The sequence below is a fragment of the Symbiobacterium sp. genome, assembly GCF_040797425.1.
Taxonomy (GTDB): domain Bacteria; phylum Bacillota; class Sulfobacillia; order Symbiobacteriales; family Symbiobacteriaceae; genus Symbiobacterium.
In genome coordinates this window covers 1-57,450 of the sequence record NZ_JBFNEH010000013.1, presented here as the reverse complement: position 1 = coordinate 57,450, position 57,450 = coordinate 1, and the positions used below count along the sequence as shown (strand labels likewise).

The window sequence follows — 57,450 nt, the reverse complement described above, 5'->3', positions numbered from 1 at the left end:
AAGAAGAACTTGGGCTCCACCGCGATCACATTCCCCTCCTCCAGCGGCTGCCGCTGTTTCGGGGCCAGCACCGGCCACTCGTCCAACTCCAGCCCCACCCCATGGCCGACGAAGCGCATCCGATTCTCGCCGCAGCCCATGAAGTGCTCCTCCAGCCCAGCCCGTCGGGCGATGGCCACCGACCGCTCCCAGAGTTCCTCGCCGGTGGCGCCGGGCCGGGCCGCGCCGGCGACTTCCGCCAGAATCTCCCGGCACACTTCGTAGGCCCGCACCAGGTCGGGCGCCAGCCGTCCGATCACCAGGGTGCGGGTCTGGTCGTGCACGTAGCCGTCCACCACGGTGGGGTAGTCCACACAGATGGGCTCGTCCCGGCGGATGACGCGCTGGCTGGCCCCGTACGGTGCGGCTGGCGTGAGGCCCACGCCGCCGAAGGGCGTGTCGGCGAAGGAGAAGGCGAGGGCGGATTCGCCTGCCAGCACCATCATGGGCGGCGACTCGAACGCGTTGTGGGCGTGCCACCGGATCATCCCCTGCGCGCCGGCGAGCCGCTGGGCGGCCTCGCCCGCCACCGAGAGCTCCAGCTCCGTCATCCCCTCGCGCAGGACATCGAACAGGGCCCGATAGGTCTCGTCGGCCGCCCGGGCCGCGGCCCGGATGCGCTCCACCTCCCATGGCGACTTCACCGACCGCAGCAGGCGGATGGCCGGCCCCACGTCCACGGCCTCGACACCGGGCAGGTAGCGCCGGTAGGCCTCAAACTGCGCCACCGGCAGGCGGTCCAGCTCCATCCCGATGCGGCGGGCGCCGCCCAGGTGATCCGCCAGGAAGCGCAGGCTCGTGAGCGGCTCGATCTGCGCCAGGGCAGACTCCCGCCGCGCCCGTTCCAACACCCGGCGGACCAGGAGGCGGGGCTCGCCCTCCACCGGCACCCAGAGGTGGCTCTGCTGGGCTGTGCCGGCGAAGTAGAGGAGAGACGTGGTACTGTGCAGCAGCGCCCCCTCCAGCCCCTGCCGGGCGAGGGCGGCCTGGAGGCGCCGGATGCGGCTTTCCAGTTCAGTGCGGGGCGTGAGCAGCACGGTTGGTCCTCCCTTATGCGATGTTACGTAATATTTGGACGAACGGGACCAGCGCCGGGCGACGGGCCGCTGCATAGGCTGAAGCAGACGCAGTCGTGTCCCGGCCCGGAAGGAGGTGGCCCGTTGCTCCTGGAGATCATCTCGGAGGCCGTCGTCGGCCGGGGCGAGGCTTCGCTCGCCTGGACACACGAGCTCTCCGCCCCGGACGTCTCGCAGATCCTCGGTGTGCGCGTCGGGCAGTCCGACTGCAGGCTGCGGATGGAGGGCAACGCTCCCCACGCTGACATCACGCTGGAGGCCGACCTGTGGTGTCTCGGCACCGATGGCACGACGGTTCTGAGCACGCACTCCCAGGCCGTGCAGGAGGTGTCGGTTCCGCTCAGGGGCACACTGGTGGGCGAGCCCAGCTACCACCTGCGCCTGGTGGGGGCGCCCCGCGCCACCGGCGTGCGGGTGGAGGGGGAGACCATCCATATCGACTTCGCCGCCACCGTGGCGGTGGAGGCCAGGGCCCTCACTCGCTACTGGGTGCGGGCGGAGGATCACGTCCCCGAGGCATGACACTGTTCCCGACCGGCCCGTGGCAGGCGCCACGGGCCGTTCCTCTTGACGCGGCTCCGCCCTCCCGCCATTACGTAAACCTCGCTCTGCCCCGGTGCATACCGTGGTAGGAGGAAAGGCAGGGGGTGCGTGTGAAAGCCCTGGTCCTCTGCGCCGGGCGGGGAAGCCGCCTGCGACCGCTGACCCATACCCGGGCGAAGGCGGCGCTTCCCGTCGCCGGCCGACCGATCTGGCAACACGTCTTCGACTATCTGGCAAGGTTCGGCTTCGAAGAGATCGGGGTGGTCGTGGGGCCCGGCCAGCAGGAACTGAGCGACGCGGTGCAGCGGTGGCCCCGCCAGCGCGTGCACGTCATCCTGCAGGCCGAGCCCGGGGGCATCGCCCACGCGGTGGCGACGGCCCGCCCTTTCCTGGCCGATGAGCCCTTCCTGCTCTACCTGGGCGACAACCTGACGGACGCCGATATCACCCCCGCCATCCGGCGCTTCCAGGCGGCCGCTCCGGCCGCCCTGCTCACGCTGCACCGGGTGCCGAACCCGCGCGAGTTCGGGGTGGCCACCCTGGAGGGCGACCGGGTGGTGGGCGTTGTGGAGAAGCCGACCGATCCGCCGTCAGACCTGGCTGTGGCCGGCATCTACCTGTTTTCCCCCGCCGTGCACGCGGCCATCGCCGGCCTGCGACCGTCGCACCGCGGCGAACTGGAGATCACCGACGCGGTCGCGCGGCTGCTGGCCGACGGCCACCTGGTGCTCGGCCACACCCTCACGGGCTGGTGGGAGGACGCCGGCAGCGCCGCGGGCCTGCTGACGGCCAACGCCCGCCTGCTGGCGTCTCTGCCCGCCAACATCCACCCCTCGGCGGTGCTGGCGGAAGTCGCCATCGAGGGCCCGGTGCAGGTGGGGCCCGGTGCGGAGTTGCGCCGGGTCCGGCTGAAGGGGCCCGTGGTGATCGGGGCCGGCTGCCGGGTGACCGACAGCGAGATCGGCCCCTCCACCAGCGTGGGCGACGGCGCCATCCTGGCGGGGGTGACGGTGGCGAACTCGGTGCTCCTGCCCGGATGTCGACTGCAGGGGCCGGCGCTCCACCTGGCCGATTCGGTGGTGGGGGCCGGCGCTCACGTGTGGGCCCGGGCAGGGCACCCCGCCGCGCTGGTGGTGGGTGACGACGCGCACCTGCTGATCCCGCAGCAGCGGCGGCAACCGCGGAGGTGATCCGGTGAATCAGCAACCCGTTTCCGTCTACCTGAACCCGAACGCCGACATCTTCGTGCCCTCCACCATCACGGTGCAGATCATCGGCGGGGAAGCGGCCCCGCGAGACCTCTGGCCGCCAACCGGACGCTGGTTCCCGCCTCCCTGGGCCGCGGCGGCCCTGGCGAATGCGGACGAGGAGGACGAAGCGCAGGCGGGCGAGCAGGTCCCGCCCGAGATCCTGGCCCTGGCCGAGCAGGCCGCCCGGGCCTGGGATATGAAGGTCCACAGCATGACGGTGGCTGCCACCAAGCCCGAGAAGGGCTGGGGTGCCATCTGGAAGATCGAGACCGACCGGGGCCCCCGGGCCCTGAAGCTCCTGCACAGGCCTTTCGAGCGCAACCTGTTTTCCATCGGCGCCCAGGAGTACCTGGTGAAGCAGAAGGCCCGGGTACCACCGCTGGTGCCCACCCGCGACGGGAAGCTCTACACCCTCACCGGCGGGCGCATGTTCATCGTGGCCGAGTGGATTCAGGGCCTGCGCCAGGCCCCGAAGGAGACCATCGACGGCCCGCAGATGCTCTGCTACGGGCTGGGCGAGTTCCACCGCCGTTCCCGCGGCTACCGTCCCCCGGAGGAAGCTTATTACGCCAGCCGGCTCCACCGGTGGCCCAAGGTCTACCAGAAACTGCGCACCAAGCTCGACTGGTTCGAGCACCTGGCGCGGGCCTACCGCGACATGCCGGCCGCTCCCCTGCTCCTGGAGGTACTGCCCCGGTTCCGCGGGCAGGCAGACGAGGCGATCAGGCTCCTGGAGGCATCGGCCTACCGGGACCTGGCCGCCCGGGGGGAGCAGGCCTGGGGGCTGGCGCACCAGGACTACGGCTGGTCCAACGGCCAGATCGGGCCCGACGGCAAGGTGTGGATCATCGACCTGGACGGCGTGGCCTTTGACCTGGCCTTCCGGGACCTGAGAAAGCTCATCACCGGAACCATGGACGACCGGGGCGACTGGGACGTGAGCTGGATGCAGGCGATGATCCGGGCGTACAGCGAGGCGAACCCGCTGGAGCCCGCCGCCCTGCAGGTGATGCTGATCGACATGCTGCTGCCCAACGAGTTCTACAAGCTGGTGAAGGACGTGCTCTATAACCCGGCGATGCTGGACGGGACCATGGTGGCGGCGCTGGAGCGGCTTCTCGTGACGGACGAGCGCAAGCAGCGGGCGCTGGCGGAGCTCGGCCTGAAGCGGAGGAGGTGACCGCGCCGTGCGCTGCCTGATGATCTCCACCGAGAAGCTGCCCGTCCCGCCGGTGCGGGGGGGCGCGATCCAGACCTATATCCACGCCGTGGCGCCCCGCCTGGCCCAGCACCACAAGGTGGGCGTGGTCGGCGTTACCGATCCGGAGCTGCCCGAGCGGGAGACCCGGGACGGCGTGATCTACTGGCGGGTGCCGGGCGGCCCGTTCCCGCTCTATCTCAAGCGGGTGCTGACGCTCCTGGAGCCGCTGCGGGACCGGGTCGACGTGGTGCACGTGTTCAACCGGCCCCGCCTGGTGCTGCCGGTGCGGAAGGTCCTGCCCGGGAGCCGTATCATCCTGAGCCTCCACAACGAGATGTTCCGCCCGGAGAAGATCGACCCCGACGAGGCGAGGGCCGCCATCGGCGAGGTGGAGCGCATCGTGACCGTGAGCGACTTCATCGGTCGCGGCGTCGCGGCGCTCTACCCCGAGGCTGAGCCCAAGGTGCAGACGATCTACTCGGGGGTCGACCTGGACCGGTTCCTGCCCATCTGGACCCCCGAGGCCCGGCGCATCCGGCAGCGGCTGAAGGCGGAGCACGGGCTGGGTCGCGGCCCGGTGCTGCTCTACGTGGGGCGCATCTCGCCCAAGAAGGGCGTTGACGTGCTGGTGCGGGCCCTGGGCCCGGTGGCCGAGCGGTACCCGGGGGCGGTGCTCGTGCTGGTGGGCAGCAAGTGGTACGGCGAGGACCGCATCAGCGACTACGTGGCCTACGTCCGGGCCCTGGCCGCCCGGGCGCCGGTGAAGGTCTACTCCACCGGGTACGTGCCGGCCGACCAGGTGCACGAGTGGTTCACGACCGGCGATCTCTTCCTCTGCGCCTCGCAGTGGGAGGAGCCGCTGGCCCGGGTCCACTACGAGGCGATGGCCGCCGGCCTGCCCATCATCACCACGGCCCGGGGTGGCAACCCGGAGGTGGTGCAGGGACAGGGCAACGGGGTGGTGGTGGAGGATCCGGCAAACCCCAGGGCCTTCGCCGACGCGATGCTCCGGCTGCTGGACGACGACGGCCTGCGCTATCAGATGGGGCGGCGGGGGCGCCAGCTGGCAGAGGAACGCTACAGCTGGGACCGGGTGGCGACGGACATCCGCAGTGTCTGGGAGCGTGGCTGATTCATGCGCATCGCACTGGTGTGCACGGAGAAGCTGCCGGTGCCGCCGGTGCGGGGCGGTGCGATCCAGACCTATATCGCCGGCGTACTGCCCTACCTTTCCACCCGGCACGAGGTGACGGTGGTCGGCCGTACCGACCCCGCCCTGGCGGAGTGCGAGGAAGCCGGCGCCGTGCGGCACGTGCGCCTCTCCGCCGAAGGCGGGCCGGAGCGTTACGCCGACCGGGTGGCGGCCTTTCTGGCCGGCGAGCGGTGGGACGTGGTGGAGGTCTTCAACCGCCCCGCCTTTGTCGGCCGCATCGCACGGGCGGCACCCGGGGCCAGGCTGGTGCTCTCCCTGCACAACGCCATGCTCGCGCCTGACCGGCTGGACCCGGCCGAGGCGCGGCGCATCCTGGCCCGGCTGGACGCCGTGGTGGCCATCAGCGACTTCATCCGGATCTCCACTGCCCGGCTCTACCCGGAGCACGCCCACAAACTCCGAACGATCCGCTCCGGGGTCGACCTGGAACGCTTCCGCCCGGGGCCGTCGCCCCGGTCGGAAGCGCTCCGGGCCCGGCTCGGGCTCACCGGGCGGCCGGTGGTGCTCTCGGTGGGCCGGCTCTCCCCGAAGAAAGGGATTCACGTGATCCTGGCGGCGATGGAACGGGTGCTCCTCACCCATCCCGAGGCGGTGCTGGTACAGGTGGGCTCCCGCTGGTACGGACACGACGACACGGACTCCTACGTGCGGGCGGTGCGGGAGCAGGCCTCGAGGCTGGGAGACGCAGTGCGCCTGGTGGGATACGTTCCCTACGACGAGGTGGACGCCTACTTCCGCCTGGGCGACCTTTTCGTCTGCGCCTCGCAGTGGGAGGAACCGCTGGCCCGGGTGCACTACGAGGCCATGGCCTGCGGGCTGCCCATCGTCACCACCGACCGCGGGGGCAACGCCGAGGTGGTGACGGACGGGCACAACGGGCTCCTGGTGCGCCCCTGGCACAGCGCCGAAGCTCTCGCCGCCGCCATTCAGGCGCTCCTGGATGATCCCGACCTGCGCCGCCGCCTGGGCGCGGCGGGCCGGTGCATGGCAGAGGCAGGATTCGGCTGGGAGCGGGTTGCGAGGGAGCTCTTGGAAGTACTGGAGGGGTGAGCGGTGGCGCGCTTTCTCGTGACGGGGGCGGCGGGATTCATCGGGTCGCACCTGGTGGAGCACCTCCGCTCGGACGGGCACACGGTGGTGGGGGTGGACCGCCGCCCCGGTGCCGACGTGGTGGGCGACTTGCTGGAAATTGACCTGGCGCCGCTCCTGGACGGGGTGGACTACGTGATCCACCTGGCGGGTCAGCCGGGGGTGCGGGAGAGCTGGAGCCAGTTTCCCGCCTACAGCCGGGGCAACATCGAGCTGACCCAGCGGCTGTTGGAGGCGGTCCGGGGGAGGGGGCTGAAGAAGTTCGTGCTGGCCTCCACCTCGTCGGTCTACGGCGAGGCGCCGATGCCCGCCCGGGAGGACGGGCCCGTGCTGCCGGTCTCCCCGTATGGCGTCACCAAGCTGGCGGCGGAGCGGCTGTGCGACCTGTACGGGCGCACGGCCGGCGTCCCCTGGGTGGCGCTCCGGTACTTCACGGTCTACGGCCCCCGGCAGCGGCCGGACATGGCGTTCTCCCGCTGGCTGGCCGCGGCCCTCGCCGGCCGGCCGATCCAGGTCTACGGCGACGGCGGCCAACTCCGGGACTTCACGTACGTCGGCGACGCCGTGGTCGCCACGGCTCGGGCGGCCCTCAACCCGGTGGTGGGGGTGCCCATCAACGTGGGCGGCGGCCACGCGGTGACGTTGCGCCGGGCCATCCGGGTGATCGCCGCCGTCACCGGTCGGCCGGTTCGGGTGGAGTACCTGCCCGCTCCGCCGGGGGAGATGCGGGAGACCCGCGCCGACACGACGCGGCTGTGGCAGGAGATTGGGTTCCGGCCTTCGACGCCGCTGGAGGACGGGCTGTGGCAACAGTACCAGTGGATGCTGTCCGGGCGGGCGTGAGGAGCGCCCGCCCGGTCCGCGCGCACCGTGGCGGGTTCTGCCCGCCGGGCGGCGCACAACCCTTCCGGCCGGCATAGCCTGATACGAGAACATAGCCCTGAGGAGGAAGACACTTGTCCAGCATACGGTTGCAGGAGATCATGACCCGGGCCGTGGTCGGGCGCACGGACCGGCGGGTCGTCTGGTCGCACTCCGCCCCAGCCGAAGGCGTGGAATGCGTGCTCGGGGTTCACGTGAGCAACACCTCCCTGGCCGTGGAGCCGGGTGCGCAGGGACCCGAGGTGAAGCTGACGGCCCTCTGCGACGTCTGGTGCGACACCGGGAACGGAACCCGGGTCGAGCGGCTCACCTGTACGCATACCGAGCCCGCCGCTGTCCCCGTGGTGGCCCAGGTGGTGGGCGAAGTGGAAACCTGCGGTCGGCTGGTGGGAGGCGTCCGCTGCACCTCCGCAGAGGTGCGCAGCGGCCGGATTGAGGTGACGCTGGAGTCCCATATCGCCCTGGAGGCCACGGGCCGGGCCCGCATCTGGGTGAAGGCCTACGACCTCTTGGCCAACGGCGAGGCGGACGAGGAGGACAACTTGCTGAGCACTGACGCCAGCGACTCGTCAACCAGCACGGGCGAGCAGGCGCCGTTGGTCGACCTGGAGGAAGAGGAGGTGGCCCGGGATCGCGCGGAGACCGCCGACGAACTGGAGCCCGAGCCCGAACTGGCCACGCTGAACGCAGCCCGCAGGCGCCTGTCCTCCCCGCCCCCTTCGCCTCGCAGGACCACGGCCGTGTCCCGCTTCTCCCGCTACAGCGGTGTCTCGCGGGTTTCAATCGTGCAATAGTGCTGGGACGCCCCCCGGTGTTGGGGGGCGTTCCGCATCTGGGCGCGGGCTCTAGATTTCTACATCGCGTCCAACTGCCGCAGCAGCAGATCCCGGCGCTCTACCGCCCAGCGACGGAGGCGTTCCACCTCGCTGGGGAAGTCCGCCCGGGCCAGGTAGGGGTCCCGGTCGCGCCACCGGGCCATCCGCCCGCTCAGCCGGTCGATGAGCGGCAGTACGGCGTCGGGGGAAAGGGGGCCGTCCAGGGCGGCGGTGAAGGCCCGGCGGAAGCGAGTTCGCCCCTCCGGGTGTTGGAAGAGCCGGTAGGACAGCTTGTTCCACCCCGTCACCGGCACCCGGTCCAGCCGGGCCGGCCGGCCGTGGATGTCGATGCCCCAGGTGGCGTCGTAATCCCAGGGGATGATGCGGAAGCGGCGCTCGTTCGGCTCCAGGTAGAGGGCGTAGTTGTGCAGGAAGCCGTCCCGGTTGCCGAAGAAGACCGCGCCGATCACCCAGTGCAGGTAGCGGTCCAGGTCAAACCAGCGGGCCGCAACGGCAGGCACCTCTTCCAGAGGGGCCAGGTTGATGGCCATCAGCATCTGCCGGATCGGCTCCATGTCAGCCCCGGCCAGGGCGTAGTAGCCCTTCTCCAGCGGTTCCTTCAGCGTGCGGGTGAAAGGGCTGATGAGGCCGAAATTGGCGTTGCGGTTCACAGCGTAGAAGATCGGGCCGGTTGTCCAGCCCCGGCGACGGCAGAAATCCGCGTCCACCGATTCCAGGGCGACGTAGACGCCCGCAGGCTGGCCGCTCACCGTGAGAAGCACGTGTCGCCACCGCGGTGCGTCCACGCCCAGCCTGGGGAAGAGCGTGTAGCAGAGCGCCGTTCGCATCAGCGTGGGGTCGACGAAGTCCGCGTTCAGATGGATGCGGCGCACGGTGTGGCCGACCGGCGGCTCGTCCGGCATCCGCACGCCCAGGAAAGTCACCTGCAGCGAACGCTTGGGAAACTTCCGGGAGTGCGCGCCGCGGATGCGCACAGAGACGGCGAGGCTGGGACCCCCGTTCCAGCTCAGGCGGCCGGCCACGCTGCCCTCTGCCAGCCGGGGCCAGGGGTCTGGCCCCAGGTCCAGATCGCAGATCTCCACAAAGTGACGCCCCTCTCTCGGCCCGGACCAGGTGACGGAACGCGCCGGGCGGGCATAGGATGAAACGTCAGGTCGCAGCAGGGACCGCACTACCACGTCGGAGGGATGGGGGCATGACGCAGTTCGAGAACTTGGCGGACCGTCTGATGGACCTGGTCGAAGAAGAGAAGCGGGATATGCATTCACTCTATGCAGAAGAACCGGTCAAGGCTCACTTGCTGCAGGCGACCGGCGACGAGGAGGAGGGCTCGGGTGACGGTTCCGGCGGCGACTCCGGCGGGGACGAGGCCGATGCCTCGGGCGACGGTTCTGGTGACGCCGAGGCTGGCGCCGCCGGCGACGGCTCGGGTGACGGCTCCGGCGATGGCTCCGGCGATGGGTCGGGTGACGGCTCGGGCGACGGTTCCGGCGATGAGGGGGACGGCTCGGGCGACGGCTCTGGTGATGGCGGGGCCGACGCCATGGCTGACGGCTCCGGCGACGGAGATGGGTCAGGCGATGGTTCCGGCGACGAGGGTGACGGCTCGGGTGACGGCTCCGGCGACGTCGAGGCCGACGCCGCGGATGACGGCTCCGGCGGCGAAGAGGGAGACGGCTCAGGCGACACCTCCGGCGACGCCGAAGCTGCTGCTGACGGCTCCGGCGGGGACGAAGCTGACGGTTCGGGCGACGGCTCCGGCGGCGCGGAGGCGACGGCTGACGGCGGCGACGGGGACGGCTCGGGTGACGGCTCTGGTGACGACGACGGAGACCTCGCAAGCGGCGGCTCCGGTGACGCGGAGGCTGACGCTGCAGGTGGGGCCTCCGGCGGCGACGGCTCTGGCGACGAAGGCGACGCATCGGGTGACGCTGCGACCGGCGAGCCGGAGAGTGGCGAGGCCGAGACCGAGTAGGCCTATATGATGGACATGAAACGAAAGCCCCGAGGGTACTGCCCTCGGGGTTTTGCCTTGCCCGTGGTCCGGCCCGATCGCTCCAGCCGGCCCGGGTTCTCAACGTGTGCCCCGGTCGCGCCCGATCCCCCGGTAGCGCAGGCCCGCTGCGGCCATGGCCTCCGGGTCGAAGAGGTTCCGCCCGTCCACCACCAGGTCGCCGGCCAGCGCGGTGCGAATCTCCTCCGGCGAGGCGGCGGCGTACTCCGGCCACTCGGTGAGCACCAGCAGGGCGTCGGCGCCGTGCAGCGCATCCCACGGATCGTCCACCAGCCGGAGCCTTCCGGGGAGCCCGCCTGAGACGGCCGCCAGAGCCGCAGCGAACGTGTGGCGGGCGGCGGGGTCGTGGGCCGTCACCCGGGCTCCCCGGGCCAGCAGCGCCGGGATGACTTCCAGCGCCGGCGACTCCCGCACGTCGTCGGTACCCGCCTTGAAGGCGAGTCCCCAGACGGCGATCTGCCGGCCCTCCACCGGCCCCAGCTTGGCCAGCACCCGCTCCCGCTGCCGCCGGTTGGCCCGCTGCGCGGCGGGCAGCAGGTCCAGGCGGACCCGCCGGCGCCGGGCGGTCCAGCGCAGCGCGGCCAGGTCCTTGGGCAGGCAGGAGCCCCCGTAGCCCGGGCCAGGGGCCAGGAAGTGCGGGCCGATGCGCCGGTCGAGCCCCACGCCCCGGAGTACGGTGAGGCCGTCGGCCCCCAGACTGTCCGCCAGGGCGGCCACCTCGTTCGCGAAGGAGAGCTTCACAGCCAGGAAGGCGTTGCTCGCATACTTGATCAGTTCCGCTTCCTCCCACCCGGTCAACAGCACCGGCGCATCGATGCCCCGGTAGAGTGCGGCCACCTGCTCGGCGGCGGTGGGCGACGCGGCGCCGATCACGATGCGGTCGGGGTGGAAGAAGTCGTGGATGGCGGTTCCCTCCCGCAGGAACTCGGGGTTGGAGACTACCGTGGCGGAGCAGTCGAGCCGCCTCCCGGCTGGTGCCGGGAGGCACGGTCGACTTCAGGGCGACGATGAATCCGGGGCGGAGGGGGATGCGGCGCAGCGTATCCAGGAGGCGCCTCAGGGAGTGAAGATCCGGCGCTCCGCTGGGGCGTGGCGGGGTTCCCACGCACACGAACAGCACGTCTGCGGCGGTGACGGCTTCCTCCAGAGAGTCGGTGACGGTCAGGCCCTGGCCGTGATGCTTGCGCAGCAGTTCCGGGAGACCGGGTTCGAAGATGGGTGACTCCCCACGCCGCAACAGGGTCAGCCGGTCGGGAGCAACTTCAACCAGATGCACCCGATGCCCAAGTTCACACAGGCAGACCGCGGAGGTCAGGCCGACATAGCCGGCCCCCGCGATGGCCACCTCCATGCGATCACCCCCGAACCGGCGGCACGGTACCCGCGGTTGGCTGCACTCCTTTTGATCTTATGAAATTGATTGAGCGCCGTGTGCATTATGATCCATCAGAGAAAAGCCTTTTCTTTGGCGGACCCATCGTGTATAATGAGGACAGAGCACAAACGAATACCTTGGGTAGAGATGACGAGAAACCCGTCACCATGAGCACGGTCGGAAGGCCGCTGCTCTTGGTGCGGGTTTTCGTTTTCTCCCCGGCAGGAGATGATGCCGATGACACGGGCATGGTGGAAGAGATTGGGTCTGGCGGTGGGTGTGTTGCCTATCACGGTGCTTCTGGCTGCCTGTGCCGGTGCACCGCCGGCCACCGAGCCGTCCGATTCGGGCGCGGAATCGGCTGCCTCCGTGGACCAGGCGGCGGTCGACAAGATCGACACCAGCAAGCACGCCATTTTCTACGCCCAGCTCTGGAAGCTGAGCGATGAAGGGCCGCTCATCCCCGGGCTGGACGAGGGGCACATCCCGCAGGGGATCGCCTACTGGAAGGACAAGGATTGGCTCATCATTTCCAGCTACAACGACAGCAACAAGCCCAGCACGCTCTCCGTCGTCGACGCTTCCAGCGGCCAGGAGGTGAAGACCGTCAGCCTCCTCAAGCCCGACGGCGGCGCCTACACGGGACACGCAGGCGGTGTGGCCATCAGCCAGAATCACCTGTGGGTCTCGTCGGACGGCAAGGCGTGGTGGATGCCGCTGGAGAGCCTGGAGCAGGCGGACCACGGCGACAGAGTGCGGTTCGACGGGGTTGTGGAGACCGTGGCCCGGGCCTCGTTCACCACGTACCACGACGGCATCCTCTGGGTGGGTGAGTTTCACCTGGAGCCCAACTACACGACCGATGCCAGCCACAAGCTGACCAGTCCGGACGGCTCCCGTTACAGCGCCTGGGCGGCCGGATACAGGCTGGACGCGGAAGACCGGATCGTGGAGTCTGCGTCCGGCCCGGCGATTCCCAGCTACATCTTGTCCATTCCTGATTCCGTGCAGGGAATGACCTTCACGGATGACACGGTCATCACCAGCCAGTCTTACGGCCGGGGGAACGACAGCCGCCTTACGATGTACCGGCGACCCGACCTGAACGGCGAGCCGCAGCAACGGGTGACGGTGGGCGGCCAGGAGGTGCCCGTCTGGTTCCTCGACAGCACCAACCGCACCCAGAACCTGAATCCCATCATCGCACCGCCCATGTCTGAGGGTGTGGATACCGATGGCAACCGGCTGTTCCTCCTGTTCGAGTCAGGGGCGCAGAAGTACCGGTCAAGTGCAGCTTCACCGATGGACACGATCCGCGTGATCCGGCTTGACGAGTGGATGAACACGGGGCAATAGGAGACGGGCTGCGCCGCCGGTCCGGGCCGGGGGGTCCACGCTGTTGACCTGGCTGACCGGCGACCGGTGTCGCCCATGAACACCACGCTGTAGGGAGGGAGGTTCGCACGTGGCCAACATTTCCACTTCCGTTCAGCCCCGGATCTCCGTGCCCACGCGCACGAGCATCCGGCTGAGAAAGGTGCTGCCGTACTTGCTGATTGCGCCGTCCCTGGCCGTCTTCCTGGTCTTCGACATCTGGCCCATCATCTATTCCTTTTACCTGAGCTTCATGAAGTGGAACCTCCTCAGCCCCAAGAAGACGTTCGTCGGGCTGGACAACTACATCACCATCTTCACCTCGGAAGAGTTCCTGAAGGCCCTGTGGCACACGGTGGTCTTCACCATCGGAAGGGTGGGCGGCTCGCTCACCTTCGCCCTGTTGCTCGCCCTCCTGCTGAACACGCAGAAGCGTTGGGTCTCTTGGGTTCAGGCCTCCATCTTCTCGCCCCACGTGGTCTCCATGGTTTCCATCTCCATGCTCTGGCTCTGGTTGATGGACCCGAACCACGGCTTGCTGAACTACCTGCTGAGCCTGGTGGGACTCCCGCCCAGCCGCTGGCTGGCCGGCGTGGATACGGCGCTCCTTTCGGTCATCATCGTCACCGTGTGGAAGGCCATCGGCTACGACATGGTCATCTTCCTCTCCGGCCTTCAGGCCATACCGGAGGAACTCCACGAGGCCGCGAAGATCGACGGCGCCAACTCCTTCCAGCGGTTCTGGAAGATCACCTTTCCTCTCCTGTCGCCCACGACCTTCTTCCTGACCGTGACCTCGATCATCGCGTCGTTCCAGGTCTTCGACAGCGTGCGCGTGATGACGGGTGGCGGACCGGTGGATGCGACGACCGTTCTGGTCTTCTACATCTACCAGCACGGCTTCCGCTTCTACAAGATCGGCCAGGCGACAGCGGCTTCCACCGTACTGTTCCTCATCATCCTGATCCTGACGGTGCTGCAGTTCAAGTACGCCGAGAAGAAGGTCCATTACGACTGAGGGGGGAGTCTCGTTGAGCCCGCTGGCAAGACGTTTGGGAGACTGGAGCCGCGCCCTGGTGGGTGTGTTCGCCGCCCTGATCTTCGTGGTGCCGTTCTACTGGATGCTGGTTACCTCGCTGAAGGCGCCGGGCACTACCACCACGTTCCCGCCGCAGTTCATCCCGCGGCCGGCGACCCTGGAGTCGTACCGGGAAGCGTTCGCGTCGATTCCGCTCGTGCGCTACTTCCTGAACAGCGTCATCGTGACGGGCAGTGTGCTGGCCCTGCAGTTGCCGTTGGTGACGGCTGCGGCATACGCCTTTGCCAACTTTGACTTCAAGTTCAAGAACCAGCTCTTCACCCTGTGCCTCATGTCCATGATGATTCCCGCACAGGTCACCTTCCTGCCCAATTTCCTGCTCATGAACAAGCTGAGGTGGTACGACACCTACCTGGCGCTCATTATCCCCTTCGCCTCCAGCGCGTACGGCATTTTCCTCCTGCGGCAGGCCTTCCTGCAAGTACCGAAGGACCTCATTCACGCTGCTGAGATCGACGGCGCCAACCACTTCCAGGTGCTCTGGCATGTACTCGTTCCGATTGTCAAGCCGACCATCACCACGGTGGCACTCTTCGCCTTCGTCACGCACTGGAACTCGTACTTCTGGCCTCTGGTGGTGACCAACAGCGACGCCGTGCGTACCCTTCCCGTCGGCGTGGCGATGCTGCGGGACGGCGAGAACCGCATGAGCTGGTCGGTGCTCATGGCCGGGAACATGGTGGCGGTCACTCCCGTCCTGGCGTTGTTCCTCATCTTCCAGAAGAACCTAGTCCGCTCGTTCGTGCAAGGAGGGCTCAAGTCGTAAGTCCAGGGGGTATTCCCCTTACACTCACTCCACTTCGATGAGGAGGAGGTTTCCCCATGGCGAAGCGCTCCAAGACCAAGCTGGTCTCGACTCTGCTGGCCGCCACGCTGATCCTGGCTGCATGCGGTGGCAGCTCCTCGGCCCCGTCCGACAACAGCAGCAACGGCAACACGGGTAATGCCCCCGGCGGGACCCAGACAACCCAGCAGCAGAGCGGTTCCACGCAGCCCGTCAAGATCGAGTTCTGGTTCTCCGTGGGCGGCAACACCCGGAAATGGATCGAGGAGGCGAGCCAGCGGTTCAACAGCGAGCAGAATGAAGTCCAGGTGGATGCGATTTACCAGGGCGACTACTACACCAACCACCAGAAGGTTGCCACCGCCATCTCCGCTGGGGCCGCACCGGCCATGACCATGATCGAAGTGGCCTCCATCCCCTTCTTCGCCGACAACGGCGTGTTGGCGGACATCAACACCCTGGCCTCTCCCGAGGACCTGGCGCGGTACCTGCCCGGCCTGATGAAGGAGACGCAGTGGGACGGCCAGACGATTTCGATCCCCTTCAACCGTTCGGTGCCGATTCTCTACCTGAACAAGACCATCCTGGAACAGGAGGGTTTGGATCCCGAGGGCCCGAAGACCTGGGAAGAGCTGCGCCAGTACGCTGAGAAGCTGGTCAAGCGGGCTCCCGACGGTACCGTGGAGCGGTGGGGCTTCCTGACCCCGGTGGATCAGTGGTTCTTCGAGGCCATGCTGTACCAGGCCGGCGGCCGGGTGTACAGCGACGACGGCAAGAAGGTGGTGGTGAACGAGGAACCCGGGCAGCAGGCGCTGCAGTTCTGGGTTGACCTGATCGACGACGGCCTGATGGAAATGCCGCAGGGCGAGAAGTATAACGCCTGGGACGTGACCACCAACGCCCTGACCACCGGCAAGGCCGCCATGATCTACAGCACCACCGGCCGCCTGAAGAGCCACGTGAACGGTGGCGCTGAGAACGGCTACGAGATTACCACTGCCTTCCTGCCTGCGGGCCCGAAGGGCTATGCCACGCCGACGGGCGGTGCCAACATCGCCATCCTGAACGTCGTGCCGCGGGAGCAGCAGGAGGCTGCCTGGAAGTTCCTGAAGTGGCTGACCAGCGATGAGAATGCGGCCTCGTTTGCCCAGGCTACCGGCTACATTCCCATCACGCAGGGCGCAGTCGACATGATGGCCGACTACTTCAAGGAGTTCCCTCAGGCCAGGACCGCCGTGGACTTCCTGCAGTATGCCCAGTCCCGGCCGCAGGCGCCGTCCTACAACGAGGCGCAGGAAATCCTGGTGAAGTATCTGCAGAAAGCCGTGTTGAAGGAGGCCACCGTCAAGCAGGCGCTTGACGACGCCGCCGCCCTGATGCAGAGTGCGATGTGAGGGCACGTGCAGAGGACCGGCCGGGGAGCAAGCTCCCCGGCCGGTACCCGAAGCAGACGGCGATCGACTGTTGCCGGCCTCTTACAGGCCGCAAGGCGATGGACGGACCGGAGGAGATGACCGGTTCAACGCCCACAAGGCGGGAGTGCTGGTGCTGACCGCCCGGCACCCTGCCCGCAGCAGGCTCCAGACCTGCTCGGGGCGGCGCACCAGCCCGCCGCCGATGACGGGCTGCGATAACACCGAGGTGATCTCGTCCATCACTTCGGGCAGCACGGGTCCGGGAAGGAGGTCGAGCCCGTCGGGCATGCAGCGCTGGCAGAGCTGCAGCGTGCGGCGGAGCGACCGGGAGTCCTGCAGAAAGGCCCGGAGGACCGTTTCCAGCCCGTACTTCTTCCCCGCCTCGATCAGGCTGGGACGGGTGGTGACCAGGCCGTCGATGCCGCAGGTTTTGGCAAAACGCACGCCGGCCTCGTCGGCGGCGATGCCTGCTGCCAGGTCAATGTGGAAGAATATGCGTGCGTGGGGCTGGTGCGACTTGATGCGGCGGCAAGTTTCCTCCAGGCTGAAGATGGAGCCATCTTGGAGGTAGACAAAGGCCACGGGGATATGTAAGATCTCTTCGATGCCATGGTCATCCCACACCACGGGGATGACGGGGTAGGACTCGAGCTGGCGCCAGGAAGCTTTCATCGCAGGCTCCTTTCTGTTTGATACGTGATCTGTCATAAAGCATTCGACACACCCGCGCGCGATTCCCTGTTGTATCTACTCCCGGCACTATCTGGCTAAGTACACAAGTACAAAGGTAGGAGTCTCCTGCCGGCCGTTCCCACAAAGCCCGGATCGGATGGCGCAACACAGCATCATTCTGCACAGGGAGCGGGACAGCGGCGAAGCCAGGAAGAGATTCCGGCCTGGTGACGGGTCACCGGCTTCGCGTCATGTGCCCGGCTCCCTTTCACGTCGTTACCGCTGTCCTTAGTGGAGGGTAAGTCTGTGAAACAGTTCAAGGGCTACATCTTCGACCTGGACGGCACGCTCTACCTCGGCGATCACGCGATCCCCGGCGCGCCGGAGACCCTGGCGACCCTGCGCCGCCGCGGGGCCAGGATTGCCTTCCTCTCCAACAAGCCCATCGAGCCGGCCTCGAACTACGCGGCCAAGTTGAACCGCCTGGGCATCCAGGCGGCGGTGGAGGAGGTGCTCAACTCCTCCATCATCATGGCCCGGTACCTGAGCCGCCACGCGCCCGGGGCCAAGGTCTACCTGATCGGCGAGGAGCCCCTGGCCGAGGAGCTGCGGAAGCGGGGCATCCAGATCGTCACGGACCCGCTGGACTGCCAGTACGTGGTGGTCTCCTGGGACCGGCAGTTCACGTACAAGAAGCTGAACGACGCCCTCCAGGCCATCCGCAACGGCGCCCACTTCATCGCCACCCACCCCGACCGCACCTGCCCGGTGGCAGGGGGCGAGGTGGCCGACGCCGGCGGCATGATCGGCGCGGTGGAGGGCGTGACCGGCCAGAAGGTGGAGCTGGTCACCGGCAAGCCGTCGCCCATCACGGTGCAGGAGGCGATGGACCTTCTGGGCCTGCAGCCCCACGAGTGCATCATGGTGGGGGATCGGCTGGAGACGGACATGCGCATGGGGCGGGAGGCGGGCATGGCCACAGCCCTGGTGCTCACCGGCATCACCCGGCGGGAGCAGGTGGAGCAGTCACCGTGGAAGCCGGATTACGTGCTGAACAGCGTGGCCGACCTGGTGGCCGAATGACGGAAGAGCGGGAAGGGGCTTGACCCCTTCCCTTTTTCGTGACACGGGACTACCCCTCGCTCATATACTCTTTTATCCCAACCGCTGACAGGTGCGGGCTTGCGAGGGAGAGGAGGGTACCCGTGGACCTCAAGGAGCGACTGGAGCAGCACCGGGCGGAGGAGCGGCGCCTGGCCTGGGAAGGCACCTTCCTGGACTACTTCGAGATCGTGAAGCGCAACCCCGCAGTGGCCGACCTGGCGCACGCGCGGGTTTACAAGATGATCATGTCGGCCGGCGTGGAGAAGGGGCCGGATGGGCAGAAGATCTATAGATTCTTCGCCAACGACATCTTCGGGCTCCACAAGCCGCTGGAGCAGCTGGTGGAGTACTTCAGTTCCGCCGCCCAGCGCCTGGAGGTGCGCAAGCGGATCCTGCTCTTGATGGGTCCGGTGGGCGGCGGCAAGTCCACCATTGTGTCGCTGCTCAAGCGGGGGCTGGAGCGCTGGTCCCGCACGGAGCAAGGGGCGATCTACGCCATCAAGGGCTGCCCCATGCACGAGGAGCCGCTCCACCTGATCCCGGAGGAACTGCGGGAGGAGATCCGCAAGGAGTACGGCATCTACATCGAGGGCGACCTCTGCCCGGCCTGCCGCCAGATGGTGAAAGACAAGTACGGCGGCCGCATTGAGGACGTGGTGGTGCAGCGCATCACGTTTTCCGAGAAGAACCGGGTGGGCATCGGCACCTTCACCCCGTCGGACCCCAAGAGCCAGGACATTTCGGAGCTCACCGGGTCGGTCGACCTGTCCACGATCGGGCAGTATGGCACCGAATCGGACCCCCGGGCCTACCGGTTCGACGGCGAACTGAACGTGGCCAACCGGGGCCTGATGGAGTTCATCGAGATGCTGAAGTGCGACGAGAAGTTCCTGTACGGCCTCCTCACGCTCAGCCAGGAGCAGTCCATCAAGACCGGCCGCTTCGCCATGATCTACGCCGACGAGGTGATCATCAGCCATACCAACGAGAATGAGTTCAACGCGTTTGTAAGCAATAAGAAAAACGAAGCGCTGAAAGATCGCATGATCCTCGTGCGGGTGCCGTACAACCTGAAGCTGGACGACGAGGTCCGTATCTACGAAAAACTCCTGGCCGAGTCGGGGCTCAGGGGGATCCACATCGCCCCGCACACCCTGCGCATCGCCTCGATGTTCGCCATCCTCACCCGCTTGGAGCCGTCCAAGAAGGCCGGGCTCAGCCTCATCAAGAAGCTGAAGCTCTACAACGGCGAGTCGGTGGAGGGGTTCACGCAGAAGGACATCAAGGAGCTGCAGGAGGAGGCCCCGCGGGAGGGCATGATGGGCATCTCCCCGCGGTACATCATCAACCGGCTCTCCAGCGCCCTGGTGAAAGAGGGCGTCACCTGCATCAATCCCCTCGACGCCCTGCGGGCCCTGAAGGACGGCTTCGAGCAGCACACCGGCATCACCCGCGAGGACAAGGAGAACTACCTCAACTTCATCTACGAGGCGCGCAAGGAGTACGACGAACTGGCCCGCAACGAGATCCAGCGCGCCTTCATCTACGCCTTCGAGGAGACGGCCCGGTCGGTGTTCAACAACTACCTCGACAACGTGGAGGCGTACGTGAACAAGCAGAAGCTGATCGACCCGATCACGGAGGAAGAGGTGGACCCCGACGAGAAGCTGATGCGCTCCATCGAGGAGCAGATCGGGGTGACCGAGAACGCCAAGAAGGCGTTCCGGGAGGAGATCATGATCCGCATCTCCACCCTCGCCCGCAAGGGGCAGAAGTTCGACTACACGAGCCACGAGCGGCTGAAGGAGGCCATCGAGAAGAAGCTGTTTGCGGACATGAAGAACGTGGTGAAGATCACCACGTCCACCCGGACGCCGGACCCGGAGCAGCAGAAGCGCATCAACGAGGTGGTGCAGCGCCTGATCGACGAGCACGGCTACTGCGAGGTGTGCGCCAACGAGCTGATCCGGTACGTGGGAACGTTGTTGAGTAGGTGAGGAGGAAAGCCTAACACCCCCGTGCGTGGAAACGCGACGGGGGTGTTCTCTGTTTTCCGCCGTCCCGAACGTTTCTCCACAGAGAGTTGCTCTCTTGAGACAGAAAGCTGTGTACGCAGGCTCGGTCCGGGCGACAACCAGTTGGGAGGAAGAACACGTGAGCGGCAGGGTTGAGGGGCGCATCGGCGGCTGGATGGTGGGCAACGACATCCGTGTTTCCTACGCAGACGGACACCTCACCGGTCGCTTCGGCGGCGCCTTTGCGGGGAAAGACGTGAATTTCACCTTCGACGGCAGGGTGCTCAGCGGGCGCTGGGGCGGCTCTGTGGACGGAAAGGACATCCGCTTCTTCATCAGTGGCAACGAGGGCCACGGCCGGATGGGCGGCGAGGTGATCGGCTGGGACATCGCCCTGGTGCAGAACGGCAACCAGATCACAGGCCGGATCGGCGGCAACGTCGACGGCGCCGACGTCAACCTGAATGCCGGCACCGGCCGGCTAACGGGCCGGATCGGGGGCACGATGATCGGGAAGGACTGCAACCTGGAGGTCATCGGTGTGCCCGACCTGGTGGCCGCCGCGCTGGCAGCCATGGTGTACTACCAGATGTACCTGGACAGTTCCAACGCCTCGTCCCGTTCGGCGGGGTCGTGAGCGGCGGCGCGGCCGTCCCGCCGCGGCGTGGGGCGCGGGGCGCCAGGGCAGCGCCCGGTTTCAGGCGTGGTTCCCGTGCGGCAGAATCATACGCGGTCCCGGACGGGGCCGTCCCGAGCGCAGGTCGCGCCGCGGGACGGCCCTGCTTTCTTCTGCCCTGACCGCTAGCTTTGCAGACCGCCGGCATGTGTCCTGGCGGCGGCCTGCCGCCTTCCCTCCGCGAGTGGGTCCAGCAGACCCGGGACTTCCTGCTGTCCGCCTGCGGGTCGCCCCGTCGCCGTACCCGCGGGCCGGCGCGCCCGCCCATTCCCCGGCCCCAAGCACCTCGGCACCACGACCGGGATGCCCCGGCCCATCCTCCAGGAACCCCGTTTCGCACCTTCGGGGGAGGGGGGTGGTTCTTTCGGGGTAAGATTTTTCACGACCTTTTCTTCCGCATCATGTATTGACCGAGCACCTTTCACCCCCTATACTCATAATCGAGCACAATCGAGCACGAACAACCAGCATTCCATGACTGGATGTGATCGCATGTTCCCGGAAGAGCGCAAACGCCGCATCCTCGAGCGCGTGCGCAGCGGCGGGTCGGTGACCGTGCAGGATCTGAGCCAGGCGTTCGGCGTGTCCGAGTCCACGATTCGCCGGGATCTGCGGGAACTGGAGCAGGAGGGCCTCCTGGAGCGCACCCACGGCGGCGCCGTGGCGGCCGATCCCACCCGTGCGGAGCCCAGCTACGCCGAGAAGAGCGACCAGAACCGGGCGGAGAAGATGGCCATCGCCCGGGTGGCGGCGGGCATGGTGCACGACGGGGCGTCGATCATCCTGGATGCCGGCACGACGACGCTGGAGGTCGCCCGGTTGCTCAAAGACCGCCGTGACCTGACGGTGGTGACCAACAGCTATCCCATCGCCGCCGAGCTGGCCGAGGCCCCGGGCGTCGAGGTGATCGTCACCGGCGGGTCGGTGCGGGGCACCACGCTGGCCCTGGTGGGCCCGCTGGCCGAGCGGGCGCTGGAGCAGGTGAACGTCGACATCACGTTCCTCGGCACCAACGGCATCGACCTGGAGCGGGGGCTCACCACGCCCACTCCGGCCGAGGCGTCCGTCAAGCGGCGGATGATCGCCGCCGCCCGCAAGGTGGTCGTGGTGGCCGACAGCACCAAGGCCGGGCGCGTGGCTTTCGCCACGGTCGCACCCGTGAGCAAGATGGATATGCTGATCACCGACCGGGGGATGGACCCCCGCCTCGCCGGGGAACTCATGGCCTGGGGAGTCCAGGTTCTCACCGCCGAGTAAAGGGGATGCATCAGACCTTGAAGATCATCACCGCCGTCGCCCTGAACCCCGCCATCGACCGCACCCTGGTGGTGCCCGGGTTCACCGCAGGGGCCACCAACCGGGTGGCTGCCGCGCGGGTGGACCCCGGCGGCAAGGGGATCAACGTCGCCCGGGTCGCCACGGCCCTGGGCGCCCACGTGCAGGTGCTGGGATTCCTGGGCGAGGAGAACGGAGAGCTGATTCTGAAGAGCCTCACGCAGGCGGGGGTGGACCATCGCTTCCTCATGGTGCCGGGCGAGACCCGGGTCAACTTCAAGATCGTCGAGCCGGGCAGCGGCCGGCTCACCGAGCTCAACGAGAGCGGGTTCACGGTGGCGGAGCGCCAGGTGCGTGAGCTGATCGACCTGGTGGCGCAGCGGCTCCCCGAGACGGCAGTGCTGGTGCTGGCCGGCAGCCTGCCGGCGGGCGTGCCCGTCACCGTCTACCGCGACCTGGTCGCCCTGGCCCGCAAGGCCGGCGTGCCCACGATCCTCGATGCCGACGGCGAGCCCATGCGCGCCGCCCTGGCCGCCCGCCCGACCCTGATCAAGCCGAACCTGGCCGAGACCGAGCGTTTGCTGGGCCGCCGCCTGGAGGGTCCCGGCGCCGTGCTGCGGGGTGCCCGGGAGCTTCTGGCCCAGGGCCCCGAGGTGGTGGTGGTCTCCAGCGGTGCGGACGGAGCGGCTCTGGTCACCGCCGGCCGCTCGTGGTGGGCGACGCCGCCCGACATCCAGACGGGCAGCACGGTGGGGGCCGGCGACTCGATGGTGGCCGGTTTCGCCGTGGCCCTTAGCCGGGGGTTGCCGCTCCCCGACGCCCTTCGCCTGGCCACCGCCGCGGGCACGGCCACGGCCGGCCTCGACGGAACGCAGGTGTGCAACGCTGCCGCGGTGGAGGCCCTGCTTCCCCGGGTGCGCGTGACCGAATCCAGCGCGGAAGGGGGAGGTGAAGCCAATTGAGCATCCAGGACCTGATCTCGCCGGAGACGGTCACGCTGGACCTGAAAGCGCGCACGCCCGAGGAGGCGATGGCCGAACTGGGCAGCTTGCTGGTGAAGAGCGGCGCGGTGACGGACCTGCCCACGTACCTGCAGGCCGTGAAGGCCCGGGAGGCGCTGGGCACCACCGCCGTGGGCTTCGGCGTGGCGATTCCCCACGGGAAGAGCGGCGCCGTCAGCCGGGCGGCGGTCGCCTTCGGCCGCAGCCGCGGCACCGTCCAGTGGGAGAGCCTGGACGGCGAGCCCGTGAGGATGGTCTTCCTGATCGCGGCGCCCGACGGCGCCCACGACCTGCACCTGAAGGCCCTGTCGCAGCTGGCGCGGCTTTTGATGCACGAGGAGGTCCGCACGAAACTGCTGGCCGCGGAGAACCCTGTCGACGTCGTCAACGCCCTCCGGTAACCCGCAGAAGTACGGAACTCTACATCCGCTCCATGGGAGGTGCCGCACGTGTCGAAGAAGCTGGTAGCCGTTACGTCTTGCCCTACCGGAATCGCCCATACCTACATGGCCGCGGAGGCCCTGCAGAAGGCCGCCGCGGAGAAGAACGTGGAGATCAAGGTCGAGACCCGGGGCTCGATCGGGGCCGAGAACGCGCTGACGGATGACGACATTCGCCAGGCCGACGCGGTCATCATCGCGGCGGACGCCAAGGTGGACAAGTCCCGCTTTGTCGGCAAGCCGCTGGTGGAGGTCGGCGTGAGCGAGGCCATCAAGGACGCGGCCGGGCTGATCGACCGGGCCCTCTCCGCCAAGGCGCCTGACCTGGTCACCCAGGTGCAGGAGATCAAGGAGGAGCGGAAGGCGCAGGCCACGGGCTGGTACAAGCATCTGATGACCGGCGTGTCGTACATGATCCCCTTCACCGTGGCGGGCGGTATTCTGATTGCCATCTCATTCATGTTCGGCATCGAGACGGCCGCGACGGAAGGCACGTTCGCCTACGTGCTCAACTACATCGGCGGCCAGGCGGGCTTTGGCTTCATGGTGCCGATCCTGGGCGCCTTCATCGCCTACTCCATCGCGGACCGTCCCGGCATCGCCCCCGGCATGGCGGCAGGCTTCCTGGCCAACTCGGTGGGCGCCGGCTTCCTCGGGGCCATCGTGGGCGGCTTCCTGGCCGGCTATTTGGTCTACTACCTGAACAAGTGGATCCGGCTGCCCCGCACCCTGGAGGGCATGAAGCCGGTGCTGATCCTGCCGCTGCTGGGCGTGGGCATCACGGGCCTCATCATGGTGTACGTTCTGAACAAGCCCATGGCGGCGATCATGACGGGCCTGCAGAACTGGCTGACCGGCCTGAGCGGCGGTTCGGCCGTGGTGCTGGGCCTCATCCTCGGCGCCATGATGGCCTTCGACATGGGCGGCCCGGTCAACAAGGCCGCATACGCCTTCGGCACGGGTCTTCTGGCCTCGCAGGTGTACGGCCCCATGGCGGCCGTGATGGCCGCCGGCATGACCCCGCCGCTGGGCCTCTTCCTGGCCACCCTGCTCGCCCCCAAGAAGTACACGGCCGAGGAGCGTGAGGCGGGCAAGGCCGCCGCGGTGCTGGGCATCAGCTTCATCACGGAAGGCGCGATCCCGTTCGCCGCGGCCGACCCCTTCCGGGTTATCCCGTCGATCATGATCGGCTCGGCGGTCACCGGCGCCCTCTCGATGGCATTCGGTTGCGAGCTGATGGTGCCGCACGGCGGCATCTGGGTGCTGCCCATGGGCAACGTGATCACGCACCTGGGCCTGTACCTCCTGGCCATCCTGGTGGGCACGGTGATCACCGCACTCGTGGTCAACCTGCTGAAGCCCAACAAGGAGTAAGGCAGAGCATCGGAGGGCGTAATGAGGCTCCTACCCAGGCGACTGGGCAGGAGCCTCTTCGGTGTCTGCCTTCGGATGGCCCGGTGCGCCTGAAGCTGGCGGGCTGTGTCGGACCGTGTGACGGGGCCGGTAACCCTGCCACGGGGAGCCCGCCTGATCTCGCGGGTATGAACTGTGCGTGAACCCAAAGGGTATGGCCATCAGGTCTTTTCAGCGAGGAGGTGCCTGATATGACCGCTTCCCAGAACCAGATCCCACCCGTACCGCGGCCCTCGACGTGGCGTCAGATCAGGACGGCCCTCACCCATCCGGCCGGGATGGTGTACGTGCTGCTCTGGCTGCTGGCTGCCGCGACGCTGGCGCTGCGCGGCTACACCGGTCTGCTCCTGCAGATCGCCGTCACCGTGGGCCTGCTGACCCTCATCACAACCCTCCTGCTGCGCTGGCTGGCCCCGAACCCTCCGGAGGTCGACGCTCCCCGTCACGGCCGGACGGCCCTGTGGGGCCAGGTTGCCTTCATCCTCGCCTTCGTCCTGCTGACCGGCCTGAGCGCCCTGTCTTTCCACAACGTCGCTCCGGCGGGGTGGGAGCGGATCCCGCTCTGGACCCCACTGGAGCAGGCACTTGAGCTTGCCGGCGGGCGGCTCTTCGGCAACGACAACTGGGTGCGCAACCCCGTCCTGTACATGGTCCTTCCCGGCGCCGTGCTGCTGCTGTGCCGGGTGAGGCCGGCGGAACTGGGGCTGAGGAAGGGGTACCGCTCCTGGGCTGTCGCGGCGCCGTTCCTCCTCGTCGTGGGGGCCCTGGCGGCCGTAAAGGCGGCGCTTGGCGATACAGGGGTGCTCTACCTGCTTCCGCTCGCGGTGCTGGATAACTTCCTTCAGAACGGCTTCATGGAGGAGTTCCTGTTCCGGGGCGCCTTGCAGACCCGTCTGGCCCCGCTGATCGGGGAGGGGTGGAGCCTGGTAATCAGCTCCCTGCTCTTCGGCGTGTGGCACCTGGGCGCGACCACGGCGATGCTGGGGGGCGACTACCTCGCAGGTCTGGCCATGTCCATCGCCAGCCAGGGCACCATCGGCCTGGTGTTCGGGATGATCGCCATGCGCACTCGTAGCCTGATCGCCCCCACGGTGGCGCACATCACCATAAACCTCTTGGGATGATCGTTTCCGGGTCTCCCGCCGAGGGCAGGCGCTGTTGCCTCAGCGGGGCTAGGGAGCCTCGGTCGCGCAGGCCTGCGGATGACCACCACACCAATCGCCCCGCTCTCATGCCCGATGGAGGGTGGCCGTTCATGTCACGCTCAACCTGGCATCCGTCGTGTGGTCGTAGCCTGGCGGGGGCGTCGGCCAGGTCACCAGTGGCCTGCTCTTCGGACTGATCGCATTGCGCACCCGGAGCCTGATCGCGCCGACCGTGGCGCGTGTCACACTCAACATGATCCGACTGTGACACTGGTTGAGGCGCCGAGGGGGCCTGTCACCAACGAATAGACCGCCCCGAGGCCGCGGTTCACGTGGCGTGCAGTGCATGCCGCGTGGCGCAGTTCTGGAGGTACTCTCAGACCGTGGGAACGACATGGCTAGACCAACCGCAAGGCACACATGAGATGCGCCATGTGCACCCCGGGGGACCGCCGGGGTGGCCGGATGCCCTGGGATGGCCCGGGAAATGCCAGGGGATTGCCTGGGGCCCCCTGGCGCCATTCGACTACTGCTCTGGCTGCTGCCCACCTATACCCCCTGGTAGTCACTGCCGGGTAGCTGCCGGGTCAGATGGGCTTCAACCAGTTGGTTGGCCTCGTCGAACACGAACACGATTCCGTGTGACTTGTCAGCGGAGAGGTAGGTCAAGGTTGTCGGGCCCTTATCCCCCTGAATGGGTTTTCCCAGGGACTGGAGTTTTTCGGTGACCTCCGATAAGCTGTTGCCCCACCTGACTTCTCCGATGATCAGGCCCGGCCAGTCCTGCGTCGCCCTGACTGATAGCACGGAGTCTTGCTCGCTCTGGACCAGGACCTCCAACCCGGCGTATCGGTAGAGTACTGTTGCGGGATTGCGCGGATGCCCGGGTTCCACCTTCTCCGCAGGGGGGGCGAGCCGCTGTTGCACCTGCTCTCCCTTGGTCCCCAGCGCGATCCCGGCCAGTGACAGTTGGCCCGTTGACAACATGGGGGAACCATCTTCCTCATCGACTGGCTGGTCCTGACTTTCGGCCTGGGTATGGGTCTGCGGGTCAACGTTCCCGTCAGGCTGCACCGGAATCGGGGGCGAAGCACACCCGACCAGCGCCAGCCCTGCTGTCAACACGACAAGCGCAAACCCGGCCAGGGCACGTCGGATCTTCATGACGAACACCTCTCCACCCAGCCAAAACGAATCAACAGTTCAAGGGGTTACGGTGAAGGGGGCGAAAACAGTGGAGACTTGGCCTCCAGAGCCAAGTCTCCATTTGCTTCAGCCAGTACACGCGCCGCGGTGCCGGGCATCCTGGCTCTCATCTGCTAGTAGATGTACCCTGCCCCACCGGTCGCGATGACCTCGCTGGCCCTGTCCACCCGGACCCCGCCGCTGTACGTATCCGTGTGACAGTAGAGCTGTTGCTGGACGTAGCTGGTCACGGTGCAAAAGCGGACGGTGGCCTCGCCCGGGCCGGTCACCGTTACCTGGGGCAGCAGTTGCCCCGGCGGCTTCCCCGACCACCTCCAGTCCTCAGTCAAGCCGGGATTCAGCTCGGTCACAATCTCGTGGGTTGACCAGTAGGCCCCGTGCCACACGGCACCCAGCTCCTGCAGCTCCCGGATGAGGAGGGAGCAATGGAAGTAGGAGAGGGGGGAGCCCTCCGGCTCGAGGAACGACTCGATGTCGGGCCTCGCCCACTCCGGCAAGCCGGCAGCCTGCAGGGCCGGGATGATGCCTTGCTTCCAGGCCAGGTCCAGCCCGTCCGGCGACGGGGGAAGCCGCCGGTCGGCGGGGACCACGAACACGAAGCCATTGCCGTCGGGGCCGGCGAGGTACTGGTAGGCGGCCAGACGCCGCTCCAGCCTGCTGGCATGGGCCCGTGCGGCGTTCAGTTGCTTCAGGAAGGACTCCGGAGCGATGGTGGTGCGAACCACGCCCACCCAAACCGCCTCCTCGCCAACTTGTCGTGTGACTCTTTCGCCGCCTGCCGGCGATCACCCTGGCGCAGCGAGGAGCTACGATGTCTCACCGGAGAGCAAAATCACTGCGTTTGCAGGTCGCGCGCGGCCTGCACCACTGCCCGGGCGTGCTCCCGCAACCGGGCGTAGTCTCCCTGCAGCACCCAGTCCATGCGGACAAGACTGCCACCCATCCCGAACGCCCGGGCTCCGGCACGTGCGTACTCGCTCATGTTCTCGAGGCCGATGCCCCCGACAGCAATCATCGGAATGTGGCCCAGCGGCCCTTGAAGTTCTTTGAAGTACCTGGAGCCTAGGGAACCCGCAGGGAAGACCTTGACGGCTTGAGCGCCGCACTCACAGGCCTCGGCGATCTCGGTCGGGGTCATGGCTCCGGGATAGACATCAACGCCTGCGGCGATCCCCTCCTGGATGACGGCCTCCTTGACGTTTGGAGTGACCAGGAACTCTGCACCGGCGTCGATGGCCTGCCGTGCCAGCGCTTGGTTCAGGACCGTGCCAGCACCGACGAACATCTTTCCCGCGTAGTCCCGGCGCCACTGCCGGAGGATGTCGATGGCGCCGGGCGTGTTCATCGTCACCTCGATGAAGCGGATTCCCCCCGCACGCAGAGCCTCTGCCACATGGTCGGCCCGTTCGGCGGGAATGCCTCTGACGATCGCGATGACCTTCTCCTGCAGCAGCGCCTGCACGAGCGACATGCCTTCATCTCTCCCATCCTCGCAACTGGGTTCGCAGCCACGGATCACGCTTTACGGGCCTGTGTATCCACTGCGGTAATGCGCACCTGCAGCGTCATCGCTGAGCGTGGGGGGAGGGGCGCCTCCAGACGAATGTACGGCTCGACGGCCAGAACGTTCATGCCTGGATCTGGTTGATACCAGAACATCAGATTGGGCAGACTGGCCGTGATCTCGACCGCGAACGGCAGTGCGGGATTGGTCACCCGAACCCGACTGCCGTCGAGACCCTGGAAGTCAAGTCCACCGGACTGCCCCGACAGGTCAACCTCCGCTTGGTCCAGCTGAACACTCGTTTCCTCATCCAGCAGTGGGAAGCCGAGGTTGATATGATAGAGCATTTCAAGACGTTCTTCCCGGAAACCGACGTTCTCGATGCGGTCGGTGACCAGGATCTCGGTACCCCCGATCGGAACCTCGATGCGCCGGTGTAGCTCCAACCTTTCAGCACCCATTCGGGTTTCCCTGACGACGCCCTCAACCCAGATGCGGGACTCGTTCCAGTCGGTACCCCACCGAACGTTGGACGCAGGAAGGCTGTGTACTCGCCCGTGGGTGGGGAAAGACTCGTCGCCGATCGTAACGGGGGCCCCGAAGTGGCGCATTCCGCAGGTAACCATCATGCCGCCGCCAAAACTCCGCTGGAAGCTCGGTCTGTCGTCACCCCAGGACAGCAGGGGGTTGACCGGTCCCACCGGCGAGATCCACGAGATCGGAGTCCCAGCCACCTCGACGAGGCCGATGTCCAGTGCGCGATCCGGATGGAGCGTGGCAGACAGCCCACCACCGGACCGAACCTGGAGGAAACGCATGCCGCGCGCGGGACCATCTGTGTACTCTGCCGCCAGAAGCCCAAGCAACTGGGACGGGTTCGCCACTTTCCGGAACAGTTCTGCTCTGGTCCATTGCCACTGAGTTGCGCTCGGCACGATAGCGCCTCCTTACCCTAGTGTGCGACCCGCTCAAATACACGGACCGCGCCGATGACTGCCGAGAGATCTGCAGTTTCGACATCAACGAGGTGAACGTTTTCCCACCCCTCAGCGTTGAGGTAGTCCCTCAGAATCGGGGGGAAGTGCCCCTTTCCATACAGAACAACCTGAGCCCCGGTCTCCCTGGCCCCGGCCAACAGCGGGAGGTCCAGGGTGGCCAGGCAGCCGAGGATGAAGCTCGTCACGTCGCAGCGATCGCGCCCCCAGAGGACGTCGGCTACCCGCCCCAGGAAGAGACATCGCCCCACGCCGTGCTCCAGAGCGTGTCTGATCCCTGCACGGACCATCTCGGGATCGGGGTACGGGAGTTGCCCGAGGTCGATCATGCTGCTCTTCAGAATGGTGTTGCTGGCGATGGCCATGAGAAGTTCGCCCGTGATGGAGGTTCGGCTCCACAAAATTCGGCCGCCGGCATCCACGCTGATGGCCTTATGGTGGGATCCAAAATGCATCAGGAGCGAAGGACCGGAGATCCCGAGGAGTTCGCGGAGTCCCGCTACCTCAACCTCTTCCCCCCGCAGAATGTCGGCCTCCGGAAGCGTCTCGCCAGAGATCGGTTCGGGGAGCGACTTGACTCCGGGAATGAGATAGAAGGGCAGCGGGCTGATGTCAGGAAACACGATGCGGACGACGTGGTCTGCCAGATCGCTGATCCCGGCCGGTGCAGGCAGGTGTGGTACCTCCACCAGTCCGACGTTGGAGGTGATCATGCCCGAACACACCACCGCTTCCGGCCGGACTTCAGACTTCCCCTCGAGTTGCTCGATCAACCTTCGCAGGGCTTCCTTGACCCGACCGTTGTGGCCGTCAATCGCTGTGTTGCGGGCGCCGACCGGTTCGGATGCCGAAGCGATCACGCGCCGGCCGTCCCAGAGGCGGACTCTGGTGTTGGTGGTTCCGGAGTCAGCAACCATGATCACTGCCATGACTCCCAGCCTCCTTTCGGTGGCCCTCGTCCCCGTCTACTGGTACACCGTGATGTAGCCGAGTTTCAGCGAGATGTTGTCGGCGGCCTCGATGATGATCCGGGCGAGCTTGTCCTTCCGGTGCTCGAAGTCCATCGCGGACAGCGGCCCGGATATCGAGATGCCGGCCACAACCTGCCCAACGCGATTTCGCACTGGCGCTGCGACGCATCCGCGGCCGAGCGCCAGCTCGTTGACCTCTGTGGCAAACCCCTGCTGCCGGATTTGCGCAAGTTCCTCCCTGAGACGGTTGGGATCTGTGATTGTTGAAGTCGTGAACTGGGTGAGCGGGATTCGCGCCAGGACGTCATTCAGCTGGTCCTCTGGCAGGTGCGCCAGAAGGACCTTTCCTATTGCCGTTGCATGAAGCGGGTTCCTGCGACCCAACAAGGTATAGCCGCGGGGTGCCTGGGGCCCATCGAAATGGGCCAGATAGAAGATCGAATCGTCCCGGAGCACGGCCAGATTCGTCCCGAGCCCCAGGGCGCGCTCAAGGCGCTGCAACTCGTCCACTGACGCGCGGCGAACGTCGTTCAGGTTGAGCGCGATGCCCGCCAGGGTCAGCAGTTCCATTCCGGGGCGGAACAGGCCCGTGTTCTCGTCACGTTCAACGTACCCCAGCGTCTCCATCGTGGCCAGGAGTCTGGAAACGTTGGATACCGTCAGCCCGAGCATCCGTGCGAAGTCTGAGACGCGTAACTCGGGCTGCCTGTCACTAAAGCACGACAAGATGGATAGGGCTCGTGCCACACTCTTGGTTAGGCCTGACCCATTCTCTTTTCCCATGTCATAGCCCCCTGCCGAAGACTTTAATAGACCATTTACTCCAATATGACAAAACGCTTGATTCGTTTTCAAGGATATCTTATACTGGGCTCGCGAAACGCGCAATAGAGTTTCCGAGAGCGCAAACAGATTCCGCGAGGAGCGATTACTGTGCGCATTACGCAAGTCGAGGTTATTCCTGTCAAGATCCCCCCCGAGGAGATCTACCTGGGGGGGTCCAAGGAAGGTCCAACCTACTACTATCGTCCCGGATGGCGCTGTGTGTACTCGCGGATGATGGAGACCGTGTTTGTGAAGATCACGGCTGAAGACGGCACCACGGGGTGGGGGGAGGCCCTGGCTCCCGTGGCGCCGGAGGTCACCGCCGGCATCATCAGGTCACTGTTCACCCCGTTGCTGGTGGGGGCCGATCCCCTCGCCACTGAGGTGCTCAACACGCGCATGTACGACGCCATGCGCGAGCGCGGGCACGTTCAGGGTTTCTTCATTGATGCTATCGCCGGTGTGGATATCGCTCTTTGGGACCTGAAAGGGAGGCTGCTGGGTCTCCCTGTTCACAGGCTCCTGGGAGGGCCGTATGCCCGCCGGCTTCCCTGCTATGTATCGGGGTTGCCAAGGCCTACGGACGCAGAGCGGGCCGAGCTGGCACGCGAGTGGGCGGCACGGGGATTTCACCGCGTCAAGCTGGCCATCGGCACGACCATTCAGGAGGATCTGAGAACGGTCGAAGCGGTGAGGGACGCCCTGGGCGAGGGAGGAACCGTCTTCGTCGATGCCCACTGGCACTACACACTGCCGGAGGCCATGCGATTCGGGCGCGCCCTGGAGGCGCTGGGCGTTGGCTTCCTGGAAGCGCCCATGCTTCCGGAGAACCTGGACGCACATGCCGAACTGGCCCGCCAGCTGGACATCGCGATTGCGATCGGCGAAGGAGAGCGCACACGGTATCAGTTCAAGGAGATCCTGGTGCGCGGCGCAGCGGATATCCTGCAGCCCGATGTCGGGCGGACCGGCATCAGTGAGCTCAAGAAAATCGCTGGCATGGCTGAGGCCTGGAATGTCCCGGTTGCACCGCACCTGAGCGTGGGTCAGGGCGTGATGATTGCAGCGACCCTCCAGGTGGCGGCGGCGATACCCAACCTGTTCATCTTGGAGTACCAACCCAACCCGTTCAACCTGGCGAATCAGTTCCTCGCGAAGCCGTTGGTCTGCGAGGACGGTTTCATGTACCTCCCCGAGGGTCCCGGCCTTGGTGTCGAACTCGACGAAGAACGGATCCGACACCATGCCGTTCAGGCCTGATTTCTGCAGTGCGAGGCGCAGATAGGAGGGAACTCGACGATGTTCAAGCGGATTGCAGTGCTCCTGGTGCTCGTGGTGTACCTAGTCGGCTGCTCCGGATCAGGCACAACCCCGTCATCCCAGGCTCCGTCACAAGGCTCCGCACCCTCCCAAAGCCAGCAACCCACCGCCAACACGCCGATTGTCCTCGACTTCCCCAGCTGGCAGGCTGAGGAACCCGGATTTGCCGAGTTCTGGAAGGACCTGATTGCCGAGTTTGAAAGCACCCACGAGAACGTGACCGTCAAGCTGACCCAGATTCCGTTCAAGAACTACGTTGACACGATGACCACCCGCTTTGCGGGCAACAACCCGCCGGACATCGTTCACCTGCCCTCCCGCAACTTCGCGCAGTTCGCCGCCCAGGGCTGGTTGGCCTCGCTGGACGACCTGCTCAAGGACACCGACATTCCGCAGAACTGGACCGCCCTACAGCAGGAGATGGTCTGGGACGGGAAGACGCAAGGCGTCCTGCTCATGGGGTACGGCATGATGCTGTACTACAACGAGAAGCTGCTGCAGGATTGCGGCTTCAGCGGCCCGCCCACGACCCCTGACGAGTTGATCGCCGCCGCCAGGGCCTGCACCAAGGACGACGTGTTCGGTTTCGGCACGGTCACCACTGAACATCCCAACATCTACTCCGATGTGAGCATTTTCGTGATCGGAGTCGGCTCGCACTGGGTAAAGGACGGCCAGTACAACTTCTCCGATCCGGCCATGATCGAGGGGGTCAACTACTGGCGGGAGCTCCTGAAGTACGCCCCCAAGGGTACGACCAGCGAGCAGAAGCGGCAGCTGTTCTTCGACGGCAAGATCGCCATGATGATGGACGGCCCGTTCGTGTTGGCCTCCAGCGATTCCGCACCCGAGTCCGTGCGGCCCCATGTGAAGATCGCCCACGTTCCGTTCCCCCATATTGCCGGCTCCGTGAGCAACAGCCTGCACATCCCCGCCTCGCTCTCGGAGGAGAAGAAGGCCCTGGTCTGGGACTTCATCCAGCTGGCCGCTTCGCCCAAGTACCAGGCCCTCTACGCGGAGTACACGAAGTCCCCTGCACCGCGCAAGGGCGCTGTGACGGATGAGACGATCCAGAAGATCCCCGAGATGGAGCTGTTTGCTGAAGCCACCGAGCTGGCGGTGCCCATGACTCCGGCCTCCAAGAACATCCAGCAGAACTACAACGAGTACTCCAAGATCATCTCGGCGGCCATGATGAAGCTCATGACCACGGATGCAGACACGGCCAGCGTCCTGGCGGAACTGCAGGCTGAACTGGAGTCGAAGGTTCGACCCTAGCTTCTGACCAACCACGGGGAGGCGACCCCATGCGGCGCGGACGCAACATCCTGGCTTACGGCTTACTCTCACCCGCGTTTCTCGTTGTGGTCCTGTTCCTCGTCTACCCGCTGTTCCTGGCGGTGAACCTGAGCCTGCGGGCCGGGCAGACCATGAACCTGTCCCAGATCAACAGCCTCCCGCTGAGCCTCGTGAACTACGCCGAGGTGCTGAGCGATCCGGCGACCTGGCACAGCGTCTGGAAGTCTGTGGAGTACACCGGTCTGTCCGTAGGCATCTCGTTCCTGATCGGTTTGGGAACGGCCCTCGTGCTCAACCGGAAGTTCCCGGGAAGGCGGATTCTCCGGACACTCGTTCTGTTGCCGTGGGCCGTGCCAGGGGTCGTCACCGTTCTCGGCTTCCTCTGGATCCTGGACTCCTCGTACGGCGTGATGAACTACCTGCTCCGGAGCCTCCACCTGATCAGCACGGATGTGGCCTGGTTTGCTGATCCCAGCACCGCAATGATCGCAGTGGTGATCCCCACGGTCTGGAAGGGGTACCCGTTCTTCACGCTGATGTTGCTGGCCGCGCTGCAGTCGATCCCGGGCGACCTCTACGAGGCCGCCCGGGTCGACGGGGCCGGATCGACTCAGCTGTTTCGCTTCATCACCTGGCCCGGCATTCGCACGACGGCCACGCTCGCGATCGTGTTGCAAGTCCTGTGGGTGTTCCGTGAGTTCGACTACATTTACGCAACCACCGGCGGAGGCCCCGTTGGCGCCACGGAGACCCTGGCCATCCGAATTTACAACGAGGCGTTTGGCTACTTCCACATGACGACAGCTTCCGCACTGGGCATGTTGACGGTGCTGATCTGTGGCCTTGTGGTGTTCATGGCCTACCCCGTCCTGAGGAAGGAGTTTTTCTGAGGAGATGGTCAACGTGGTGCGACGGTTTATCTCATCCGGCTGGTCAACGACCGTCGTGGTGACCTTGTTTGCCCTGGTGCTGCTCTTTCCGCTGTACTGGATGTTCATGACTTCCGTCTTGCCGTCGGACGTGGTCCTTTCGCGCACACCGCCCCTCATTCCGCCGCTGTCCAAGATCAACTTCGATGCCTATGTGGTCGTGACGGCGCGCAAGCCGATCTTCCAGTGGTTCGCCAACTCGGCGGTGGTCACGGCCAGCGCCACGGTGGTCAGCATGTTCGTCTCGACCCTGGCGGGCTACAGCCTGTCACGGTTCCGCACTCGGGGTGGCCTGGCCATGGGCTACACGCTGCTGCTGAACCGCATGCTGCCGGGATCGCTGCTGGTCATTCCGCTGTACTTCATGTTTGCGCAGGCACGCCTGATCAACAACCCGATCTCCCTTGTGATCGCCAACGTGACGCATATCGTTCCGTTCGCGACATGGATGATGAAGGGATTCTTCGACAGCATCCCCGGGGAACTGGAAGAATCGGCGATGGTGGACGGCTGCACCCGTCTGCAGGCCATGCGGAAAGTCATCCTGCCCCTGACCCTACCCGGGCTGGCGGCCACGGGCATATACTCTGCGATCCTGGCCTGGAGCGAGTTCCTGTTCGCCCGCACTCTTATGACCGACCCCGCGCGGTGGACGATGACGGTCGGCACGGTGTCGTTCATCGGCGAGCACACGGTGAACTGGAGCAGCCTGATGGCATCCGGTGTGATTTCGGTGGCGCCGCTCCTGCTGGTGTTCCTGTTCCTCGAACCTTACCTCGTAAGCGGCATGACCTCGGGTTCAGTCAAGGGCTAAGGAGGCGCTGGACGTGAGAATCCTCGTCACAGGTTCTGCCGGGCGTGTCGGCCGGCATCTCGTCAGGGAACTCCAGAATCTGGGCCACGAAGTGATTGGGTTTGACGCCAAACCTTTGCAGCCTGAGCAGGTGGACTGCAAGTACGTCCAGGGCGCCCTGGAAGATCCCGAGGCGGTGGCCTGCGCTGCGGAGGGGGTCCAGGCGGTCATCCACATCGGTGCCCTCATGTCCTGGGTGCCGAGCGACGCCCGGCGGTTGTTCGCGGCCAACGTGGCGGGCACTTTCAACCTGCTTGAGGCCGTGGCGCCTCTGGGCCTGACGCGCTTCATCTTCGCCAGTTCCGGCGAGGTCTACCCCGAAGGAAACCCTGTCTATCTCCCGGTGGATGAGCACCATCCGACCAAGCCCACGTCTCACTACGGCATGACCAAACTGTTGGGCGAGCAGATGGTTTGGTTCTATGCCCGCAAGTATCGCATGCCAACGGTCGTGCTCCGGTTCCCCCACACGCAGGACGCCACGGAGTTGCTTGACCCCACGAGTTTCTTCTCCGGGCCGCGGTTCTTCCTGCGCAGCAAGATCCGCCAGCAGCGCATGTTCGGCAACACGGCGGCTCTGGCGGTACTGGAGCCGCTGGATGATGGCACGGAAAAGCTTCTGCTCTCGCGCGGAAGTGACGGCACGCCGTACCGCATGGGTATCGCCGACACCCGGGACGTGGTCCAGGGAGTCATCAAGGCGCTGGATTCCGAGAGGGCCCTGGGAGAGACCATCGCTCTGGGGCCGGACGAGCCTGTCCGGTTCGACCAGGCGCTGCCGCGCATGGCCGAACTGACCGGCCTGCCGTTGGTCGAAGCGCGGTTGCCGGGGAACGCAGTAAACTACAACACCTCGAACTTCAAGGCCAAGGAGCTGCTAGACTTCCGCCCGCGCTGGACCTTCGACGCCATGCTCGAGGAAGCGGCGGCAGCGTATAGAGCACGGGTGTCTCATCATGAGTAACAGCCACTTCGAACGCATCAGCCGGTGGGTGGATGAGCGCGCGGAGCACTTCGTCCAGCAGCTCGTCGACCTCCTGCGAATCGACACCACCAACCCGCCGGGTTCCGGTTACCCGGAGATGGTTGCGTACCTGGAAGAGCGGCTGCGCCGGTTCGGCCTGCATACCGAACGGGTCGAGGTGCCGGCGGAGCTGATCACCCCTCCGATGGAGGGGCCGCGCATCAACCTGGTGGCCCGGTACAACAACGGGAAACGGCCCCTTGGTGTGTATGCACACATGGATACGGTGCCCGTCGAGGGCGACTGGGATCACGACCCTTGGGGTGAAGTGAGCGAGGGGCGGATTTGGGGGCGCGGGGCGTCCGACCTGAAGTCCTCGATTGCCGCGTACCTGGGCGCGATGGAGGCCATCCACGCACTCGGCCTGGAGCCCACGTACGACGTGGTGGGCCTCATGTGTACAGATGAAGAGGTCAGCCATCCGAATGCCGGGGTACTGTACTTGGCCCGGCAGGGCTATGTGCCCCACGAACTGCTGTGCCTGGAGTCTGGGCAGGATCCCTTCCTGGTGGAAGGCTTCGTGGGAAACCTCACCTGGGAGGTTTCCGTCCGCGGCGTCGCCTGTCACTCGGGCAAGTCGTACGAGGGGGTTAACGCCCTGGAGCAGGCCTTTCCCATCCTGCAGGAGTTGCTGGAGCTGAAACGCGTCGTGGAGCAGCGGGAGTCCCGGTATGGGCGGGAGCCGTCCAAGCGCGCCCCGTCGACCCGCCGTACGCCGCGGCTTAACCTGAACGTGATCCGGTCAAACGGCAAGCACAACATGATTCCGAGCCTGTGCGTCATCTCCGGGGACCGGCGCTACATCCCGGAGGAGAACGTTGAGGAGGTCGAGGCCGAGCTGCGCGCAGCGGTGGAGCGGGCACGCAGCCGAATCCCTGAGGCCAGGGTGGAACTGCAGATCAAGCGGGGGTACCCCCCGATGACCGTGGACATCGACGGTCCTGTCGCCCAGAAGATGAAGCAGGTTCTGAAACTGGGGCAGGGTTACAAGGATGAGGACTTCTGCCGCTTCATCAGCTTCGGTTCCTCCGACATGGCACTGCTGCAACAGTTGACCGGGTCGGACCAGATGGCCATCTTCGGCGTGGGACGCGACGGGGAAGGCAACTTCCATGCGCCGAATGAAAACGTTCGCATCAGCGACCTCCTGGCGCTGATCAAGGAGCTGACGTATTACTTTACGACCCCATGACCTGGTTCAGGTACCGAGTAAAGGAACCCACGGGAGGCCGACTGATGAAATCGTTGCGGGGCGTGTTCCCGATCTTGGCCATCCCCTTTGATCGGAACGGCGCTGTTGACGAGATGAGCCTGCGGCGCCTGGTTCGCTTTGAGCTTGACGCAGGCGTCGACGGCCTGGGCTTGTTCGGGATGGCCAGCGAAGTGTATGCACTCAGTGACGCGGAACGGGACCGGGTGGCCTCAATCGTAATGGAAGAGGTCGGCTCGAAAGTTCCGGTGATCATGGGCAGCGGTTCTACGGGCATCGAGCCGGCCGTGGCCCTGTCGAAGAAGATGGAGAGGGCGGGGGCTGCCTGCCTGATGGTGGTGCCGCCTTATTGGATGAAGCCGGACCCCGCCCAGGCGGAAGCGTACTTCACCGCGGTGGCCGCTGCCGTTGACATTCCCATCCAGATCCAGGACGCGCCAAACGCGACCGGCGTGACGCTGCCGACAGCTACACTGGTCAAGCTTGCTCGCGAGGTTGACAACATCCAGTACGTAAAGGTAGAGACCAATCCCAGCCTTCCGAAGATCACCGAGATCATCCACCAGTCTGAGGGCCGGCTGGCGGTCTTCGGCGGCGGCAATGGGGTCTACATGTACGAGGAGCTGAATCGGGGAGCAGTGGGCACCATGCCTTCCTGCGAGTTCCCCGACGTCTGCGTTCGGATCTGGCGGGCGTTGCAGGCCGGAGATGGCGCCACCGCGCGGCGGGAGTTTGTTCGCCACCTGCCCCTGATGCGGTATGGAACGCAGCCGGGCATTGCGATGGCTATCCACAAAGAGATCCTTCGGATGGGCGGGATCTTCGAAACGGCTACGGTGCGGATTCCCAATCGGGACATCGACGAAACCACCAGGCAGGAGCTGAAGGAACTGATTGCCGACATGGACCTTCTGGCTCTTCGCTGGAAGCAACGATCCTAGCGGTTCTGGCTCTGTCGGGGGTGACACCGTGGAAGAGGTACTCGCTGACGTAATCGTCGTGGGTGGTGGCATGGCCGGCGTCTGCGCCGCACTTGCGGCGGCCCGGCACGGGGTGCAGGTCGCCCTGGTCACTGACCGTCCGGTGCTGGGCGGAAACGCCAGCTCTGAGATCCGTGTGTGGGTCATGGGGGCCATGGGCGGCCGGAACGTCCGCTATGGGCGCGAAGGTGGGATTCTTGAGGAGCTTCTGCTGGAGAACCGCTGGCGCAACCAGGACGGCAACGCACACGTATGGGACACCGTGCTGCTCGATGCGGTGGCCAAGGAGCCCAACCTGAAAGTCTTCTTCAACACCCTGGTTCATGACGTCGAGATGGAGCCAGGCAGTGAGAAGGCCATTCGGGCGGTGGTCGGGCGCCAGAACATGACGGAACGGTCCTTCCGCTTCACCGGGAAGATCTTCGTGGACGCCTCGGGCGACGGCACCGTGGGGGCTCTGGCGGGCGCTGACTGGACCATGGGGCGGGAGTCCCGGGACCAGTACGGCGAGACCTGGGCGCCGGAACAGGCCGACAATCTCACCATGGGCAGTACGATCATGTTCAACACCCGGGATGCAGGCTATCCGGTGACGTTCCGCCCCCCGGCCTTTGCCCGCCGGTTCACGGACGGGACTGCGCCGAAAATTGTGCAGCGGGTGAACCCTGCCGAAAGCCGGTGCCTGTGGTGGTGGATCGAGTATGGTGGTCACCTGAACACGATCCACGATTCCGAGGAGATCCGGCAGGAGCTGCTGGCCATCGTCTACGGGGTGTGGGACTACATCAAGAACAGCGGGAAGTTCCCCGGCGTCGAGAACCTCCAACTGGAGTGGGTCGCCAGCATTCCCGGAAAGCGCGAGTCCAGGCGCTTCCTGGGCGATTACGTGCTGGTTGAGCAAGACATTGTCGAGCAGCGAATGCACCCGGATCGGGTCGCATATGGCGGCTGGTCGATTGATATCCACCCGCCCACGGGGTTTTACGACGACATCGGCGAGGGATCCCGGCACTGGCATACGGACGGTCCCTACACGATTCCGTTCCGATGCTACTACTCCCGCAATGTGAGGAACCTGATGTTTGCAGGACGCTGCATCAGCGTGAGCCATGTCGCCCTTGGCACTGCGAGAGTGCAGGGAACCTGTGCCGTAGGGGGGCAGGCGGTCGGAACCGCGGCGGCCCTGGCCGTCAAGTATGGCACCACACCGCGCGGGGTTGCACAGCATCACATCAAGGAGCTCCAGCAGTTGCTCCTGCGCGATGCGCAGTGGGTGGTGGGGGTTCGCAACGAGGACCCGGAGGACCTGGCCCGGTCTGCGACCTCCATTCAGGCCTCGAGCACCCGGGACCTGCTTATGGCCGAGCCCTTGGGCGAGCGGCCTCTCGCTGAGGATCACTACCTGCGCCTGCCGCTTTCCAGGCGGCTGGACGCTGTGGACCTGCTGGTTCGCGCAGACCGGGAGACCACCCTGCGGGTGGAACTGTGGCGGGGGAACAGGCCTGAGAACTACCTGCCCAAGCGCTTCGACCGGGCAGTCTCCGTGCAGGTGCCCGGCGGGGAGCACTGGATTCGGGTCGACTGCGGCGGTTTCGAGCCAGGTCCGGACGGCGGCGTGTACCTGTGGCTGAAGCCGAATCCGGAGATCCGGTTAGTCACCGGCCGCACGAAACTCACCGGCGTTCTGTTCGCACGGCTGGCCGGCAACCACGAGAGCGGGTACGAGGGCAACTGGAACGGGGACTCGTTCTGGCCGTGGGTCCGGGATGGAATCCCGTGCTTCCGGGTCAGTCCCGCCCAGGTGATTTACGACCCGGCCAACGTGGTGAACGGGTACTCGCGTCCGTACGGCGGCGCCAACAGCTGGCTCTCGGAGGATGGGCAGCACCAGTGGCTCCAGTTGAACTGGGCGGAGCCTGTGCAGGTGGGGAGGGTGGAGATCCAGTTCAACTCCGACCCGAACCGCCAGTACAACAACCTGGTCCCCACCGGACACGACGCGATTCCGGAGATCGTGCGCGATTATCGGATCCTGGTCCGGGTCGGCGGGGAGTGGGTCGAAGTTGCGGCTGTGTCCGGGAACTACCAGCGGCTGAACCGGATCACCTTCCCCGCGGTAAAGACGGACGCCCTCCGCATCGAAACGTTGGCCACCTGGGGCTGGCCGGCGGTGGAGATCTTCGAGGTCAGGGCCTACCCGACTTGAAGTATGGCAAAGCGGAACCTCGCTCCCGAGGTCCCGCTTTCCCATACCCTACTTCAGTTCCCGCTTCAATATCTTCCCCGCCGCACTCTTCGGCAGTTCCGTCCGGAACTCCACCTGCTTCGGGATCTTGTACTTCGCCAGCAACCCCCGGCAGTGCTCGATGAGCTCCTCCGCCGTGAGGCTCATGCCGGGCTTCAGCACCACATACGCCTTGCCCACCTCGCCCCACTTCGGGTCCGGGACGCCCACCACGGCGCACTCCGCCACGGCGGGGTGCTGGTAGATCGCGTCCTCCACCTCCAGCGGGTAGACGTTCTCACCGCCCGAGATGAACATCTCCTTCTTCCGGCCCACGATGTAGTAGAAGCCCTCGTCGTCCTGCCGGGCCAGGTCGCCGGTGTGGAGCCAGCCGTCCTGCAGCGCCTCCGCCGTCGCCTCCGGGTTCCGCCAGTAGCCCGAGAAGACGTGACCGCCCTTCACCAGCAGCTCGCCCACCTCGTTGGGCCCGCAGAGGTGGCCGTCCTCCGCCACGATGCGCAGCTGGATGTGGGGGAGGGGGAAGCCTACGGAGCCGGGCTTCTCCCACGAACGGTGGTCAGGCATGCCGAAGGTGTTCGGGCCCGCCTCGGTGAGGCCGTAGCCGATCTTGAACTGGCAGCCCTTCGCCCGGTAGGCCAGCTGCACCGGCTCCGGGCAGGCGGCGCCGCCCGAGATGAGGAAGCGCACCCGGCTGAAGTCGGTCTCGGCGAACTTGGGATGGTCCATGACCATCTTGAACATCGTCGGCACCATGAAGATGACCGTGAGCCGTTCGTTGGTCACGACATCCAGGAGCTCGCCCGGGTCGAAGGGGCCCATCAGGATCGAGCAGGCCCCCAGCTCCACCAGCGGCGTGGTGAAGACGTTCAGGCCGCCGGTGTGGAAGAACGGCGTGAGGATGGGCACCCGGTCATCGGGCGAGAGCGTCCAGCCCGAGATGGTGTTCCAGGCGTTCCAGAGCACCGCCCGGTGGCTCAGCACCGCACCCTTGGACTTGCCGGTGGTGCCGCCGGTGTAGAGGATCATCCAGGGGTCTTCCAGATCAAGGTCGGGCATCGGCGGGTTGGACTCCGGGTACTGGCTGAAGTCCACCTCCGCCAGCCCCACCGAGTTCGGCGGCTTCAGCTCGGCCGTCGTCTCCTTGAAGTGGGGGCCGTAGAAGAAGAGCTTCGGGTCGGTGTCGGCCACCAGGGGCCGCAGTTCCGCCACCGTGAGCCGCCAGTTGTAGGGAACGAAGATGGCCCCAAGCTTGCCGCAGGCGAAGAGCAGGTTCAGCATCTCGAGGCAGTTCTGCGAGAGCACGGCGACCCGGTCGCCCTTGCGCACGCCCTTCTGGTAGAGGAAGTGGGCCATCTGGTTGGCCATGCGGTTCCACTGGTCGTACGTGAGCCGCAGCGGCTGGCCCCCCGGATTCCCGAGCCCGGTCCGCTGCGCACCCGGCATCACCACCAGACCCTCCCTAAAGGGAGTGTGGATGGCCCGACGCCCCAGCCAGTCGCCGACTGTGTTCAGCATGGGATATTGCCTCCTTCAGGTGGCACGGGGTTCCGACTGGTTGAATCTGACCGAGAATCAGAGCTACCCCCCGAGATACGCCCGCTTCACCTCGGGGTTCTGGCGCAGCTCGCCCGCGGGGCCGGAGAGCACCAGCCGTCCGGTCTCGAGGATGTAGGCGTGGTGCGCCACCTGCAGGGCCAGGTTGGCGTTCTGCTCCACCAGCAGCACCGACATGCCCTCGGCGTTCACCTGGCGGATGGTGGCGAAGATCTCCCGCACCACCAGGGGCGCCAGGCCCAGCGAGGGTTCGTCCAGGAGCAGCAGCTTCGGCCGGGCCATCAGCGCACGGCCGATGGCCAGCATCTGCTGCTCGCCGCCCGAGAGCGTGCCCGCCTCCTGGCCGTAACGTTCTTTCAGACGGGGGAAGAGGGTGAGCACCCACTCCAGGTCCCGCCGCACGCCGGCGGCGTCCTTCCGGGCGAAGGCGCCCATGCGCAGGTTCTCCGCCACGCTGAGCTGGGTGAAGACCTGCCGCCCCTCCGGCGCCATCGAGATCCCCAGCGGCACGATGGCCTCCGGCGCCAGGCGGGCGAGGTCGTGCCCGTCAAAGGTCACGGTGCCGGCGGTGGGGCGGAGCAGCCCCGTCACGACCTTCAGCGTAGACGACTTGCCCGCGCCGTTGGCGCCGAGCAGGGTCACGATCTTTCCGTCCGGCACCTCCAGGGAGAGGTCGGTGAGGGCCCGGATCTTGCCGTAGGCGGCGCTGACGTGCTCCAGCTTAAGCATTGGCCGCACCCTCCTCCTCGCCCAGGTAGGCCCGGATCACCGCCGGGTCGGACTGCACCTCGGCCGGGGTGCCCTCGGCGATCTTCTTGCCGAAGTCCATCACCGTGATCCGCTCGCAGATGCGCATCACCAGGCTCATGTCGTGCTCCACCAGGAGCACCGTGGCCTTGTACCGGTCCCGCACCTGCCGGATGAGCTCCGCCAGCTCCTGCGTCTCCTGCGGGTTCATGCCCGCGGCCGGCTCGTCCAGGAGCAGGAGCCGCGGCTGCGAAACCAGCGCCCGGCCGAACTCCACCCGCTTCTGGATGCCGTAGGGGAGGAACTGCGGGTAGGCGTCCTTGTAGGCGGCGATGCCGAGGAAGTCGAGCACCTCCAGGGCCCGCTCCTGGGCCTCCTGCTCCTCCCGCCGGACGGCGGGCACGAGGTTGCCCAGCGCCGAGGCGATCAGCCCGTAGCGGAAGCGGCTGTGCTGGCCGACCAGGAGGTTGCCCAGCACCGTGAGGCCGCGGAACAGCTCCACGTTTTGGAAGGTCCGGGCGATGCCGTGCCGGATCACGTCGTGCGGAGCCACGCGCAGCAGGTCCTTCCCGGCGAAGACGATGCGGCCTTCCGCCGGGTCGTAGAAGCGGCTGATGAGGTTGAAGACGGTGGACTTGCCGGCCCCGTTGGGGCCGATGAGGCCGTGGATGCTGCCTTCCTCCACCGAGAGGTCCAGCCGGTCCACGGCGACGATGCCGCCGAAGCGCATCGTCACCTGCTTCAGCTCCAGCAGCGCCACCTACTTCACCTCCCCGGCGGCGGCAGGGCGCTGGCGCCCGGCCCACCAGTGCTTGAGCTTCCGCCACAGGTCCACCAGCCCCAGGGGCAGGTAGAGCACGACCAGGACCAGGATGACGCCCGTCAGCACCTGATTCAGGTTCTTGAAGACGTTCATGAGGAACGGGGAGTGGTCGAAGGCTCCCGAGCGCTGCAGGGCCAGGGAGATCTTCTCCACCACCTTGGGCAGGAGAGACATGAACAGCGAGCCCACGATCGAGCCCGGCACCGAGGCCAGGCCGCCCAGGACGATGATGGTGAACAGCTCCATCGACAGCCCCAGGTTGAAGTCGTGGGGGGCGATGTAGTTCATCATGTGGGCCCAGAGGCTGCCGGCGATGCCGGCGTAGAAGGCGGAGAGGGCGAAGGCCGTGGTCTTGTACTGGGCCAGGCTGATGCCCATCGCCTGCGCCGCCACGCTGCTGTCCCGGAGGGCGATGAAGGCCCGCCCGGTGCGCCGCTTGGCGATGTTCAGGGCCGCCCAGGTGAGGATGGCCAGAGCGATCAGGATCAGGTAGTAGTAGGGGCGGTCCTCCTTGAAGTAGAGGCCGTAGAGGTAGGGGGCGGCGGGCTTCACGCCGGTCCAGCCACCCGAGAGCCCCTTCCAGATGTTCAGGATCTGGGGCACGGCCACGCCGAAGCCCAGCGTGGCGATGGCCAGGTAGTGGCCCTGCAGCCGAAGGGCCGGGAAGCCCAGGGCGTAGCCCACGGCGGCGCTGATGAGGCCCGCCAGCGGCAGGGCGCCCCAGAACGGAATGCCGACCAGGGCCGTGAGCCCGTAGCTGCTGAAGGCGCCGATGGCGATGAAGGCCGCGTGGCCGATGGAGATCTGCCCGGCGAAGCCGGTGAGCAGGTTGAGGCCGATGGCCGCGATGGCCAGGATCAGGGCCCGGTTGAGCAGGAGGACCAGCCACGACCACTCGTCAGGCAGCGCGTAGGGTAGCGCCAGCAGGGCCGCGACGCCCAGGAGGGTGAGCAGCTTCTTGCCCATGGGCTACACCTTCTTTCGCTGGACGGTCCCCATCAGGCCGGTGGGCTTGATCACGAGCACCAGCACGATGAGGCCGAAAGCAAAGGGGGTTTTCAGCTGCGGGACGAACTGGCCGACCACGTTCTCCAGCACGCCGAGCGTGAGGCCGCCCACCACGGCGCCGGGGAGGGAGGTGAAGCCGCCCAGGACCGCGGCGGTAAAGGCCTTGATCTGCATCTCGGACATCATGTTGATGTCCAGGTTCGTCACCGGAGCGATCAGGATGCCGGCCGTGGCCGCCAGGACGCCGCCCAGGCCCCACGTCAGCGAGAGGATGCGGTCCGTGGGGATGCCCATCAGGCGGGCCGCCACCCGGTTTTCCGCCACCGCCCGCATGGCGACGCCCAGCTTGGTGAACCGGAACAGGAGGAAGAAGCCGGTCATGACCACGAGGCTGACGACGAAGTTGACCAGGTCCGGCAGGGTGATGACGAGGCTTCCGAGCATGATGGGGCTCCCGCTGACCGCCGTCGGGAACGCCTTGGCCTGATAGCCCCAGATCCAGCCGGCCACGCCGTTGATGATCTGCATGAGCCCCAGCGTCGCGATCAGCACGCTGATGAGGGGAGCATGGGCCAGCGGGCGGAGGACCACCCGCTCGATGGCCGCACCCATCAGGAAGGCAAAGGCCAGGGCCAGGACGAAGGCGCCCCAGTACGGGAGGCCGGCGGTCTTCAGCAGGGTGAACATGATGAAGGTGCCGAACATGGCCATCTCGCCCTGGGCGAAATTGACCACGTCGGTTGTCTTGAAGATCAGCACCAGGCCCAGGGCGGCCAGGGCGTAGAGCGAACCCGTGGCGAGGCCGCTGATGATCTGCTGGGCGAGGATCACAGAATCGCCCTCCTATACCGGGGGAGGGAGGGGGGAGGCCCCGCCTCCCTCCCCGGCCTGCGTCTCTGTCCGGGATCGGTTGCGGTGCAAGGGGCCGCAGCGACCGCAGCCGTTGGGCCTGCGGCTACCGCAGGCGGTACGGCTCCTGGTTCACCTGCACCATCACGATGTTGCCGTCCTGCTCGACGACCTTGTTCAGGTAGAAGGCCTTGACGCCCGCCCGCTCGCCGGGGCCGTAGGTGAGGTTCTTGGCCATGATGCCGCTCCAGTCGTTCAGGTTCTCGAGCGCCTGGATGAAGCTCTCGTAGGTGAGGTCGGGGCCGGCGTCCTCGAGGCCCTTCACCAGCAGCTCGGCGGCGATGAAGCCGGCGGTGCCGTAGGCGTCAGGCAGCTCGCCGTTGTTGTACTTACCGTAGATCTCCCAGAACTTCTGGATGTTGGGGTCGTTCGGGTCGGCCACCGGCACCCAGCCGCCGGCGTAGAGGCCGACCGCCGCCTCGCCCGCCAGGGCCGGCACGTTCACCGGGTCGGCGTTCACGTAGGAGGTGATGGGCACGGCGGTGACGCCCTGCTTGTACATCTCCTTCACGATGCCGATGGTCTCGGCCAGCGTGGTCATGATCACGACGCCCTCGGCGCCCTTCTGCTTCAGGTTCAGCACCGGGGTGGTGAAGTCGACCGACCCGGCGTCGTGCGGGGCGTCGTAGACCAGCTCAGCCCCGAGCTCGCCGATGTAGTCCTTCACGCCCTTGAGGCCCTGCTCGCCCATGTCGCTGTTCTGCCAGAGCACGGCGATCTTCTTCAGGCCGAGCTCGTCCACCAGGTACTGGGTGAGGATCTTCGCCTCGTCGTAGTTGTTGGGCTGGACGGCGAAGATGTTCTCCTGCGGCGGGTGGGCGGTCTGCTCCACGCCGGTCATCGGGTAGATGACGGGGATCTTCTTCTCCACGAAGTAGTCGTAGCTGGCCATGAAGCCGGCGGTGCCCAGGATGGGGGCCAGGGCGAAGACCTTGTCCGACTCCACCAGCTGCTTCGCGGCCGCCAGCGCCTTGGCGCCGTCGAACTGGTCGTCGATGATGTTCACGATGTCGATCTTGCGGCCGTGCACGCCGCCCTGGTCGTTCACGTACTTGATGTAGGCTTCGAAGCCCTTACGCACCGAGATGCCGATGGGAGCCACGGGGCCGGACTGGGCGGCGAAGCCGCCGACCTTGACGGTGGTGTCGGTGACGCCCTGGACCTCGCGCTTGGGCTGCGTGGTCTCGGACTGCCCGGCCGACTGCCCCGAGCTCTGGCTGGAGGTCTGGCCGGAGGTCTGGGCCGGCGACTCGGTCTCAGGCGGCGCCGAGCAGCCGACGATGAGGGCCAGGGACAGCGTGCAGGCGAGGAGCGCAGCGAACCAACGTCTCACGTCTCTTTCCCCCTATCCTTGATGTAGTGGAAGGTGAGTGAAGGCGGACTGGTCAGGCCCGCTCGACCACCATGGCGATGCCCTGGCCGCCGCCGATGCAGAGAGTCGCCAGTCCGTAGTGGCTCTGCCGCTTCTGCATTTCGTAGAGCAGCGTCACCAGGATGCGGGCGCCGGAGGCCCCTACGGGATGGCCCAGGGCGATGGCGCCGCCGTTGACGTTCACCCGGTTCGGGTCCAGCTCAAGCCCGCGGAGCACGGCCACCGCCTGGGCCGCGAAGGCCTCATTGGCCTCGATCAGGTCCAGCTGGTCGACGGTGAGACCGGCTCGCGCCAGGGCCTTCCGGGTAGCCGGGATGGGGCCGGTGCCCATGATGCGGGGCTCCACGCCGGCGGTGGCGTAGCTGCGGATGACGGCCATGGGCTTGAGCCCCAGGGAGGCCGCCTTCTCGGCCGACATCACCACCACCGCCGCGGCGCCGTCGTTGATGCCGGAGGCGTTGCCGGCCGTGACGGTACCGCCCTCCTTGAAGGCCGGGCGGAGCTTGGCCAGCACCTCCACCGTGGTGCCGAACCGCGGGTGCTCGTCGGTGTCGACCACCGTGTCGCCCTTGCGCCCGTGCACGACCACCGGGACGATCTCATCCTTGAACCGGCCGGACTTGATGGCCGCTTCGGCCTTCTGCTGGGAGGCGGCGGCGAAGGCGTCCTGGTCCTCCCGGGTGATGCCGAACTGCTCGGCGATGTTCTCGGCCGTGAGGCCCATGTGGACGTGCTCCCAGCCGCAGGTGAGGGCGTCTTCAATCATCGAGTCCACCAGCTGGCCGTGGCCCATCCGGTAGCCGAACCGGGCCCGGGGCACCAGGTAGGGCGCGCTCGACATCGACTCCTGGCCGCCGGCCACCACCACGTCCGCGTCGCCGACCATGATCGCCTGGGCGGCCAGCGCCACCGCCTTCAGGCCGGAGCCGCAGACCTTGTTCACGGCCGTCACCGGCACCGTGTAGGGGATGCCGGCCTTCAGGCTGGCAATGCGGGCGGGGTGCTGCCCCTCGCCGGCCTCCAGCACCTGGCCGATGATGACCTCGTCCACCTGGTCGCCCGTAATGCCGGCCCGGCGCAGCACCTCGGCGATGACGACGGTGCCGAGCTCGTGCCCCTTGAGGGTGGACAGCGACCCGCCGAAGCTGCCGATGGGGGTGCGGGCGGCCGCCACGATCACTGCTTCACGCATGCGTCTGCACCTCCCCGGGGGCTACATGTAGACGCCGCCGTTGCAGTCGAGCACGGCGCCGGTCATGTAGTGGGCCCGCGGCGAGGCCAGCACGCCGACCCAGTAGGCGATGTCCTCGGGCTTGGCCCAGTAGCCCACGGGGATCCCGGCCGTGATCTTGGCCTTCTGCTCCTCGGGGTAGCCCATCATCATGTCGGTCATGATGTAGCCCGGCGCCAGGGCGTTGACGGTGACGCCGTGGCGCGCCATCTCGATGGCCACCTCCTTGGTGAGGCCGATCACGCCGGCCTTGGAGGCGGCGTAGTACGGGGTGCCGAAGACGCCGGTGCGGCCCACGTAAGAGGCGATGTTGATCACGCGGCCCCACTTGCGCTCCCGCATGGCGGGGGTGAACGCCTTGAGGCAGTTGAAGGTGCCGGTGAGGTTCACGTCGATCACGAAGTCCCAGTCGGCCTTCTTCGACTTCTTCATGGTCCCGTCACGGTTCACGCCAGCGTTGTTGACCAGGATGTCGACCTGGCCGACCTCGGCGGCCATCCGGTTCACCTGCTCCTCGTCGTTGACGAAGGCGGGGTAGAAGCGGGCCTTCACACCCAGCGCCTCCACCGCGGCGACCGTTTCCGCTGCGACCTCTGCCATGTTGGGAACGTCATTCACGATCACGTCTGCGCCCCGGGAAGCCAACTCCAGGGCGATGGCCCGCCCCAGGCCCCGGGCTGCCCCTGTGACCAGGGCGACCTTGCCGGTAAGTTCCCGTTCCATCTTCAGTTCACACCTCTGCTTTCGTTACTCGCCCTCCGACTGGCGGGAGAGCTGTAGGCAGTGCTCCATGAAGGCCAGTGCCTCCTCCAGGCGGAGGCAGCGCATCTCCTGACCGGTCTGCACGTGGCGCACCAGGACCCTGAGCGGCGGACCGGTCTGGCCCGGTTCGGCCCCCTCCACGCGGAGGAGGCGAACCACGAACGAGGCGATCAGCGGCTGTTCCGTCACGATGCTCTGCCTCCGATCACGCCAGGAGCGCCTGGCGCAGGAAGTCCGCGGCGACCTGCGAAAACTCGTCGACGTGCTCGAGGAACATGCAGTGGCCGGCCTGTTTCAGCACGACGACCTGGCTGCCGGCGATGCGTTCCTGCAGGGCCCGGCTGTAGCTGAGGGGGGTGAGCACGTCCTCGTCGCCGGTCATGAGGAGGGTGGGGCAGGTGATGTTGCGGGCCTGCTCCAGCACGTCGTGTTCCATCGCACCCCGGATGAGGTGGATCACGGCGTGAGCCGGCAGGGCGGTGCCCTTCTCCCTCCAGGGCTTCAGCGCCTCGTAGTGGTTGTTCAGGAACGAGGCGCCCCAGATCCAGGCGACGGAGACGTCAAACCGCAGCGGGCCGCCGCCGACTTCCATGGCCCGGAGCCAGGAGTTCAGCTTCACCTGCATCGCCGTGTCGGCCACGCCGTAGCCGTTGGCCAGCACCAGGGCCGAGACCCGTTCGGGCCAGCGGGCTGCGAAGCTGAGGGCCACGCAGGCGCCGCTGGAGACCCCGAGGAGGGCGGCCTTCTCGATGCCCAGGCCGTCCAGCAGCCCCTTCAGGTCGTCGGCGTGAAGCCTGGGCGTGTAGGGGCCCTCGTCGGGCTTCTCGCTGAGCCCCTGGCCGCGGCAGTCGTAGGTCAGCACGCGGAAGTGGGGCGTGAGGTGGGGCAGGTGGCCGTTCCAGCTGCTCAGGTCGGTGAGCAGGCCGTTGATGAGGACCAGGACCGGCCCGTCCATCCGGCCCTGCCACCGGTAGTGGAGCGTGATCCCGTTGGCGTGAATCTCAGGCATGAGCTCGCCTCCCAATCTCGGGCGGTTGCGCCCGCAGATGCTCGGTCAGACCGGGGGCGATGTTGTCCCCGGGGGTCTGCTCTTCCAGTCCGGGTGGAAGTTCTGGCCTGGCGGTCGCTCGCCTGGGCCGAGTGTGCCGGTCTCGCAGGGGCGTGCCCGGGCCCAGGTCCCGATGCGGGGTCCGCCCGGCCCATGCTCCCCCTGTCGGCCCTCGCCTGTCCCCCCGAGCCGATGGGGTTCACCGGGCGGCCTGCTTCCGCGCCCGCGTGGCCCCGATCGGCCCCCACTCGATGGCGGTGGCACCCCAGGCGTAGCCGACGCCGGCGCTGACCCCCACCACCAGGTCGCCGTCCTTGATGAGCCCCCGCTCGAGGGCGAGGTGGATGGAGAGGATCTGGTCGATCTGGCCGATGTGGCCGTACTCCTCCAGGTAAATCGCCCGGTCGACCGAGATGCCGAGCTGCTCGATGAGGCCTTTGTGGGCGGAGCGCTTCATGTGGAGGATCGCGAGGTAGTCGATGTCGCTGGTCCGGTAGCCGCCCCGGGCACAGACCCGGCTGACCACCTCGACCCAGCGCTGGGTCGACACGGCGTTGAGCCGGGCCTTCATGTAGTCCACGTCGAACACGTCCAGCTGGTAGAGCGAGTCGTCGTGGTTGTGGAGGCCGGCCAGGGTACCGCCTCCGCGGACGCCCACCGTCTCCGAAAGCGAGCCGTCCACGATGATGTCCGAGCCCACCACCCGGTTGCGGCCGTAGTTCTTCTTGAGGAGCATGGCGCCGCCGCCGGCGCCGAGGTTGTACATGAACGAGACTCGGGGGTTGGCGTAGTTGATGTAGTCCACGTTCCGGTAGCCGCCGGCCAGGAGCACGGTGTTGACCCGCTCGTCGCTCAGCATCAGGGCCTGCGCCAGCTTCATGCCCAGCACCCAGGTGCCGCAACGCAGCTGGGTGTCAAACGCCCAGGCGTTGGTGGCGCCCACGGCGTGCGCCGTCTTGATGCCGGCCGTCCAGAGCAGGTACTCCTTGTACTCCTCGCCGATGTAGATCACCAGGTCGATGGTGGCCGGGTCGATGCCCGCCCGTTCGATGCACTGCCGGGCGGCCCGGATGCCCATGGCCGCCGTGCCGTCCTCGGGGCCGGGGATGGGCTTGCGCAGAATGCCCATCTTCTGCTTCACCACATCCAGCGGCACCCCAGACCTGGCGGCGATCTCCTCCGCGGTCATGTAGTGCTCCGGGATGTAGATGCCGGTGCTCACCACACCGACGTGGGGCTGAGTCGTGGTCATGGGCTGCACCTCACAGTGAGCGCATGTTGTGGCTGGTGGGAAATATCGTGTCTGCGGTTTCAACGTAGAGGGCCTCAGTAACCGTGCAGTTACACGGGAGTCACCAAAACGAATGAGGGTCTGCTCCTCCGTTCGGATGAGCAGACCCTCATTCGCAGGTGGGGGTTGTGGGCGGGCCGGGCGCCGGATGCAGGGAGGCCACGCGTGAGGCCCCCGCGCAGGGCGTCCATGGCCTGCCCGTCCGGCTTACCGGATGGGTACGCGGCACTGGCAGTCTTCGTCCGGCCCGTACACCCGGACCTTGTCGCCGGCGGCGGTGCCCTCCGCCAGTTTCAGGTCGATGCGCTGGGAGCGTTCTTCCTGGAGGACCAACCCCCCCTGTCGATGTCCTTCACATCGTTCAGGCGGACGCGGGAGAATGCGGTGGTGGCGGGGGGCGCCTGCACGCGGGGTGGAGGGCGTGGCTCAAATCGTTTCCGTTCGGGCCAGGGAGCAGGGGGCCGGGGTGCCCGGGGACGACTGCACAGTCTCAACGGGAGGGGGGTGGAACGGCCGCGACACGGGTTCGATAGGTCTGCAGGGCCGGGTCGGCGCCCTTGATGGGATGGTTGAGACGAGGGCGCCCGTCCATTCGCGAGGTCTGGATGGGAAGTGGCTGGAACGGCCCTGTGCCCTTCTTCTTCCCGGTAGATCATGAGGAGCACCCTTCCGCAGGATGCTCCTCCCGTACTTCATGCAGTTAGATCCCGAAGAACTTCACCAGCCGCTTCGCCAGCCGCTCGGGCGCCTCCACCGGGGCGGAGTGGCCGACCTCCGGCCACAGCTCCAGCTGGGCGCCGGGGATCTGATCCCGGGTGCGCTCCATCATGTCGAGCGTCACCAGCCCGTCCTTCTGGCCGTAGATGATGAGGGTCGGTGCCCGCAGCCCGGCCACCTGCTCCACCAGGTTCATCACGTCCAGGGCCCGCCCGTTGGGAATCAGCGCGCCGGCGGACTTCTGAACCGACTCCTCCATCACCCTCTGGTAGAACTCGTCCTTCGGGGCGGTGGGCATCATCAGGGCGAGGGCGGCCTTGAGCAGCTCGGGCATCTTCACCGCGGCCTCCAGCTGCACGTACCGCTCCGGCGGGGTGACCAGCCCTTCGGCCGGCGCCGAGTTGATCAGCACCAGGCGCTCCACCAGGTCAGGGTGCGCGACAGCCAGCTGCATCGCGACCCCGCCGCCCAGCGAGTGCCCCACCACGAAACAGCGCTGGACGCCCACGGCCTGCGTGAACTGGTAGATGTCCTCGGCCAGGTCGGCGATGGACCACGGGGGCGCCGGCTTGTCGCTGTCGCCGCAGCCGCGGAGGTCGGGGGCGAGCATGCGCACGTTCTCGGGCAGGTGCGCCATCACCCGCTCCCACCAGAGGGACGATGCGGTGTTGCCGTGAATCAGCAGGATCGTCTTTCCGCCCTGACCACGTTCCCGGTAGAAGATGCGGAGGCCGTTCGGAAGCGATACCGTAGGCATGTGAATCCCTCCCATCGACGGGATGTCATCTGCGAGCGCGAAAAGGCGGCGTCGCGGGTCACCGGGGCGAGTTCCTGGCTGCGGTGACGATCTGCCGGAGATGGGTAGGGTCGGCCAGACACCGGCAACATCACCATCTGTGTGGCCAGATGGGTCGGTGAGGGCTACCGGATGCAAAGCCGCAACGCGGCGCCACACGGCGAGTAGAGCTGCCACCCGGTGCCACACAGGGCTCCGCTCACGGGGCCTTCCGCCGCGGACAGGCCGGCCCGGGCCACACGTGCGACCAGGCTGTTGGTGTTGATTCTGACAAAACGTTGTTACACGGGAGTCACCAACTGCAAGGCGATTACGCGTCGTCTTGCGCGGCCTGGCGCGCGGCGCTCCTCCGAATTCGTTCATACAGGCGGGTAGTGCTCGCCATCGGACTCACGCCCAGCTCGTCCCGCAGGTTCTGCACGCACTTCTCGTACGTCCGCAGGGCCATCGCCCGGTTGCCGAGCCGGAAGTGGCTGTGCATCAGCAGCCGGTAGGCCTCCTCCCAGCAGTGGTCGCAGGCGAGAATCTGCTCACACAGCCGCACGCAGCGTTCGTACCAGCCGCGGCGCGCGGCGTCCTGGGCCAGCCACTCCAGGGCCCGCAGGTAGAGCACCTGCAGCCGCTCCCGCTCCTCCGAGCACCAGTCCTCGTACCGCAGCTCCGCCAGGAACTCACCGTGGTAGAGCTCCACAGCCTGGTTCAGGGCGTCGCGGGCCTGCTCCTCCTGCCGCCGCTCCCCGAGTGCAAGACCTTCGCTCGCCAGCCGTTCGAACTCGTCGGCGTCCAGCCAGTAGCCGGAGTGCGGGTTGAGCCCGTACGCCTGGCCCTCCCGCAGGATGTAGAAGGAGCTTGCCCGGGCCGGCCGGTCCGGTTCGAGGGCGGAAAGCAGCACGTTGAGGGCAACGCGGAAGTCCCGCTGCGCGGTCTCAGGGTCGGACTCCGGCCACAGCAGGTCCAGGATCTGCTCCCGCTGCAGCAGCTTCCCCCGGTAGGTGACGAAGAGCTGGAGCAGCTGGCGGGCCTTCTCCCGCCGCCACTCGCGGCGGGTGATCTCCTGCCGTCCCCGCCAGGCCTGGAAGTTGCCCAGGGTCCTGATCCGGAGGGTGTAGCCGGGATGGTGTTCCGGGTCGGTCATCCCCATCTCGGCGAGGAGCCGGGTGGCGTAGGCGGGCTGGATGCCGCGCCGGCGCGCCTCGTGCAAGAGCGGCACCAGCGCCTGCGGGTCCTCCGGTCCGAAAAGGGTCCGGCGGGTGAAGAGGTAGTTGTAGCCGTGTTCATGCGCCGCGGCGAGGGCGGACTCCATCGAGGCGGCAAAGCCGGCCCAGTCTCGCTGCCGGTGGGCCAGCAGCGCCTGCCAGACCCGGGCCAGGGCGAGGCCGTACGGATCGCCGGTCGCGGCGAACTCCTTCTCGGCTTCCCGCAGGTACCCCGCCGCCTCGGTGCGCCCGAGGGCGGCGGCGGAGGAGCCCAGGCTGAGGAGCGCGTAGCCGTGGAACCACTGGTCGCAGGCCGCGCGGGCGATCCGGGCCGACTCCAGGCCGTAATGCTCCGCCTGCGCCCAGTTGCCGGCCCGGTGGCCGTAGAACAGGGCGAGGCCGGCCAGCGGCTCTGCCTTGCCGCGGGTGACGTTGATCTCGTCCATCAGGGCGATGGCGGCCTGGTACTCCGCGGCCACTGCCTCGTCCGGGGCGTGGGGGTCCAGCTGCAGGGCGTGTGCGCGGCGCATCAGGCCGACGCCTTCCACGAAGGGCGAGCGCTTCTCCTTGCCCAGGCGGATGCCCTCCTCGGCCCCGGTGAGGGTGAGCCGCTGGTCGCCCATGAGGGCGGCGATATACGAGATGAGCAGCGGGACCTCCCGGTGGGCGCGGCTCGCGCCGGCCAGCCCCTGCTTGGAGAGCCGCTCCAGGATGCGCATCGCCTCGGCCAGCCGGCCCGTGCGCAGGAGGGCGCGGACCTCCAGGAGGTCGTCGACCGGTCCGCCGGCGCTGGCGGCCGCCATGCTGGCGAAGCGGGCGGCGTAGTCGGGCCGTCCACGGTTGGTCTCGTTTTCGGCCAGCAGGGTCATCAGGTCGGCCCGCTCGTGATCGGTGAGGGCGTGGGCGAGGCGCTGCGCCTCGGCCAGCACGTCGTCGGCCTTGCCGGGGGAGATGGTGTCGAGGTAGACCCGGGCCTCGCCCATCAGGGCAAGGCACCGCCCGCGGTCGTCGCCCAGCACCGCGTACTTCTCCGCGGCCTGGCCGTAATAGGCCAGGGCATCGTCGAAGCGGCTGGTGAGTCGGGCGACGTCGCCGCAGCGGAGGAGCAGCTCGGGGAAGCGGCTGAAGGTATCCTGCGGAAGGCGCGCCAGGAAGCCGCCCAGCGCCTCCACCCGACCGGCGTTGATCATCGCATCGGCGGCCCTGAGGATGGCGCCGGCCGCCTGGTCGAACTCGCCCACCTCCGCGAAGTGGTTGGCCGCCGTCTCGGGGCTGTCTGCGGCCAGGTAGTACTGGGCGGCGGCCAGGTGGTTAGCCCGCCATGCCTCCGGATCTTGCTGGGCCTGCTCCCGCAGGAACTGGTGGAAGAGCTGGTGGTAGCGGAACTCGCCGTCGCCCACCGCCTGGGTGAAGAGGCCGTTCTCCTCCAGCGCCGCCAGCACCCGCTCGCTGCCGGTTTCGCCGGTCAGATGGTCGCAGGCGCGCGGCTGGAGCCGCTCCTGCACGCAGGTGGTCAGCAGAAAGCGGCGGACGAAGGGGCGCTGCCGGTCCAGCACCTCGTGGGCGAGGTAGTCGAAGAGGGTGTCGAGGTTCTTGGGTGTCCCCTCCCAGAAGTCCTGAAGGGTGGAGCCCTTCCGCAGCCCCTGCCAGGCCAGCTGCAGGGCGATGATCCAGCCCTCGGTGCGCTCGGCCAGGGCGACGGTCTGCTCGCTGGTGAGGCTGATGCCGTACTGGTCCAGGAAGAGCTCTTCCACCTCGGCAGGGGTGAAGGCCAGGTCCTTCTCCGTCACTTCCACCACGTCGGCCAGGGCCCGCCACCGCGGCAGGCCGGCGAGCGGCGGGCGGCGGCGGGTGGCGAGAGCCAGGTGGACGTGCTGGGGCATGTGCTCGATGAACTGCTCGACCAAGGCCACGATCTGGGGGTTCTCGTCCACGTTGTGGAAGTCGTCCAGGACGATCAGGAGTTCCTGCCCGGCATGCCCGTGCAGGTCCGCGGTCAGGGCGTCCACCACCTGCGTCCAGGGCCGGTTGGGCCCGCCGCCCGACTCCAGCAGCTGGGTGGCGCGCCCGCTCAGCCCGGGAACCGCAGCCTTCAGGGCGTGGATCAGGTGGAGGAGGAAGGGAAAGGGGTGCTGGTCGTCGGTCGACACGGTGTACCAGACGTACCGGCACGGCGCCGAGGCCAGGAAGGAGACCAGGGCCGTGGTCTTGCCGTACCCGGGTCCGGCCTGCACGATGGTGAGCGGCACGTCCAGGGCTTCCAGCAGCCGTTCCTGAAGGCGCGGGCGGACCAGGGTGTGCCGACGGAGCCGGGGCGGCAACAACTTGGACTTGAGCACCTGCTCGCCGGCCGACATGCTCCCACCCCCCTGGGAGGACTCGCTGACGCTGACTTACACTTCAACTCTGGAAAGTGCATCTCCTCCAGCCGGGAGGGGGCGCGTCCCGCCGTCCCGGGACGGGGCGCAGCGGGACGGACGGCACGATCGCCCCGTCTGGCACGTGCGTCAGAGCGCTTCTGGCGGCGCAGGCCGGCGACCGTCCCACCGCCAACCTGCTGGCCGGGATCCTGACCGCCGTCGCCGGCTTCTCCATGTGGTACGGGCTTCGCTTCCGCAAGAGGGGGTTGGACTGACCTCCGGATACCGTCCAACATGGCTTCCTGCCGCTGCGTTGGATACGCAATCACGACCGGCATGCAGCT

At 66.8% G+C, this 57,450-nt stretch carries 52 protein-coding genes and 1 pseudogene (1 of these 53 only partly in view); 28 read left to right on the top strand and 25 right to left on the bottom strand.

Annotated elements, in window-relative coordinates; all coding sequences use genetic code 11:
* Positions 1-1,076, bottom strand: partial view of a M24 family metallopeptidase gene (locus tag AB2385_RS06285; protein WP_367654096.1) — the 5' portion only. Its footprint begins 103 nt before the window's first position; only the first 1,076 of its 1,179 coding nucleotides appear in the window; its start codon is at positions 1,074-1,076; its stop codon lies beyond the left edge, outside the window.
* A 123-nt stretch (positions 1,077-1,199) separates the two neighbouring features.
* Here AB2385_RS06285 and AB2385_RS06280 point away from each other — a divergent pair, with 123 nt between their 5' ends.
* From AB2385_RS06280 to AB2385_RS06250, 7 genes are all read left to right on the top strand, one after another.
* Positions 1,200-1,637 (top strand): hypothetical protein, encoded by a 438-nt coding sequence (locus tag AB2385_RS06280; protein WP_367654095.1) that lies wholly within the window; start codon positions 1,200-1,202, stop codon positions 1,635-1,637.
* 125 nt (positions 1,638-1,762) lie between these two features.
* Positions 1,763-2,848, top strand: a complete 1,086-nt coding sequence (locus AB2385_RS06275) for a glucose-1-phosphate thymidylyltransferase (RefSeq protein ID WP_367654094.1) — start codon at positions 1,763-1,765, stop codon at positions 2,846-2,848.
* Positions 2,849-2,852: 4 nt separating this feature from the next.
* A complete protein-coding gene (locus AB2385_RS06270) occupies positions 2,853-4,088 on the top strand; it encodes a CotS family spore coat protein (protein WP_367654093.1) in 1,236 nt (411 codons plus the stop codon).
* 7 nt (positions 4,089-4,095) lie between these two features.
* Positions 4,096-5,241, top strand: coding sequence for a glycosyltransferase family 4 protein (locus AB2385_RS06265; RefSeq protein WP_367654092.1), 1,146 nt, complete (start codon positions 4,096-4,098; stop codon positions 5,239-5,241).
* A 3-nt stretch (positions 5,242-5,244) separates the two neighbouring features.
* Positions 5,245-6,372 (top strand): glycosyltransferase family 4 protein, encoded by a 1,128-nt coding sequence (locus AB2385_RS06260; RefSeq protein ID WP_367654091.1) that lies wholly within the window; start codon positions 5,245-5,247, stop codon positions 6,370-6,372.
* Between the two features lie 3 nt (positions 6,373-6,375).
* A complete protein-coding gene (locus tag AB2385_RS06255) occupies positions 6,376-7,254 on the top strand; it encodes an NAD-dependent epimerase/dehydratase family protein (protein ID WP_367654090.1) in 879 nt (292 codons plus the stop codon).
* A gap of 113 nt (positions 7,255-7,367) precedes the next feature.
* Positions 7,368-8,087, top strand: a complete 720-nt coding sequence (locus AB2385_RS06250) for a hypothetical protein (protein ID WP_367654089.1) — start codon at positions 7,368-7,370, stop codon at positions 8,085-8,087.
* A gap of 59 nt (positions 8,088-8,146) precedes the next feature.
* On the opposite strand, the gene AB2385_RS06245 is transcribed toward AB2385_RS06250, so the two are convergent.
* On the bottom strand, positions 8,147-9,211 hold the full coding sequence (locus tag AB2385_RS06245; RefSeq protein ID WP_367654088.1) for a CotH kinase family protein: 1,065 nt from the start codon (positions 9,209-9,211) through the stop codon (positions 8,147-8,149).
* 176 nt (positions 9,212-9,387) lie between these two features.
* Between AB2385_RS06245 and AB2385_RS06240 the strand changes: the two genes are divergently transcribed.
* A complete protein-coding gene (locus AB2385_RS06240) occupies positions 9,388-10,104 on the top strand; it encodes a hypothetical protein (protein ID WP_367654087.1) in 717 nt (238 codons plus the stop codon).
* A gap of 99 nt (positions 10,105-10,203) precedes the next feature.
* Here AB2385_RS06240 and AB2385_RS06235 read toward each other — a convergent pair whose 3' ends face one another.
* Both AB2385_RS06235 and AB2385_RS06230 read right to left on the bottom strand, forming a co-directional pair.
* Entirely contained in the window at positions 10,204-11,016 is an 813-nt protein-coding gene (locus AB2385_RS06235; protein ID WP_367654107.1) for a nucleotide sugar dehydrogenase, read from the bottom strand.
* Positions 11,017-11,037: 21 nt separating this feature from the next.
* Positions 11,038-11,494: pseudogene (locus AB2385_RS06230) on the bottom strand (NAD-binding protein); the annotation flags it as partial.
* A gap of 261 nt (positions 11,495-11,755) precedes the next feature.
* Here AB2385_RS06230 and AB2385_RS06225 point away from each other — a divergent pair.
* From AB2385_RS06225 to AB2385_RS06210, 4 genes are all read left to right on the top strand, one after another.
* A complete protein-coding gene (locus AB2385_RS06225) occupies positions 11,756-12,874 on the top strand; it encodes a hypothetical protein (protein ID WP_273380449.1) in 1,119 nt (372 codons plus the stop codon).
* A gap of 109 nt (positions 12,875-12,983) precedes the next feature.
* The gene (locus tag AB2385_RS06220; RefSeq protein WP_367654086.1) at positions 12,984-13,910 is read left to right on the top strand and encodes a carbohydrate ABC transporter permease; all 927 of its coding nucleotides are present in this window, start codon (positions 12,984-12,986) and stop codon (positions 13,908-13,910) included.
* Positions 13,911-13,923: 13 nt separating this feature from the next.
* Positions 13,924-14,757, top strand: coding sequence for a carbohydrate ABC transporter permease (locus AB2385_RS06215; protein WP_367654085.1), 834 nt, complete (start codon positions 13,924-13,926; stop codon positions 14,755-14,757).
* A 56-nt stretch (positions 14,758-14,813) separates the two neighbouring features.
* Positions 14,814-16,169 carry an ABC transporter substrate-binding protein gene (locus AB2385_RS06210; RefSeq protein ID WP_367654084.1) on the top strand — a complete coding sequence of 452 codons (1,356 nt, stop codon included), beginning with the start codon at positions 14,814-14,816 and terminating at the stop codon, positions 16,167-16,169.
* 81 nt (positions 16,170-16,250) lie between these two features.
* Here AB2385_RS06210 and AB2385_RS06205 read toward each other — a convergent pair whose 3' ends face one another.
* A complete protein-coding gene (locus tag AB2385_RS06205) occupies positions 16,251-16,862 on the bottom strand; it encodes a glycerol-3-phosphate responsive antiterminator (protein ID WP_367654083.1) in 612 nt (203 codons plus the stop codon).
* A 306-nt stretch (positions 16,863-17,168) separates the two neighbouring features.
* Between AB2385_RS06205 and AB2385_RS06200 the strand changes: the two genes are divergently transcribed.
* From AB2385_RS06200 to AB2385_RS06165, 8 genes are all read left to right on the top strand, one after another.
* Positions 17,169-17,945: an HAD-IIA family hydrolase gene (locus AB2385_RS06200; RefSeq protein WP_367654082.1), complete on the top strand. Its 777-nt coding sequence runs from the start codon at positions 17,169-17,171 to the stop codon at positions 17,943-17,945.
* A 122-nt stretch (positions 17,946-18,067) separates the two neighbouring features.
* The gene (locus AB2385_RS06195; protein WP_367654081.1) at positions 18,068-19,963 is read left to right on the top strand and encodes a PrkA family serine protein kinase; all 1,896 of its coding nucleotides are present in this window, start codon (positions 18,068-18,070) and stop codon (positions 19,961-19,963) included.
* Positions 19,964-20,120: 157 nt separating this feature from the next.
* Complete coding sequence (locus tag AB2385_RS06190; RefSeq protein WP_367654080.1) at positions 20,121-20,618, top strand: hypothetical protein; 498 nt, start codon at positions 20,121-20,123, stop codon at positions 20,616-20,618.
* Positions 20,619-21,149: 531 nt separating this feature from the next.
* The gene (locus AB2385_RS06185) at positions 21,150-21,914 is read left to right on the top strand and encodes a DeoR/GlpR family DNA-binding transcription regulator (RefSeq protein WP_367654079.1); all 765 of its coding nucleotides are present in this window, start codon (positions 21,150-21,152) and stop codon (positions 21,912-21,914) included.
* A 17-nt stretch (positions 21,915-21,931) separates the two neighbouring features.
* Positions 21,932-22,894, top strand: coding sequence for a 1-phosphofructokinase (gene pfkB / locus AB2385_RS06180; RefSeq protein ID WP_367654078.1), 963 nt, complete (start codon positions 21,932-21,934; stop codon positions 22,892-22,894).
* Positions 22,891-23,334, top strand: a complete 444-nt coding sequence (locus AB2385_RS06175) for a PTS sugar transporter subunit IIA (RefSeq protein ID WP_367654077.1) — start codon at positions 22,891-22,893, stop codon at positions 23,332-23,334. Before pfkB ends, AB2385_RS06175 begins: the two co-directional genes overlap by 4 nt.
* Positions 23,335-23,373: 39 nt before the next feature.
* Positions 23,374-24,747, top strand: a complete 1,374-nt coding sequence (locus AB2385_RS06170) for a PTS fructose transporter subunit IIC (protein WP_367654076.1) — start codon at positions 23,374-23,376, stop codon at positions 24,745-24,747.
* A gap of 230 nt (positions 24,748-24,977) precedes the next feature.
* Positions 24,978-25,910: a lysostaphin resistance A-like protein gene (locus AB2385_RS06165; protein WP_367654075.1), complete on the top strand. Its 933-nt coding sequence runs from the start codon at positions 24,978-24,980 to the stop codon at positions 25,908-25,910.
* 570 nt (positions 25,911-26,480) lie between these two features.
* Here the strand turns inward: AB2385_RS06165 and AB2385_RS06160 are convergent.
* From AB2385_RS06160 to AB2385_RS06135, 6 genes are all read right to left on the bottom strand, one after another.
* A complete protein-coding gene (locus AB2385_RS06160; protein ID WP_367654074.1) occupies positions 26,481-27,095 on the bottom strand; it encodes a hypothetical protein in 615 nt (204 codons plus the stop codon).
* A 155-nt stretch (positions 27,096-27,250) separates the two neighbouring features.
* Complete coding sequence (locus AB2385_RS06155; RefSeq protein WP_367654073.1) at positions 27,251-27,868, bottom strand: hypothetical protein; 618 nt, start codon at positions 27,866-27,868, stop codon at positions 27,251-27,253.
* 101 nt (positions 27,869-27,969) lie between these two features.
* Positions 27,970-28,608, bottom strand: a complete 639-nt coding sequence (locus AB2385_RS06150) for a bifunctional 4-hydroxy-2-oxoglutarate aldolase/2-dehydro-3-deoxy-phosphogluconate aldolase (protein ID WP_367654072.1) — start codon at positions 28,606-28,608, stop codon at positions 27,970-27,972.
* 44 nt (positions 28,609-28,652) lie between these two features.
* Positions 28,653-29,576, bottom strand: a complete 924-nt coding sequence (locus AB2385_RS06145) for a DUF4432 family protein (RefSeq protein WP_367654071.1) — start codon at positions 29,574-29,576, stop codon at positions 28,653-28,655.
* 17 nt (positions 29,577-29,593) lie between these two features.
* A complete protein-coding gene (locus tag AB2385_RS06140) occupies positions 29,594-30,565 on the bottom strand; it encodes a 2-dehydro-3-deoxygalactonokinase (RefSeq protein WP_367654070.1) in 972 nt (323 codons plus the stop codon).
* Positions 30,566-30,601: 36 nt separating this feature from the next.
* A complete protein-coding gene (locus tag AB2385_RS06135) occupies positions 30,602-31,390 on the bottom strand; it encodes an IclR family transcriptional regulator (protein WP_367654069.1) in 789 nt (262 codons plus the stop codon).
* Between the two features lie 150 nt (positions 31,391-31,540).
* Between AB2385_RS06135 and AB2385_RS06130 the strand changes: the two genes are divergently transcribed.
* From AB2385_RS06130 to AB2385_RS06095, 8 genes are read left to right on the top strand one after another with little or no spacing between them, the layout of a single operon-like run.
* On the top strand, positions 31,541-32,692 hold the full coding sequence (locus AB2385_RS06130) for a mandelate racemase/muconate lactonizing enzyme family protein (RefSeq protein ID WP_367654068.1): 1,152 nt from the start codon (positions 31,541-31,543) through the stop codon (positions 32,690-32,692).
* Positions 32,693-32,731: 39 nt separating this feature from the next.
* Complete coding sequence (locus tag AB2385_RS06125) at positions 32,732-34,030, top strand: sugar ABC transporter substrate-binding protein (protein WP_367654067.1); 1,299 nt, start codon at positions 32,732-32,734, stop codon at positions 34,028-34,030.
* A gap of 29 nt (positions 34,031-34,059) precedes the next feature.
* Entirely contained in the window at positions 34,060-34,941 is an 882-nt protein-coding gene (locus tag AB2385_RS06120; RefSeq protein WP_367654066.1) for a carbohydrate ABC transporter permease, read from the top strand.
* Between the two features lie 4 nt (positions 34,942-34,945).
* Positions 34,946-35,794, top strand: coding sequence for a carbohydrate ABC transporter permease (locus AB2385_RS06115; protein ID WP_367654065.1), 849 nt, complete (start codon positions 34,946-34,948; stop codon positions 35,792-35,794).
* Positions 35,795-35,807: 13 nt separating this feature from the next.
* A complete protein-coding gene (locus tag AB2385_RS06110) occupies positions 35,808-36,797 on the top strand; it encodes an NAD-dependent epimerase/dehydratase family protein (RefSeq protein WP_367654064.1) in 990 nt (329 codons plus the stop codon).
* Positions 36,790-38,049, top strand: a complete 1,260-nt coding sequence (locus AB2385_RS06105; protein WP_367654063.1) for a M20 family metallopeptidase — start codon at positions 36,790-36,792, stop codon at positions 38,047-38,049. The genes AB2385_RS06110 and AB2385_RS06105 overlap by 8 nt, the downstream gene beginning before the upstream one ends.
* Before the next feature lie 44 nt (positions 38,050-38,093).
* Positions 38,094-39,008: a dihydrodipicolinate synthase family protein gene (locus AB2385_RS06100; protein ID WP_367654062.1), complete on the top strand. Its 915-nt coding sequence runs from the start codon at positions 38,094-38,096 to the stop codon at positions 39,006-39,008.
* Between the two features lie 28 nt (positions 39,009-39,036).
* Complete coding sequence (locus tag AB2385_RS06095; RefSeq protein WP_367654061.1) at positions 39,037-41,253, top strand: FAD-dependent oxidoreductase; 2,217 nt, start codon at positions 39,037-39,039, stop codon at positions 41,251-41,253.
* Positions 41,254-41,301: 48 nt separating this feature from the next.
* Here AB2385_RS06095 and AB2385_RS06090 read toward each other — a convergent pair whose 3' ends face one another.
* The 14 genes from AB2385_RS06090 to AB2385_RS06025 all read right to left on the bottom strand — a co-directional run bounded on the left by AB2385_RS06090 (position 41,302) and on the right by AB2385_RS06025 (position 57,103).
* Positions 41,302-42,807 carry a long-chain fatty acid--CoA ligase gene (locus tag AB2385_RS06090; RefSeq protein WP_367654060.1) on the bottom strand — a complete coding sequence of 502 codons (1,506 nt, stop codon included), beginning with the start codon at positions 42,805-42,807 and terminating at the stop codon, positions 41,302-41,304.
* A gap of 63 nt (positions 42,808-42,870) precedes the next feature.
* Positions 42,871-43,575 (bottom strand): ABC transporter ATP-binding protein, encoded by a 705-nt coding sequence (locus tag AB2385_RS06085; RefSeq protein WP_367654059.1) that lies wholly within the window; start codon positions 43,573-43,575, stop codon positions 42,871-42,873.
* The gene (locus AB2385_RS06080) at positions 43,568-44,353 is read right to left on the bottom strand and encodes an ABC transporter ATP-binding protein (RefSeq protein ID WP_367654058.1); all 786 of its coding nucleotides are present in this window, start codon (positions 44,351-44,353) and stop codon (positions 43,568-43,570) included. The genes AB2385_RS06085 and AB2385_RS06080 overlap by 8 nt, the downstream gene beginning before the upstream one ends.
* The gene (locus AB2385_RS06075) at positions 44,354-45,382 is read right to left on the bottom strand and encodes a branched-chain amino acid ABC transporter permease (protein ID WP_367654057.1); all 1,029 of its coding nucleotides are present in this window, start codon (positions 45,380-45,382) and stop codon (positions 44,354-44,356) included.
* A 3-nt stretch (positions 45,383-45,385) separates the two neighbouring features.
* On the bottom strand, positions 45,386-46,255 hold the full coding sequence (locus AB2385_RS06070; protein ID WP_367654056.1) for a branched-chain amino acid ABC transporter permease: 870 nt from the start codon (positions 46,253-46,255) through the stop codon (positions 45,386-45,388).
* A 124-nt stretch (positions 46,256-46,379) separates the two neighbouring features.
* Positions 46,380-47,666, bottom strand: a complete 1,287-nt coding sequence (locus AB2385_RS06065; protein ID WP_367654055.1) for an ABC transporter substrate-binding protein — start codon at positions 47,664-47,666, stop codon at positions 46,380-46,382.
* A 52-nt stretch (positions 47,667-47,718) separates the two neighbouring features.
* On the bottom strand, positions 47,719-48,897 hold the full coding sequence (locus tag AB2385_RS06060) for an acetyl-CoA C-acetyltransferase (RefSeq protein WP_367654054.1): 1,179 nt from the start codon (positions 48,895-48,897) through the stop codon (positions 47,719-47,721).
* Positions 48,898-48,918: 21 nt separating this feature from the next.
* Entirely contained in the window at positions 48,919-49,659 is a 741-nt protein-coding gene (gene fabG / locus AB2385_RS06055; protein WP_367654053.1) for a 3-oxoacyl-ACP reductase FabG, read from the bottom strand.
* Positions 49,660-49,683: 24 nt separating this feature from the next.
* Positions 49,684-49,887: a hypothetical protein gene (locus tag AB2385_RS06050; RefSeq protein WP_367654052.1), complete on the bottom strand. Its 204-nt coding sequence runs from the start codon at positions 49,885-49,887 to the stop codon at positions 49,684-49,686.
* Positions 49,888-49,903: 16 nt separating this feature from the next.
* Positions 49,904-50,707 (bottom strand): alpha/beta fold hydrolase, encoded by an 804-nt coding sequence (locus AB2385_RS06045; protein ID WP_367654051.1) that lies wholly within the window; start codon positions 50,705-50,707, stop codon positions 49,904-49,906.
* Positions 50,708-50,945: 238 nt separating this feature from the next.
* On the bottom strand, positions 50,946-51,998 hold the full coding sequence (locus AB2385_RS06040) for a 3-oxoacyl-ACP synthase (RefSeq protein WP_367654050.1): 1,053 nt from the start codon (positions 51,996-51,998) through the stop codon (positions 50,946-50,948).
* A gap of 246 nt (positions 51,999-52,244) precedes the next feature.
* Positions 52,245-52,370, bottom strand: a complete 126-nt coding sequence (locus AB2385_RS06035) for a hypothetical protein (protein ID WP_367654049.1) — start codon at positions 52,368-52,370, stop codon at positions 52,245-52,247.
* Between the two features lie 367 nt (positions 52,371-52,737).
* Positions 52,738-53,511 (bottom strand): alpha/beta fold hydrolase, encoded by a 774-nt coding sequence (locus AB2385_RS06030; RefSeq protein ID WP_367654048.1) that lies wholly within the window; start codon positions 53,509-53,511, stop codon positions 52,738-52,740.
* 349 nt (positions 53,512-53,860) lie between these two features.
* Entirely contained in the window at positions 53,861-57,103 is a 3,243-nt protein-coding gene (locus AB2385_RS06025) for a BTAD domain-containing putative transcriptional regulator (protein WP_367654047.1), read from the bottom strand.
* Between the last annotated feature and the right edge of the window lie 347 nt (positions 57,104-57,450).

What these genes read in the sequence shown, in the direction of transcription:
- AB2385_RS06260 (WP_367654091.1), top strand. Translation starts at nt 5,245, where the DNA reads ATGCGCATCGCACTGGTGTGCACGGAGAAGCTGCCGGTGCCGCCGGTG.
- AB2385_RS06240 (WP_367654087.1), top strand. Translation starts at nt 9,388, where the DNA reads ATGCATTCACTCTATGCAGAAGAACCGGTCAAGGCTCACTTGCTGCAG.
- AB2385_RS06225 (WP_273380449.1), top strand. Translation starts at nt 11,756, where the DNA reads ATGACACGGGCATGGTGGAAGAGATTGGGTCTGGCGGTGGGTGTGTTG.
- AB2385_RS06210 (WP_367654084.1), top strand. Translation starts at nt 14,814, where the DNA reads ATGGCGAAGCGCTCCAAGACCAAGCTGGTCTCGACTCTGCTGGCCGCC.
- AB2385_RS06205 (WP_367654083.1), bottom strand. Translation starts at nt 16,862, where the DNA reads ATGAAAGCTTCCTGGCGCCAGCTCGAGTCCTACCCCGTCATCCCCGTG.
- AB2385_RS06185 (WP_367654079.1), top strand. Translation starts at nt 21,150, where the DNA reads ATGTTCCCGGAAGAGCGCAAACGCCGCATCCTCGAGCGCGTGCGCAGC.
- AB2385_RS06165 (WP_367654075.1), top strand. Translation starts at nt 24,978, where the DNA reads ATGACCGCTTCCCAGAACCAGATCCCACCCGTACCGCGGCCCTCGACG.
- AB2385_RS06160 (WP_367654074.1), bottom strand. Translation starts at nt 27,095, where the DNA reads ATGAAGATCCGACGTGCCCTGGCCGGGTTTGCGCTTGTCGTGTTGACA.
- AB2385_RS06150 (WP_367654072.1), bottom strand. Translation starts at nt 28,608, where the DNA reads ATGTCGCTCGTGCAGGCGCTGCTGCAGGAGAAGGTCATCGCGATCGTC.
- AB2385_RS06140 (WP_367654070.1), bottom strand. Translation starts at nt 30,565, where the DNA reads ATGGCAGTGATCATGGTTGCTGACTCCGGAACCACCAACACCAGAGTC.
- AB2385_RS06135 (WP_367654069.1), bottom strand. Translation starts at nt 31,390, where the DNA reads ATGGGAAAAGAGAATGGGTCAGGCCTAACCAAGAGTGTGGCACGAGCC.
- AB2385_RS06125 (WP_367654067.1), top strand. Translation starts at nt 32,732, where the DNA reads ATGTTCAAGCGGATTGCAGTGCTCCTGGTGCTCGTGGTGTACCTAGTC.
- AB2385_RS06120 (WP_367654066.1), top strand. Translation starts at nt 34,060, where the DNA reads ATGCGGCGCGGACGCAACATCCTGGCTTACGGCTTACTCTCACCCGCG.
- AB2385_RS06115 (WP_367654065.1), top strand. Translation starts at nt 34,946, where the DNA reads ATGGTCAACGTGGTGCGACGGTTTATCTCATCCGGCTGGTCAACGACC.
- AB2385_RS06105 (WP_367654063.1), top strand. Translation starts at nt 36,790, where the DNA reads ATGAGTAACAGCCACTTCGAACGCATCAGCCGGTGGGTGGATGAGCGC.
- AB2385_RS06100 (WP_367654062.1), top strand. Translation starts at nt 38,094, where the DNA reads ATGAAATCGTTGCGGGGCGTGTTCCCGATCTTGGCCATCCCCTTTGAT.
- AB2385_RS06090 (WP_367654060.1), bottom strand. Translation starts at nt 42,807, where the DNA reads ATGCTGAACACAGTCGGCGACTGGCTGGGGCGTCGGGCCATCCACACT.
- AB2385_RS06085 (WP_367654059.1), bottom strand. Translation starts at nt 43,575, where the DNA reads ATGCTTAAGCTGGAGCACGTCAGCGCCGCCTACGGCAAGATCCGGGCC.
- AB2385_RS06075 (WP_367654057.1), bottom strand. Translation starts at nt 45,382, where the DNA reads ATGGGCAAGAAGCTGCTCACCCTCCTGGGCGTCGCGGCCCTGCTGGCG.
- AB2385_RS06060 (WP_367654054.1), bottom strand. Translation starts at nt 48,897, where the DNA reads ATGCGTGAAGCAGTGATCGTGGCGGCCGCCCGCACCCCCATCGGCAGC.
- fabG (WP_367654053.1), bottom strand. Translation starts at nt 49,659, where the DNA reads ATGGAACGGGAACTTACCGGCAAGGTCGCCCTGGTCACAGGGGCAGCC.
- AB2385_RS06045 (WP_367654051.1), bottom strand. Translation starts at nt 50,707, where the DNA reads ATGCCTGAGATTCACGCCAACGGGATCACGCTCCACTACCGGTGGCAG.
- AB2385_RS06040 (WP_367654050.1), bottom strand. Translation starts at nt 51,998, where the DNA reads ATGACCACGACTCAGCCCCACGTCGGTGTGGTGAGCACCGGCATCTAC.
- AB2385_RS06030 (WP_367654048.1), bottom strand. Translation starts at nt 53,511, where the DNA reads ATGCCTACGGTATCGCTTCCGAACGGCCTCCGCATCTTCTACCGGGAA.
- AB2385_RS06025 (WP_367654047.1), bottom strand. Translation starts at nt 57,103, where the DNA reads ATGTCGGCCGGCGAGCAGGTGCTCAAGTCCAAGTTGTTGCCGCCCCGG.